The organism is Mesorhizobium sp. M0808 (assembly GCF_040320025.1).
Classification (GTDB): Bacteria; Pseudomonadota; Alphaproteobacteria; order Rhizobiales; family Rhizobiaceae; genus Mesorhizobium.
Genome location: NZ_JAMYOX010000022.1, coordinates 57,672 through 109,694 on the forward strand (window position 1 = coordinate 57,672; position 52,023 = coordinate 109,694).

The 52,023-nt window shown below is 59.9% G+C and carries 29 protein-coding genes, 11 pseudogenes and 1 riboswitch; of the genes and pseudogenes, 15 read left to right on the plus strand and 25 right to left on the minus strand.

Features of this window, described 5'->3' with window-relative positions:
- Positions 1-49: 49 nt before the first annotated feature.
- Complete coding sequence (locus NKI25_RS22865) at positions 50-421, plus strand: hypothetical protein (RefSeq protein WP_352624105.1); 372 nt, start codon at positions 50-52, stop codon at positions 419-421.
- A gap of 228 nt (positions 422-649) precedes the next feature.
- Positions 650-862, plus strand: coding sequence for a cold-shock protein (locus NKI25_RS22870; RefSeq protein ID WP_023721434.1), 213 nt, complete (start codon positions 650-652; stop codon positions 860-862).
- 243 nt (positions 863-1,105) lie between these two features.
- Here NKI25_RS22870 and NKI25_RS22875 read toward each other — a convergent pair whose 3' ends face one another.
- Positions 1,106-1,576 carry a Ros/MucR family transcriptional regulator gene (locus NKI25_RS22875; RefSeq protein WP_352594544.1) on the minus strand — a complete coding sequence of 157 codons (471 nt, stop codon included), beginning with the start codon at positions 1,574-1,576 and terminating at the stop codon, positions 1,106-1,108.
- Positions 1,577-2,192: 616 nt separating this feature from the next.
- On the opposite strand from NKI25_RS22875, the gene NKI25_RS22880 reads away from it, so the two are divergent.
- Both NKI25_RS22880 and NKI25_RS22885 read left to right on the plus strand, forming a co-directional pair.
- Entirely contained in the window at positions 2,193-2,441 is a 249-nt protein-coding gene (locus NKI25_RS22880) for a DUF982 domain-containing protein (protein ID WP_352624103.1), read from the plus strand.
- Positions 2,442-3,248: 807 nt separating this feature from the next.
- Positions 3,249-4,304 (plus strand): cytochrome-c peroxidase, encoded by a 1,056-nt coding sequence (locus tag NKI25_RS22885; protein WP_352999492.1) that lies wholly within the window; start codon positions 3,249-3,251, stop codon positions 4,302-4,304.
- Positions 4,305-4,581: 277 nt separating this feature from the next.
- Here NKI25_RS22885 and NKI25_RS22890 read toward each other — a convergent pair whose 3' ends face one another.
- The 4 genes and pseudogenes from NKI25_RS22890 to pdxR form a co-directional block, all read right to left on the minus strand.
- A complete protein-coding gene (locus NKI25_RS22890; protein ID WP_352999494.1) occupies positions 4,582-4,911 on the minus strand; it encodes a helix-turn-helix domain-containing protein in 330 nt (109 codons plus the stop codon).
- Positions 4,912-5,666: 755 nt separating this feature from the next.
- Positions 5,667-5,945 (minus strand): phenylalanine--tRNA ligase beta subunit-related protein, encoded by a 279-nt coding sequence (locus NKI25_RS36505; RefSeq protein ID WP_352842160.1) that lies wholly within the window; start codon positions 5,943-5,945, stop codon positions 5,667-5,669.
- 328 nt (positions 5,946-6,273) lie between these two features.
- Positions 6,274-6,351: pseudogene (locus tag NKI25_RS22900) on the minus strand (MOSC domain-containing protein); the annotation flags it as partial.
- A 216-nt stretch (positions 6,352-6,567) separates the two neighbouring features.
- The gene (pdxR, locus tag NKI25_RS22905) at positions 6,568-7,998 is read right to left on the minus strand and encodes a MocR-like pyridoxine biosynthesis transcription factor PdxR (RefSeq protein ID WP_502897413.1); all 1,431 of its coding nucleotides are present in this window, start codon (positions 7,996-7,998) and stop codon (positions 6,568-6,570) included.
- A gap of 74 nt (positions 7,999-8,072) precedes the next feature.
- Here pdxR and NKI25_RS22910 point away from each other — a divergent pair.
- Both NKI25_RS22910 and NKI25_RS22915 read left to right on the plus strand, forming a co-directional pair.
- Positions 8,073-9,306 (plus strand): annotated as a pseudogene (locus NKI25_RS22910) (trans-sulfuration enzyme family protein).
- Positions 9,307-9,358: 52 nt separating this feature from the next.
- On the plus strand, positions 9,359-10,261 hold the full coding sequence (locus NKI25_RS22915) for a dihydrodipicolinate synthase family protein (protein WP_352999495.1): 903 nt from the start codon (positions 9,359-9,361) through the stop codon (positions 10,259-10,261).
- Between the two features lie 355 nt (positions 10,262-10,616).
- On the opposite strand, the gene metE is transcribed toward NKI25_RS22915, so the two are convergent.
- Both metE and NKI25_RS22925 read right to left on the minus strand, forming a co-directional pair.
- Positions 10,617-12,950 (minus strand): 5-methyltetrahydropteroyltriglutamate--homocysteine S-methyltransferase, encoded by a 2,334-nt coding sequence (gene metE, locus NKI25_RS22920; protein ID WP_352999497.1) that lies wholly within the window; start codon positions 12,948-12,950, stop codon positions 10,617-10,619.
- A 95-nt stretch (positions 12,951-13,045) separates the two neighbouring features.
- A riboswitch (cobalamin riboswitch) is annotated at positions 13,046-13,246 on the minus strand.
- A 484-nt stretch (positions 13,247-13,730) separates the two neighbouring features.
- Positions 13,731-15,359, minus strand: a pseudogene (locus NKI25_RS22925) (MFS transporter).
- A gap of 281 nt (positions 15,360-15,640) precedes the next feature.
- On the opposite strand from NKI25_RS22925, the gene NKI25_RS22930 reads away from it, so the two are divergent.
- The gene (locus NKI25_RS22930; protein WP_352999499.1) at positions 15,641-16,318 is read left to right on the plus strand and encodes a transposase; all 678 of its coding nucleotides are present in this window, start codon (positions 15,641-15,643) and stop codon (positions 16,316-16,318) included.
- Positions 16,319-16,350: 32 nt separating this feature from the next.
- On the opposite strand, the gene NKI25_RS22935 is transcribed toward NKI25_RS22930, so the two are convergent.
- From NKI25_RS22935 to NKI25_RS22980, 10 genes and pseudogenes are all read right to left on the minus strand, one after another.
- Positions 16,351-17,343, minus strand: a complete 993-nt coding sequence (locus NKI25_RS22935) for an adenosine kinase (protein ID WP_352999501.1) — start codon at positions 17,341-17,343, stop codon at positions 16,351-16,353.
- A 106-nt stretch (positions 17,344-17,449) separates the two neighbouring features.
- Positions 17,450-18,625: a methionine adenosyltransferase gene (gene metK / locus NKI25_RS22940; protein WP_352999503.1), complete on the minus strand. Its 1,176-nt coding sequence runs from the start codon at positions 18,623-18,625 to the stop codon at positions 17,450-17,452.
- A 54-nt stretch (positions 18,626-18,679) separates the two neighbouring features.
- Positions 18,680-19,059: pseudogene (glyA, locus tag NKI25_RS22945) on the minus strand (serine hydroxymethyltransferase); the annotation flags it as partial.
- A 1,162-nt stretch (positions 19,060-20,221) separates the two neighbouring features.
- Entirely contained in the window at positions 20,222-20,437 is a 216-nt protein-coding gene (locus NKI25_RS22950; protein WP_352999505.1) for a hypothetical protein, read from the minus strand.
- Positions 20,438-20,578: 141 nt separating this feature from the next.
- Positions 20,579-21,082: a type I restriction enzyme subunit R domain-containing protein gene (locus tag NKI25_RS22955; protein ID WP_352999507.1), complete on the minus strand. Its 504-nt coding sequence runs from the start codon at positions 21,080-21,082 to the stop codon at positions 20,579-20,581.
- Positions 21,083-21,266: 184 nt separating this feature from the next.
- Positions 21,267-21,935: an HsdM family class I SAM-dependent methyltransferase gene (locus NKI25_RS22960; RefSeq protein WP_352999518.1), complete on the minus strand. Its 669-nt coding sequence runs from the start codon at positions 21,933-21,935 to the stop codon at positions 21,267-21,269.
- Positions 21,936-22,111: 176 nt separating this feature from the next.
- Positions 22,112-23,719, minus strand: coding sequence for a prenyltransferase/squalene oxidase repeat-containing protein (locus tag NKI25_RS22965; protein ID WP_352999509.1), 1,608 nt, complete (start codon positions 23,717-23,719; stop codon positions 22,112-22,114).
- A gap of 175 nt (positions 23,720-23,894) precedes the next feature.
- Positions 23,895-25,427 (minus strand): Fic family protein, encoded by a 1,533-nt coding sequence (locus NKI25_RS22970; RefSeq protein ID WP_023679690.1) that lies wholly within the window; start codon positions 25,425-25,427, stop codon positions 23,895-23,897.
- Positions 25,428-25,829: 402 nt separating this feature from the next.
- Positions 25,830-26,039: pseudogene (locus tag NKI25_RS22975) on the minus strand (bifunctional hydroxymethylpyrimidine kinase/phosphomethylpyrimidine kinase); the annotation flags it as partial.
- A 14-nt stretch (positions 26,040-26,053) separates the two neighbouring features.
- Complete coding sequence (locus NKI25_RS22980) at positions 26,054-27,199, minus strand: porin (RefSeq protein WP_023679692.1); 1,146 nt, start codon at positions 27,197-27,199, stop codon at positions 26,054-26,056.
- 1,016 nt (positions 27,200-28,215) lie between these two features.
- Here NKI25_RS22980 and hemN point away from each other — a divergent pair.
- Positions 28,216-29,661 carry an oxygen-independent coproporphyrinogen III oxidase gene (gene hemN / locus NKI25_RS22985; RefSeq protein ID WP_352572138.1) on the plus strand — a complete coding sequence of 482 codons (1,446 nt, stop codon included), beginning with the start codon at positions 28,216-28,218 and terminating at the stop codon, positions 29,659-29,661.
- A gap of 181 nt (positions 29,662-29,842) precedes the next feature.
- Positions 29,843-30,103, plus strand: a complete 261-nt coding sequence (locus tag NKI25_RS22990) for an isopentenyl transferase family protein (RefSeq protein ID WP_352572139.1) — start codon at positions 29,843-29,845, stop codon at positions 30,101-30,103.
- Between the two features lie 95 nt (positions 30,104-30,198).
- Here the strand turns inward: NKI25_RS22990 and NKI25_RS22995 are convergent.
- The 3 genes and pseudogenes from NKI25_RS22995 to NKI25_RS23005 form a co-directional block, all read right to left on the minus strand.
- Positions 30,199-30,733: pseudogene (locus tag NKI25_RS22995) on the minus strand (transposase); the annotation flags it as partial.
- A gap of 191 nt (positions 30,734-30,924) precedes the next feature.
- Positions 30,925-31,358, minus strand: a pseudogene (locus tag NKI25_RS23000) (carbohydrate kinase family protein); the annotation flags it as partial.
- Between the two features lie 189 nt (positions 31,359-31,547).
- Positions 31,548-31,739: a hypothetical protein gene (locus tag NKI25_RS23005; protein WP_352572140.1), complete on the minus strand. Its 192-nt coding sequence runs from the start codon at positions 31,737-31,739 to the stop codon at positions 31,548-31,550.
- A gap of 336 nt (positions 31,740-32,075) precedes the next feature.
- Here NKI25_RS23005 and NKI25_RS23010 point away from each other — a divergent pair, with 336 nt between their 5' ends.
- Positions 32,076-32,258 carry an aminotransferase class III-fold pyridoxal phosphate-dependent enzyme gene (locus tag NKI25_RS23010; RefSeq protein ID WP_352572141.1) on the plus strand — a complete coding sequence of 61 codons (183 nt, stop codon included), beginning with the start codon at positions 32,076-32,078 and terminating at the stop codon, positions 32,256-32,258.
- On the opposite strand, the gene NKI25_RS23015 is transcribed toward NKI25_RS23010, so the two are convergent.
- Positions 32,255-33,442, minus strand: a complete 1,188-nt coding sequence (locus tag NKI25_RS23015) for a Fic family protein (RefSeq protein ID WP_023679700.1) — start codon at positions 33,440-33,442, stop codon at positions 32,255-32,257. The two genes, NKI25_RS23010 and NKI25_RS23015, sit on opposite strands and share 4 nt — an antisense overlap.
- A gap of 149 nt (positions 33,443-33,591) precedes the next feature.
- On the opposite strand from NKI25_RS23015, the gene NKI25_RS23020 reads away from it, so the two are divergent.
- Positions 33,592-33,750, plus strand: coding sequence for a hypothetical protein (locus NKI25_RS23020; RefSeq protein WP_023679701.1), 159 nt, complete (start codon positions 33,592-33,594; stop codon positions 33,748-33,750).
- An 879-nt stretch (positions 33,751-34,629) separates the two neighbouring features.
- Positions 34,630-35,304: pseudogene (locus NKI25_RS23025) on the plus strand (oxygen-independent coproporphyrinogen III oxidase); the annotation flags it as partial.
- On the opposite strand, the pseudogene NKI25_RS23030 reads toward NKI25_RS23025, so the two are convergent.
- The 4 genes and pseudogenes from NKI25_RS23030 to NKI25_RS36510 form a co-directional block, all read right to left on the minus strand.
- Positions 35,305-36,503, minus strand: a pseudogene (locus tag NKI25_RS23030) (IS256 family transposase).
- A gap of 1,091 nt (positions 36,504-37,594) precedes the next feature.
- Entirely contained in the window at positions 37,595-40,129 is a 2,535-nt protein-coding gene (locus tag NKI25_RS23035) for a two-component system VirA-like sensor kinase (protein ID WP_352572144.1), read from the minus strand.
- 674 nt (positions 40,130-40,803) lie between these two features.
- Positions 40,804-41,181, minus strand: a pseudogene (locus NKI25_RS23040) (type IV secretory system conjugative DNA transfer family protein); the annotation flags it as partial.
- Between the two features lie 456 nt (positions 41,182-41,637).
- A pseudogene (locus NKI25_RS36510) lies at positions 41,638-41,790 on the minus strand (IS6 family transposase); the annotation flags it as partial.
- Between the two features lie 259 nt (positions 41,791-42,049).
- Here NKI25_RS36510 and NKI25_RS36515 point away from each other — a divergent pair.
- The 3 genes from NKI25_RS36515 (at position 42,050) to NKI25_RS23050 (ending at position 51,840) form a co-directional block, all read left to right on the plus strand.
- The gene (locus NKI25_RS36515) at positions 42,050-42,553 is read left to right on the plus strand and encodes a hypothetical protein (protein WP_502897411.1); all 504 of its coding nucleotides are present in this window, start codon (positions 42,050-42,052) and stop codon (positions 42,551-42,553) included.
- Positions 42,554-42,707: 154 nt separating this feature from the next.
- Positions 42,708-42,842 carry an aldehyde dehydrogenase family protein gene (locus NKI25_RS36520; RefSeq protein WP_023671820.1) on the plus strand — a complete coding sequence of 45 codons (135 nt, stop codon included), beginning with the start codon at positions 42,708-42,710 and terminating at the stop codon, positions 42,840-42,842.
- 283 nt (positions 42,843-43,125) lie between these two features.
- Positions 43,126-51,840: a Ulp1 family isopeptidase gene (locus tag NKI25_RS23050; RefSeq protein WP_352999512.1), complete on the plus strand. Its 8,715-nt coding sequence runs from the start codon at positions 43,126-43,128 to the stop codon at positions 51,838-51,840.
- Positions 51,841-52,023 lie beyond the last annotated feature (183 nt).

Genomic DNA, 52,023 nt, shown 5'->3' on the forward strand with positions numbered 1-52,023 from the left:
GCTGCAAACGCATCCCTGGCGGCGTGGTCCCTTAGGTCAAGGGCATCGGGTGAGTAACAGCCTGATCCTGCTCAATCTGATGCGCGCCAACCGCCTCGCCGAATTGTGGAACCGCTCGCGGGTAGCTTCTACCACAAACAGCAAGGTCATGAAATCAAGTAGGAAGTCGTCGATCGCTTGGGCGATTGTTTCTGACTTGCCCTTGAACTGGGCCAGCAAAACGCGCGCGCTATCGATCGCTTCCACGCTGGTGGCATTGATTAACCCCTCGACCCTCTTGAAAACAATCCAATTCGAAACTCCTTCAAGCGCTTGCCAAGCCGTTATGCACGAAGGCAGCTCCGTGAACTACCCGGCCTTTGACCTGGCTGCACGAGCAGCGGTCGGCCTTACGTCTCGTGCCTCCAAGCACCAGCCATAGACGTGGCGCTGAGGAGCGTTGGAAGGGTCGGGCGCTTCCGGCCATGCTCGAGCGGTAGTGTAAGGACAGTGCTTGCTGGCGACCACGGCCACAATGCACTACGCCAGTTGCCGCCGACCAATCAACCGGCCTTGAAATTTTTCGTTTTGCTGCCCCTAAGTCTCGGCTATGAATCGGACTGGCCAAATGGCCTGCCCACGTTGCAATTGTTACAAAAGGAATACGCATATGGCGACCGGAACAGTGAAGTGGTTTAACAGCACCAAGGGGTTTGGATTTATCCAACCCGACGATGGCGGTCAGGATGTTTTCGTCCACATTTCCGCTGTCGAACGCGCGGGCCTCTCGACCCTCGCTGACGGCCAGAAGATCAAGTATGAGATTGAACAGGACCGCCGCACTGGCAAATCCTCCGCTGGCAGTCTCAGCAAAGTTGGCTGAATTTACTCTTGCGTCCTGGCAAGAGTGGGCGCGGTACGTCACGAGGGACTCACGGCCGCTCGACAAAAGCGAGCAAGAACGTGGCTCAACTGCAAGGCCGGGGCAGCAGATTGCTGCAGGCGTCGCGAATTCCTCATGAAACAAAGTTGTTTGAAAGGAAGGCGGGGTTGGCCCCGCCTTTTATATGACGCGCAGATTAAGCCGATGGCTGCAACGCTCCAGAACGAATCTCGATTGCCGGAATTAAGCCGCGACCTTCTTGCGGGTTCGCTTCGTCGGCGCCGGCTCCGGCGCTTCCGGCGCTTTCGGTTTGCGGCCGAGCCCCATCGTCTTGGCCAATGACGAGCGCGCCGCGGCGTAGTTCGGCGCGACCATGGGATAATCCGCCGGCAGGCCCCATTTGGCCCGATATCCATCCGGCGTCAGCCCATAGTGGGTCGACAGATGGCGCTTTAGCGATTTGAATTTCTTCCCGTCCTCAAGGGAGATGATGTAGTCCGGTGTGACCGACTTCCTGATCGGGACTGCAGGCGTAAGGGCAACCGGCTCTTCTGCAGAGACACCTCCGGCCGTCCCTTTCAGAGCCGCGTGCACTTGGCCGATGAGGGCAGGGAGATCCCCCACCGGGATCGGATTGTTGGAGACATAGGCTGAGACGACATCGGCCGTGAGCTCGATGAGGGTGTCGATGTTTTTTTCGGCTTCTTCTGTCATGAAACTCTCCAGGCGGCGTGAAACACAGTCGGCGAAGCGTCGCTTCATAGTGGCGGTCGCCGCTGAAAGCAACCAAGGTCTCGACAGGATTATTGCGATGCTCGTCCAGCAGCGAGATCTATAGCGCGGTATCGCGCCGTCATGACCGTTGATGCGTTCCGTTGTTGGCGACCTGCCGCGGTGCTTGCGCATTTTCAGGCGCGTCTCGGCCGTAAGCTTTGCGCCAAAACGACCAGTAATCTCGAAACGAAGCGGGCTGTTTCTGTTCGCCATCCTCTCTTTGGCTGTGAAATCGGTGGCAGAGCAGTGGCCGCTTCCTGGTAGCGCGAGGAGGAACTATCAAGCGTTGATTCGCAATGGTCGAAACGATGTAGATTATCATCCGGTGAGCCGCTCTCGCAGCAGGATGTTAGGATTGGCCCGCTGGTAAACCGAGGACATCACGCCGCTGCTTTGCTATTGAACCGCTATTCGCTCTGACAACACATTCCGCAATGGTGGGCGGGTGTAGAGGAGGCGCCTGTTCACGCAAACTAGCGGTTCAGCAGGTCGGGAGGAACGAATGAGCTCAGGGACTTTTAGGAGCCCACTTTTTGTAAGGCGTGCAGCGCACATCGTGCAAGAGATTGCCAGTCCTGCGGATGCTATCGATTTTCTCAACGAGTGGCCAGAAGATCGCAGAGACCGGATCTACGAAGCCGCCCTCAGGGCGTGCTTTGATGCATACAACGGACGAATACCTGCGAGCGCAGCGCGCAAGACTTTTTTCCGCTTTGGGGAACAGGTCGCCATATTGGAAGATGCAACCTCCGCGATGCAATGGCTCGCTGCCTGCATGTCGGGCAGTGGAAAAGCGCAAATATAGGCGTAGCAGTCGTATGTGAGGCTGGAGCGGGTAGGCCGACGAGGTTATTGTATCGAGATTTCGCCGGCATCTGGAGCGTACTATAGCGAACAAACAATATTTTGTGCCCTATGGCGATGTTATCATCTTGTCGTATTTGTAAATCAGCTTCTCGCGACAGGACCGCAACGCTTCCGATGTGAAATCATTGCGTGGGACTCGGTTCTCTCAATTTCATGATGGTAAATTGCCGTGTAGTTATTGCAAAGCGGCTGTCCCATTGAAGCAAGATGATAAACGAAGCCAAAATTGTGCTCCGTCGTCTGCCAATATTCGCTCGCTGGAGGCAATAGGTCTCACAAGTCAATCAAAACAGCTACTCGGGCGCCTTTTGAAATTCGTTTAATTTCGCTCACCCCACGGGCCTCCACAGTCGAAAATAAGATTGTCCCGCAAAGGGTGCTACAAGACGCGATCGCGGATCGATTTGGGCCAACGTCGATCTGGCGAAGGCACGCCGGAAATCGAGCAGGACCTGCAGCGGAACAGATAACCCGAACCGAAATCTGAGACAGCGGCGGACCCGATTTCTTCATAGTAGAAGGCGCAGAGAGAACCGGACCACGGCTCCGGCGCCGCCGCTTGCCGAGCAGCGATCCTCCGCCTTCCAAAATCCAATCGAGAAGAGCGTTCACTTCCGACACGGTCCCATCTCTGCCGCGAAAACAGGTGTCAGCCCCCGATCCTCTCCCGCAGCTGATCTAGCTCAGGGCGTTCATGAGCCGCAGACCCCAGAGTGGCTGCGTGCACGACGCAGCGAGATCATTTATGAAAATCCTATTCAGTACGATGGCTGTCCCTTTGCTGGCAGCCACCGCTTTTGCTGCGGATTCGATCCCCACAGACCTCAGAGAAACGGCACTGGCCACCTTCAGGGCTTTGCCATCCACCACGCCGGCAGTCGCCAACAACCCGATCACCCCGGAGAAGATCGCTCTCGGCAAGGCCCTGTTCTTCGATCCACGCGTCTCGGCGTCAGGCGTCTTGTCGTGCAACTCGTGCCACAACCTGGCCACCGGCGGCGACGACAATCACGAAACCTCGATCGGCCATGGTTGGCAGAAGGGACAGCGCAACGCGCCGACTGTACTGAACGCTGTCTTCAACATCGCCCAGTTCTGGGATGGTCGTGCCGCAGACCTGAAGGCTCAGGCGAAGGGACCGGTCCAAGCCGGGATCGAAATGGCCAATACACCGGGCCAAGTCATCACCACGCTCAAGTCCATGCCGCAATATGTCGAGTGGTTCGATGCAGCTTTTCCGGCTGAAGCCGATCGGGTCACCTTCGACAACCTCGCCAAGGCAATCGAAGCCTTCGAGGCGACACTGGTCACGCCGGCCCCCTTCGACAGTTTCCTGAATGGCGATGACGCCGCCATGACTTCCGAACAGAAACAGGGCCTGGCGCTTTTCATGGACAAAGGCTGCTCGTCCTGCCATGGCGGTATCAACGTTGGTGGGCAAGCCTATTACCCATTCGGCCTCGTGGAACAGCCCAGCGCCGAGGTCCTGCCGGAAAAAGACAAGGGCCGATTTGCGGTCACCAATGCAGCCGACGATTCCTATGTTTTCCGCGTGGCGCCGCTGCGCAACGTTGCACTCACCGCGCCATACTTTCATTCGGGCAAGGTTTGGGATCTGAAACAGGCCGTTGCCATCATGGGAACCACCCAGCTTGGCGTGGTACTGGCGGACGAAGAAGTCGACCTGCTTGTTGCCTTCCTCAACTCGCTGACCGGAAAGGCACCCGAGGTCGCCTATCCCATCTTACCCGCCGAAACGGCGACAACACCCCGGCCTATAACGCAGATCTTAGGAAAATAAACGGCCAGCTGACTGCGGAACATCGCAATTGACAATGATTGCGACTTTTACTGGACGAGACGAGTCGCGACGTCCATGAGAACGCAAATGGCTCGTTTCCAAAGTGCAGACACTGCTTCCGTCACCAGCTCGTTGCGATGGAATTATGTTTGGGATCTGGCGTGCGACATGCCAAGGAAGGCGTCTGACGCATGAGGCTCGCGCGCTGTCGATACCGCGCGGCGGCCGGCCATCGCGCTGGCGGCCGAATTGCCGCGCGCCGAAGTGATCGGCCCCCTTAGGGCGAAGGGGCAGCCACTCCGTCCTCCATGTCCAGCGATTCTTCGACTGCTTCCGGATTCCGGGCGATGGTCCAAAGGAGAGTATTCGCCGCTGCATCCGGTTTCGAGCGACCTTGCTCCCAGTTTCGAAGCGTTGCCAGATCGAGGCCATACCTCACGGAGAATGCCTCCTGAGAGAGCTTCGTGCGATCCCGGACTTCGCGAACACGTATCGGCCGCGGCGCATGAACCTTCGCGATCACGCCTGCGGACGACAGTTCATTCTTCAGTGCCAATAGGTCGTCGACGCAAGGAACCGTCACGAACGCCTTGCCGTGATCGACCATCTCCGTGAGTATCGCGTGGGCCGTCCTGAGCGGCAGCTGTCTCTTAACGAGAATCCGGGCGGCCTCAGGAGTATTCGCGCCGTGAAGAAAACTGAGGCTCAGTCGGACGGGAGAGCCTGACGACACCGGGACGACGTCCCGGGTTCGCACCCGTTGTCCGTACCGCTCCATGAATTTCGATTTAGTCGACATTAAGCTTCTCCGCGATCGCTCGACCGAGCTTGCGCAATTTGGACCATCCCCACTGGAGGCATCGCGATAAAAGTACGCCAAACAACGCTAAGGGAGAACAAGCAGTGATCTGATTTCGTTCGACGCTCGTTTTCGAGAGCCGTTCTGGGTCGTTCGCAATCAACTGTGTAGGCCAGCGGAGCGAGCAAGGAGCGCCAGATCCGGACAGGGCTGAGTGGGGTGTTTCTCCGAAAGGTGGGCCATGCCCTAAGGGACACGAGATGTAGTGGACTCGTCGATCCGCGCGGTTTCGATTCGCGCACCCGGGCACAACGCTTGGATAAGTCCCATCAAATGCTCTCCGGTGCCCGTCATCTGTATAGCTGACATTGGGCCGAGGGCTTCCAGCACGAGCCACATGGCGCGGGTATCGACCGTGACCCATGGTGGCCGCCCCTGCCGCCAGTTCCAGCGGCGGCACGTGACACCGGAATCATCGCACCAGATGACTTCGCCCGGTTCGGGATGCTCGGTTACCATTTCACCTTGCTCGATCGTGCCGAATGGCTCCGCTCCCTTCGCAATTAAAAGTCTCGGGACCCCTGGTAGAGATCGAGATCTTCCCCGCCAATCGGAACGCCATACAACACGCTGACGGCATTGTAGGCATCAACCAGTGGGGAAATCCGCGGGAGAGAGCCATCTTTCCGCACCCGCTTGAGAAGCGCGGCGGCCGAGCACGGCGTTCGATTGGCCTTTGTGCCGAAAGCCTCGTAGGCAACGGCCCACGCCGCAAGACGCGCGTCCCTTTGGGCGTCATCGCGAAGCGCCGCCTGTTCCGCCGCCGCAATCGTGTCGTTCAACGCCTGTGCATCCGGCACGTCGATTCCAGCGTTCCGCACCACAATGCTGATCAGATGAAAATCCCGGTAGCGGGCCTTGATCTCGGGGCAATCAATGGCGTGAAAGACATGGGATGCTCTTTTCTCATGGGGAGGCTTTGCGCTGGCGGTCGTTCGGGAGATGTATGAAGAAGGGTGCTTGTCGAGCGTCCAGATCTTCTAGCATCGGCGTGGTGCATGCCGCACCATGCGCTGGATAATTCCATCATTCCGCCGTGGACAAGGCCTGGCAGAGATCGTCGATTATGTCTTGCGGGTGCTCGAGCCCACCTCGGCCGGCAACAAGCTACGCCTCCTCCAGATCCTCCATTTCATAGGAGGCAGCGGGCGCGATATGGATGTGAAGCAGCTTTCCTTGCCGGGTCATGCATCGCTTTCGGAAATTCGTCTCGCACGAAAATCTGCCGCCAAACTGGCCTGATCAACAGCATGGTATGGCGTTTTCCCAGTCCAGTTGGCTTTGCACGAAATGCGGTTCAGCCCAAGGGGTCGGTATCCTCGCCAGCACGCCACGTCCCCGCCGTTTTAGCCACCGTGTCCCGGCAACGCGTCTTGCACCTGCCTGACAACCGCTCGCAGGACCTCAACGCCCTTCTCGATCTGCCGAATGCTCAACAAGCCCCACGCGATCGATGTGGCCTTCGTCCGACTGCCGCTCGTAAAGGGGCGAGATCAGGTGTAGCCCCAAACCCGCACGTCGGGCGGCTTCGACCAGTGCCGTTTCCTGCGATCGTGGCAGGTCGTTGAACCAGACGGCGACGTGCAGTCCGGCCTCTGCTCCCTGGACAGCGATGCGATCGCCGAAGCTGTGCCGCAAGGCGCCCAACAACGTCTCCCGACGCTCGCCGTTCAGCCTGCGCACACGCCGCACATGGCTTTCGTAGCCGCCACTTTCGATCAAACAAGCCAGAGCCTCCTGTTCAGCCACCGGCGAATGCCGGTCCGAGAATTGTTTGGCGGTTGCGAAGACCTCCTGCAATTCCGGCGGGACGACGAGGTAGCCGATACGCAGCATCGGCGAGAGCGTTTTGGAGATCGTGCCGAGGTAGATGACAGCCCCGTGGTCCTCGATACTGTGCAGCGGAGGGACCGGATTGATGTCGTAGCGATATTCGCTGTCGTAGTCGTCCTCGATCACATAGGCGTTGTTGTGCCTCGCCCATTCCAGAAGCTGGTGGCGGCGCGCGATCGGCATGACGCCGCCCAGCGGAAACTGATGCGATGGCGTGACATAGGCCAGTCGCGCCCCGATCCCCGCCAGCAACTCCGTCTTCATCCCGTCCTCGTCGACGGTGACCGGGATGGGCGAGGCACCCGTACTGGCAAAGACCTGACGCGCCATCCTGTAGCACGGGTCCTCGATGACAAAGCGGTCGGCGGGATCGAGAAGCAGGCGCGCGCACAGGTCGAGGCCCTGCTGCGAACCGTTGACGATGATTATCTGCTCGAGGCCGCAGCTCAGGGTTCGGGCGCGCCAGAGATAGCCCTGGAGCGCCTGGCGCAGCCGGCGCGAGCCGCGCGGATCGTCATAGGCAAGACGCAACGGGCGCTGCCCCATCGCCTCGTTCATCGCACGTTTCCAAATCAATGCAGGGAAATCTGACGGCGCCAAGTCGCCATAGCGGAAATCGACCTTTAGCGCATTCGGCAGATAATCTGGCCAGGGCGGTGTAGCGCGCAGTCGTCGCCCATAGGCGGACAGAAGAACCGGGCCGACCCGTTTCGCAGGCGTGCGGCTTGTCCCAGGACCGATCAACGAAGATGCTACGCGGGGTCGTGCGCCTTGACGGACGTCGATGAAACCTTCCGCAGCCAGTTGCTCATAGGCGACCGTCACCGTCGTTCGCGAAACCCCAAGGTCATTTGCGAGGCCTCGGGAGGAAGGCAGCTGACTGCCGGTTTCGTAGACACTTCCGAGGATCTGCTCGCGAAGAGCCTCGTAGATCTGGCGTGCACCCATCGCGTGCGTGCGACCTGCAGAACCGGCACTTGAAGACTGGACCATTTCATTCATCGCCAACTGGATATTTCACATTGGCCAGTTTGCCGTCAATCTTTCGGAAACCCAAGCAAGATCTTAGAGGCCGAATGACCCGCTCCTATCAATCGGGAACCGATGCTCTCACGCGGTCGCTCCACGACACCGGTCCCGGATTCGCCACTCGGGCGATCCATCATGGCTACGATCCCGCCGGCTTTTCCAATGCCGTTCAGCCGCCAGTCTTCTTGACCTCGACCTATGGATTCGAAAGCGTGGCAGCGAACGAGGCCGCCGCCGCGCTTGGCGGAAGGCTCTATGCGCGCGAATACAATCCGACGACGGAGATCCTCGAGCAACGGCTCGCCAATCTGGAAGGAGCCGAGGCAGGTCTGGTCGTTGCCTCGGGGATGGCGGCTTTCGGGACGCTGATCCTGTCGCTCCTGTCCCAAGGCGATGAACTCATCGTCCACAGGACGCTTTATGCGAACACGCTTGCCATGGTCGAACAGGCGGTCCCCCGCTTCGGCATCAAGGTCGTCGCGGTCGACCTGTCCGATCCTCACAATCTCGATGCCGCGATCACCGAGCGGACCCGGCTTGTTTTCTTCGAGACGCCGGTGAATCCGCTGAGCCGCATCCTCGACATCGCTGCCATTGCCGAGCGCGCCCACGCGCGCGGTGTAAAGGTTGCAGTCGACAGCACCTTCGCCTCCCCCGCGCTCCAGCGGCCGCTCGAACATGGGGCAGACCTCGTGCTCCACTCGCTGACCAAATACATCAATGGGCACGGCGATGCCCTTGGTGGGGCGATTCTCGGCGACGCGCAAACGCTCCGCACGCTGCACGAAACGGGCCTGCGCTATATCACCGGCGCAGCGCTCTCGCCCATGTCAGCCTTCCTGATCCTGCGCGGTCTGAAGACGCTCACGCTGCGCATGAAACGGCACAGCGCCACGGCCCTTGCGGTGGCTCAGGCGCTCGAGGCGCACCCGGCGGTGGCATGGGTGAGTTTATCCCTTCCTCGACTCGCACCCTGATCAGGTGACGGCGCGAAAGCAGATGTCCCAAGGGTCGGGCATGTTGGCCTTTGGCCTCCACGCTGGGTTCGAGGGCGCGCGCCGGATGATGGACCGGCTCAACCTGATCACCCGGGCTGTCAGCCTCGGCGATGCCGACAGTCTCATCTGTCATCCGGCAAGCCTGACCCGTGCTCGTCAGCCGATCCGCAAGGATGCGCATCTGGCCGATGGAGTCGGCGAGGACCTCATGCGTCTCTCGGTGGGTCTTGAAGACGCCGATGACCTAATCGCCGACCTGCGGCGGGCTCTGGACGCCTTGTGATGACCTGTCGTCCGGCCAGTCCTGCGCTCACGCACAAACCTGGAGCCTTGCCATGGCATTCCTGAGCGGTCTTTCCGCGTTTCCCATCACGCCCGCCGATCGTGACGGCCGCGTCGATACCGTTGCTCTGCGCAAGCTGATTGCTCGGCTTGGCGCCGCTCAGGTCGACTCCATCGGTCTTCTCGGCAGCACCGGCACCTACATGTATCTGTCGCGCGAGGAGCGGCGACGGACGCTCGCCGAGACCTTGGACGAAATCGCCGGGCGAACGCCGGTCGTGGTGGGTGTGGGCGCGTTGCGCACCGATGAAGCAGTGAGGTTCGCGCAGGACGCCAAGGCCCTTGGAGTTGCCGCGGGGCTGCTTGCGGCCGCCTCCTACACCCCGCTCACTGAGGACGAGGTGTTCGAACATTTCTCGACGGTGGCGTGCGAGAGCGGCCTGCCGATCGTCGTCTACGACAATCCAGGAACGACGCATTTCCATTTCACCCCAGCACTCGTCAGCCGCCTGGCAAAGGTGGGTGGGATTGTCGCTATCAAGAATCCGACAGACAAGGGCGATGCGATCAAGAGCCATTTGGCCGACCAGAGGCGCACTGTGCCGGAAGGGTTCTCAATCGGCTACAGCGGCGACTGGAACGCTGCAGAGGCCATGATCGCCGGCGCCGACACATGGTACAGCGTCCTCGCCGGCATCCTGCCCGAGGTCTGCGTGAAGATCGTCACGGCGGCGCAACAGGGCGATGCGGCCGAAGCGCGACGGATCGATGCCACGCTTGCGCCGCTCTGGAGCCTCTTCAAGGAGTTCTCGAGCCTTCGCGTCGTCTATGCACTTGCCGAATTGCTCGACATTTGCCGTGCCGCCCCCCCGCGTCCCATCCTGCCTCTGCCCTCAGCAGCGAAGCGCCAGATCGCCGCCGCGTTGGAACGCTTGCCATCGGATGCCAGCCGGTGAACAGCGAACCCGGCGGCGGCGGCCAGTGAAAGGAACTGTCATGTATTTACCCGTTCATTTCGATGAGCCGAGCCGACAAGTCCTTTACGAACTGATCGAGAACAACGCACTCGGCGTGCTGATAACCATGGCTGGAGCGGTCTCGACGCCAATCACTCCCCTTCGAAATCGACACGTCACAGGGAGAAAACGGTACCCTTTACTCCTGCGCGATTAGTACACGTGCCGAAGGAAAGTGCACTTTCTCGCTCGAGTGACTTATTTCAAAGGATGTGATCGCGTTTTGGCACATTCACGGCCCACATGCGGCAGCCGGTAACTCACCACATGGTGAGCAACCAGGAAACCCTCCGGCCTACACTTTCTCCCGGAGCGCGCGTGCTGCAGCAACCATGTTCATGAGGGCAGGGCGGACCTCCTCCCATTTGCGTGTTTTGAGGCCACAGTCCGGGTTTACCCACAGTTGGGCATCCGACAGTCGCTCGCGGGCAAGCATGACGAGATCCGAAATCTCGCCGACTTCCGGGACGCGTGGTGAGTGAATGTCATAGACTCCGGGACCGATTTCGTTCGGATATTTGGAGCTCGTGAAGGCGTCCAGCAGCTCCATTTTCGAGCGCGACGTCTCAATCGAAATTACATCCGCATCCATTCCAGCGATCGCGTCGATGATCTCGTTGAACTCCGAATAGCACATGTGGGTATGGATTTGAGTCGCGTCCTTTACACCCGTTGAAGCGATCCGGAAGCATTCGACAGCCCAGTCGAGATAGACTTTCCACTCAGACTGGCGCAGTGGCAATCCTTCGCGAAAGGCGGCCTCATCGATCTGGATCATCCTTGCGCCGGACCTTTCGAGATCCGTCACTTCGTCGCGGATGGCGAGCGCGATCTGGCGGCAGGCTTCGGAGCGGGGTACGTCGTCGCGAACAAAAGACCAGTTGAGAATGGTCACTGGGCCCGTGAGCATTCCCTTCACAGGCTTTTCCGTAAGCGACTGGGCGAATTGCCACCAGCGCACCGTCATCGGATTGCGCCTCGATACGTCGCCGAAGATAATGGGGGGACGCACGTAGCGGGACCCATAGCTTTGTACCCAGGCATGCTGGGTGAAGGCGAAGCCGGACAGCTGCTCGCCGAAATGCTGTACCATGTCGTTTCGTTCGAACTCACCGTGCACCAGCACGTCCAGCCCGATCTCTTCCTGCCAGCGAATTGCAGCCTCGATCTCCTTCTTCAGGAAGGTCTCGTAGTCGACATAGCTCAGTTGGCCCTTCGCATGAGCGGCCCGCGACCTGCGTACCTGCGGCGTCTGCGGGAAGGACCCGATGGTCGTCGTCGGGAACGGCGGCAGCCCGAGCGTGCCGGCCTGGACTCTGCAGCGCTCGGCAAAAGCGCTCTCTCGTCGCTTCATGCTGTCGTCAATGCTGGCGATCCGCCCCTCAACAAGCGGGTCATGGATGTTCTTGGATGTCACGCGAGTGGCGGCAGCCTCGGCAGACGCTTTCAACGCGCCTTCCACCGCATCCCTGCCTTGGGACAGGGCCCGGGCCAGCAACACCAACTCGTCGGTCTTCTGGGCCGCGAAGGCGAGCCACGACCTGATGTCCGCGTCGAGTTCCGTCTCCATGCGCAGGTCGATCGGCACATGCAGCATCGAGCAGGAAGGCGCGATTTCGACGCGGTCCAAGGGCCAGCCGGCGACGATCGGTTTGATGCGGTCGAGAATGGCGGGCAGGTTCGCACGCCAGACGTTGCGGCCATCGATCAAGCCAAGCGAGAGCACCAGATCCTTCGGAGCGAGCCGACCCACCGTTTCCAGCTGCTCGGGAGCGCGCACGAGATCAATATGCAGCCCGGCCAGGGGCAGAGAAACCGCGGTTTGGAGATTGTCTCCCAGCGGCCCGAAATAGGTAGCCAGCATGATCTTCAACTCGGGCGCGGCTTTTGACAGCTGGCCATAGGCGAATTCGAACGCAGCTCGTTCGTTCGGGTTCAGATCGAGGACAAGCGCTGGCTCATCGATCTGCACCCAATCGGCACCCGACAGCTTCAAACTCCGCAGGAGTTGCTCGTAGACGGGCAGAAGCCGTGGTAGGAGTGCGATGGGATCGAAGCCTTCGGCAGGCGATTTCGCCAGCTTGAGGAAGGTGATCGGTCCAAGGATGACTGGGCGTGTGTGAACGCCGAGAGCTTTAGCCTCGATGAAGTAATCGACCGGTTTCGTCGACGAGAGGGCGAACGTCTGATCATCGTTGAGTTCCGGCACAATGTAGTGATAGTTGGTGTCAAACCACTTGGTCATTTCCATCGCGGTTACATCAGACCCATGAGCCGCCTGCTGGTGACCAGCGTGTCGACAACCCTGGTTGCCCCGCGCCATTGCGAAGTAGATGTCAAGTGGAACCTCGCCGCTATTCCAGCCGTAACGGGATGGAACGGCGCCGACCATGGCTGCGGTGTCGAGCACATGGTCGTAGAGCGAGAAGTCGTTCGACGGGATTTTCGACACGCCGCGATCGTGCTGCTCCTCCCAGCTAGCGGCACGGAGCGCCTTCGCGGTCGTGAGAAGGTCGGCAGCGGACGATTTTCCGGACCAGTAGCTTTCAAGCGCGAATTTCAGTTCTCGCCGACGACCGAAGCGGGGCACGCCGAGCGTTGCTACAGGAATTTGCTGAGAGACAGTCATGCCAGACCCCGATGGTTGGGGCGTCGGTGACAAGGAAGGCGCTAGCAGGCCGGCACGAACGCCAGGCTGCAGCGGCCACCGAGACACCCCGCCCGTGGACGTAATTCGCCGTGGCAGGTCTCCTGGCTCGCGGGGTCATAGCCTCTACCCGTCTTCCCAAGGCTATTCGCCTCAGTGACATGAGTGGGGTTGGCTCGCCGCTAACAGTTGCGGGGGCAGCGCCGGCATCGCACCGGCTTCCCTCTTAGCTCCGCTGCGGCAGCGCCGTACGGAGAACCACGACGCGGGAGACAATTACAACAGTTCGCTTCTTTGTCAACGCCGCATAAAGAAATGTTTATGTCGTTATGTTAAATTTCCGTTGGCATGTTCCAAAGGTCGCCTCGAAAGCGAAAACTGTGGAAGCCTTGAGCGGCCGGTAAATCAAAGCAATGACGCACGGCGCCCTTGTCCAGGAGGATAGGAGTTCGTCGGCTCCCGGCGGCAAACATACCGGCAAGCGCCGTGGTGCTGCTTCCCGCATCATGCGAACGCCACCTCGGCATCGAACTTCGGCTCCGAGGTTCCGACCGCTTCGTCGGTGATCTGCTCGCGACCATATTCGGCGCAATGGCGAGGCTGTTGCCTAGGAAGCTGTTGGCCGTGATGCCCTCGGTGATACGACACAATGATTTCGAGGGGAGCACCCGAGGCCCGGCGCAGCGGCGTGTTGCGAAGTGATCGACCTGCTTGTTCGCAGCCCACCGGCTCAAGGTAACCGGCTCAAACCAACGGGCCAGCTCAAGTCCTGTCCAAATGAGGCCTGAGCGGCAAATCGTCGTGCACGCGCACGGTTTGGCGTTCGATCTTGTGATGCGTCTTGGGCGAGCAATCGCCACGGTGCAGCGCTTCCAGACGCGCAACGATTTCGGCGTCATCCTGGGTCTGCCTGTTGTTGTGGCGAACATACTCGACCCAGGTTGGCACATGATAGCACTCGGTCCATAGTTCGGGCTTTTCCAGGTCACGCAGCAACGCCCATTGTCTGGCGCCATCTCGCAGCCGGGCTTTTCGCCACGATGTCATCACACTGAGAAATTCTGGGACATCTCTCTGATCGATACGATAATCGACCATCACCATGATCGGACCGCTTCGTGGCCGCAGGTCAAGTTGCAGCGTCGGTTCGCTGAACTTGTTGGTCGGATCCAGATTGAGCGTTTCGAAATCCGGCTGACGCAGAACGATCCCCATCAGTCCCCCAATCACAAGAACCACGCTGGCGACGAGGAAGGCTCCCGAAACACCTTGGACATCCGCCAGTTCGCCCCAAAGCCAGCTTCCCGCAGCCATGCCGCCGTATGTGGCCGTCTGATAGAGAGACAGGGCGCGTCCAACCACCCACCGCGGCGCCGAAAGCTGCACTGTGACGTTAAACAGCGAGAATGATTGAATCCAGGCCGCACCGGCCGGCATGAGGAGGAGACAGCTCAGCCAAACGTGCTCACTCCATGCCAGAAAGAAGCAGCTGATCGCCAGTATAAAGAACGCACCGCGAATGACCCATTCGTTGGAGAGAACTTCTCGGACCCGCCCGACGAGGAGCGCGCCGCAAATCGCTCCCAGGCCGAAGAAGCCGAGCATTACGCCGTAGGTGACCGCGGTCCCTTTGATCTGTTCGCGAGCAACCAACGGCAGGAGAGCCAAAATGACAACGGCGGTAAGGCCGAAAATGAAACTCCGGCACATCACCTTGAGAAGGTTCGGCGACAAGAGCACGTAACGGAAGCCCGCCGCCATCGCACTGCCGAAAGCCTCCCGCGGCAGCGCTTGTCCTGCCCGTACGGCTTTCCACCGCAACAGCGCAGCGATCAGAGCGAAGTAGCAAAAGACGTTGAAGAGGAACGCGAAGGTCGCACCGGCTGTGGCCACGATTATGCCGCCAATCGCCGGCCCGATGCTGCGCATGAGATTGTAGCTCATGCCGTTGAGCGCAACCGCGCTAGGCAGGTGTTCGCGAGGCAGGATATCCCCCATCGAGGCTTGCCAAGAGGGATCGTGCAATGCCCAACCACAGCCGATCAGGAAGGTGAGACCCAGAAGGGTCCAGGGTGTCATTTCCCCCGCATAGGTCAGGAACGCCAGGAAGGCGGATACGCAGACCATCAGCAGTTGCGCAGTCAACATGATCCGGCGACGGTCAAAGTTGTCCGCGAGCGCTCCCGCCGCGAGGGAGAAGATCATGTAGGGGAGGGTGGTCGATGACTGGACGAGCGCCACCATTCAATGGGAGGTGGCGATGCTGGTCATCAGCCAAGCCGCCGCCACACCTTCCACCAGGGTGCCAAGGTTCGAAACGAGTGCAGCCGACCATAGCGAACGGAAGGTCTTGTGCTGAAAAGGAACGAGTGAAGATGTTCTCTTCGCCATTGTGGGAAGCTTCGGGATCCACCGCGGGGCTGGATTTGGTTCGCCTCGCTCAACCATGGCCTCGCCAAGCTGCCACAGTGGCGCGCCTGCTAACCCAGAAAACTTGGCGGCCTTACAGGCATGCGCAGGACGCGCGAAGCCGCTCAAATCTCCCCAGATGGGTCAGCCATCGAAGACCGGCATCACTTGCCCGTTGAGCGGCTATACGATAATGCTCCGCGCTAAGCAGGAAGCGCCAAAAATTCGAGCGGCGACTTCATTCTCCTATTCAGGAAGGAACTATGAGGCGGCAGACGCGACCATTCACCGTGGAAGTCAAACAAAAGCGCAATTATGAAAAATCCGCACGTTCCATCTGGGGCAATTTCGACATCGCCGCGGCGATGGCCGAAACAACAAACGAAGTCGAGCCGTTAAATCGTCAGCTTGTTGACTCTACTGTAGTGGCCCTTGATGCTGAACCTTTGCACAAACCTCGAGTGGAGCATTTCATGGCCAATCCCCTGGAAACCGAGTCAGCAGTAGTTCATAGCGAACCGGCAGACAAAGCGGAAACGCCAAAACCGAAGACGAGAGCGCGGCGGTCGAGGAAGCCAGAAGCTGAGGCGAGCGCGCCTGCCCGCAAGGAGGACGCCAAGCCGATATCCGCGACCACTGAAGCACCGCCGTCAGCGCGAACAGGCCGAAAGAGCTACTCCGCGAAGGATCGTGCCCAGAAGCTGGCGCAGATCGAAACCTCGATCGGCGGCGGCGCTACTCTCAAGAGCGCGGTGAAGCAAGCCGGCATCTCGGAACAGACATATTATCTTTGGAAGAAGGCGCCGGCGCCGGCGGCGGACAGTGACGGGCTGAAGGATCTCGTCGCGCTCGAGGAAGAAAACAAGCGGCTAAAGAGCCTGCTTGCCGATCGTCTCCGCAAGGAGAATGCGGAACTGAAGAAAAGGCTCGGGCTGGATTAAGGAGGGTGGGCAGCTGGTTCTTGGCTCGCCACCTACAGCAATCCCGCCTGCTCCGCCTCTCTGCGCAAATTCTGGCGTGGCCTTGGGCCGATTTGCTGGATGACCAGCCCGGCTGCCAGCGAGCCGAGATCGCCGCAATCCTTGAGGCTGCGGCCTTGCGTGTAGCCGTAGAGGAAGCCGGCGGCGTAGAGGTCGCCGGCGCCGGTGGTGTCGACCAGCTCGCGGATCCTGGTCGCATTGATGGTCACGGTCTCGTCGCCGCGCACGATGACCGAGCCCTTTTCCGAGCGGGTGACGGCGGCGATCTTGCAGTCCCTGCGGATCCGCGCCAGCGCCTCGTCGAATGAAGCGGTCTGGTAGAGCGACTTGATCTCGTGGCTGTTGGCAAAGACGATATCCACGGTGCCGGAGCGCATCAGGTCGAGGAATTCGTCGCGGTAGCGATCGACGCAGAACGAGTCCGACAATGTCATCGACACTTCGCGCCCGGCGCCGTGGGCGAGCTTAGCCGTCTGCCGGAACGCTTCCTTGGCGCGCGGCGGGTCCCATAGATAGCCCTCGAAATAGGTGACGGCGGCGCCCGACGCCTTGTCGGCCTCAACATCCTCCGGGCCGAGCTCGACGCAGGCGCCGAGATAGGTGTTCATCGAGCGCTCGCCGTCCGGCGTGACGAAGATCATCGAGCGCGCCGTCGGCGGTTCGCCATCGAGCGGTTTTGTGTCGAAGGCGACGCCCTGGGCATGCATGTCATGCGCGTAGATTTTGCCGAGCGCGTCGTTGGAGACCTTGCCGAAGAAAGCGGCGCGACCGCCGAAGGAGGCGACGCCCGCCGCCGTGTTGCCGGCGCTGCCGCCCGAGGCTTCAATGGCCGGGCCCATGCGGCTGTAGAGCAGTTCGGCGCGCCTCGTGTCGATCAAATTCATCGCGCCCTTGATGATGCCGTTGGTCTCCAGGAACGCCTCATCGCACTGGGCGATGATGTCGACGATGGCATTTCCTATACAAAGCACGTCATAGTCCGGCATCAATGTCTCCGCGAAAATCCCGACGGCTTCTTGCCACGCCGGCCGGCCGGCGGGTCTGGCGAGTTGGAATGGGCTTTCCGGATGCCAATCCATTCGGCGTCGGCCCTCACGGGGCGGCGAGTCCTGCCTCGCGACGCAATTCGTCGGCCCTGTCTGTCTTCTCCCAGGTGAAATCAGGCTCTTCACGGCCGAAATGGCCATAGGTCGCGGTCTTGCGGTATATAGGGCGTAGGAGATCAAGCATCTTGATAATGCCTTTCGGTCTGAGATCGAACAACTCAAGAATGAGGCGCTCGATCCTTCTTTCCTCAACCCTCGCTGTCCCGAACGTGTTGACCATGACAGAAACCGGACTGGCCACTCCGATTGCGTAAGCAAGCTGCACCTCGCAGACGTCCGCAAGTCCGCTAGCGACGATATTCTTTGCGACATACCGGGCCGCATAGGCAGCTGAGCGGTCAACCTTGGACGGGTCCTTGCCCGAAAAGGCGCCGCCGCCGTGACGACCCATCCCACCATAGGAATCGACGATGATCTTGCGTCCAGTGAGACCGCAGTCGCCGCGCGGCCCGCCGACTACGAACCTCCCCGTCGGGTTGACCAGAATTCTGATGCCTTCCGTCTCCAGGTGGGTCGGCAGGACAGGCTTTATGATTTCCTCAATGACGCCCTCGCGGACCGTCTCTTGCGAGACCTGCTCGTCATGTTGGGTCGATACGACGATGGTATCCAGGGCGACCGGGCGCAACCCCTCATAGCGCACTGAGACTTGGGATTTCATGTCAGGACGCAACCAGCCAAGCTGTCGTGCTTTCCGGACATCTGCCTGTTGTTTCGTCAAGCGATGAGCGAGCTGGATCGGCAAAGGCATCAGAGTATCGGTTTCGCGGCATGCGTAGCCGAACATGAGGCCCTGATCTCCCGCTCCCTGCTGGAGGTCCTGCCCTCGTCCCTCGTCAACGCCCTGGCTAATGTCGGGCGATTGCTCGGTGAGTGCATGAACGACGGAGCAACGCCGGCCGTCAAAGCCGACGGCCTCATCGTCGTATCCAATATCGAGAATCGTATCGCGCGCAACTTGGCTATAATCCACCCGCGCATCGCTGGTAATCTCGCCAGCCAGAACGACCATCCCTGATTTTACCAACGCTTCACAGGCGACGCGCGCCTTGGGATCGGTGCGGAGGATGGCATCGAGGATGGCATCCGAGATGTTGTCGGCCAACTTATCCGGGTGTCCCGCGCCAACCGATTCGGAAGAGAACACGAACTGCCTAGCCATGAAATGCCTCGTTTCGGGTGTTGGAGTTGTATGGGGCATTTTGCTTAGCCCACCTTACCTGTTGGTGATGCCCGGGACCTCGAACGCAGCGCACAAATCGGCAACGTCTCTTCGCACGCAGGCATGGAGATCTTCGTCATCAGGCCGCCGGAGGACGCAGTCAATGAAGCCAGCAATTTGCACCATTTCCACATCGCGCATGCCCATGGACGTCACTGCTGGCGACCCCAAGCGAATTCCGCTTGTGACCGCCGGATCCCGCGGGTCGCCAGGCACCATTTAAAGTTCGTAATGATGCCTGCCTTCGCTAACCGCTCGGCATAGGCCTTGCCTGATAGTGGTCGATCGCGAAGATCAAGGATCAGCATGTGATTGTCAGTGCCCCCGGTGATCAGGTCATAACCTCGGTCCAGAAGCGCGTGGGCCAGAGGCCGCCAAGCGAGACCGTCCGCAAGTGTCGGGCGGCGCGATGGTGCCGTCGGCGGAGTTGTCCATGGTGGTTTCGCGCTCCAATTGGATCTATTTCACGGTCAAGCATGCGATCCCCTTCGACGGCGCGTCTTGTGTCGCTTCGAGCCGTTGAAGGTCTCGTTTGTGATAGCCATCGCCGTGGGGCAGGAGATCAACCAACAACTGAACCAGCCCGCCGTCCTTACCTGCTGCTTTGAGATGGTACGAGCACCACGGGCGTTGTTCGTTGCAGTAAAGAAAGTCGGCTCTGGCCAGCAGCCGGACGTGTCGTACAACGTGCTCACGACGCAGACCCAGAATCTCCGCTAGCTGGCAGACAGTTAGGTCCGCGTGCGCGCAAAGACCTAGGATTCGAAGGCGATCTAAATGCGCTGCCGTCCGTAGGCGACTGACCAGTGTCAGCATTGGTCAGGACCAAGCCACTTGGAAAGCCTGGGCACTCGTCCTACTGAATTTGTCATTTCGCGTTCTCCACAGATGTTGCGGCTTTCGAACCAAATTATATGGTTGATTGTCCATCGACCGGACAATGTCGGTGGCCGTGAAGATACTGTTTTCAGCCGATATGGCTGTGTCGAACAAACAAGATGGGCGCTCTTCTTGCCATTGCCTTTAGCCGAAATTGCACGCAGTTCGGCGGGTCGGAGAATAAGCGGCGCCACGGTTTGGACCCCACTGACCTCAGACGTTGCAATAAGCCTACCATTCACAGCGAACCGGAGTTGCTAAGAGTCTATGAATTTCCTTGAAGGATCTGTTGCAAGGTTTGCCCAGCCCGCTCGTGCTCCCGGTTTGCAGCGGTCAATCTCGAGCAGACTGACCGTGATGCAAAGATGACAAAGAAGGTTCCCTTTCAATCCGATCTTCTTCCTGCGCCAAGGGATACGGCCTGTTCCCGTGTAGTAAAGCGTAGTGAGAAGATTCCATGTGCGGTCAGCTTGATCCTGGATTTTACGCTCGCTGGACTGCTTGATTTTGCGGGGAATGGTGACCCTATCGTCCAGCACGTCCTCCCAAACGAGCTGAGCTCAAGGAGGCTCATGCCGTCGAATGGTGAGATTTTGCGGGGCTCATCGGCTTTGAAATATGTGTCGATCAAGTGCCGCATATCAGCCTCGTAGGCCTTCAGATCGAGGCTTTCGTTGCTGGCCAGACGCACAGTGTCCCGTTGTAGCCTGCGGCATCCATTTCATCCGCGATATTAGCATACGCCCGCAGCAGCCCTGCGGTTGCCTTGTACAGGGCCGCGCGCTGAGGTTCGCGCTCTTTAAGGTCTGACGCGATTTCGGTGTTGCCGCAGAAGAAGTGGATGTATTCCAGTTCTCCTTTCGGCAGCTCCACACGCTCGCAAAGCAGGACAATGCGTTCCAGGGCTTGATCGAGACGTTCTTTTCCTTTTTCAGACGGTCCTTGAGCAGCACATCCGGAGCCGGCCCGTCGTCGGAATGATCAAGTTCCGACGTATAGACCGCGATCGCATTCTCAACCTTTCTTGAACAGGCCCTTGTAGGCGACGATATAACCGAAATCCTTGTCCTCGCCGTCAAGCCGATTGGTCCGGCAAATCGCTTGGAACAGGCCGTGGTCCTGCATAGACGTGTCTATGTAGACATAGGTGCAGGGTGGCGCATCGAAAGCTGTGAGCAGCTTGTCGACGACCACCAGCAGCTTCATGTTCGCCGGCTCCTTGGTGAAAAGAGCCTTGGCCGCCTCCTCGTACACCTCGGTTTTGGACAAACCGCCCATGGCCTCAACGCCCTTCAGCAACTCGGTGTAGGTGTTGTAAATGACCTGCCGGTCGATATCGGTGTTGGCGCCCGTCTCTTCCTTTGTGATGTCCTGCGCATTCGGATTGTACGATGTGATCAGGGCGCACTTGTTGCGGAACAAGGTCTTTTGAAAAAGCTCGAAGTGCTTGCAGGCTTCGTAGATGCTGGAGGCCACGAGAATTGCGTTGCCGCGTTCGCTTGACAGGCGGGGCTTCACGCTGAAATCGAAGACGTGCCGCTGACGACACGATCCATGCGGGATCGCGAGCTGAGCACGTTTTACATCGTGCCCCATTTCTTTTTTAGCTCATCCCTTTGCCAGTCATTCAGGGCCTTGGTTTTGGCATCGAACCACTGATCAATTTGTCCTCTGAACCAGGCGCTGGTCGATATCGCGTGCTTCATAAAAAACGAGGTCGAGAACGACTTCGTCCTCCACCGCCGTGGATGATGTATCCCTTGCGCACAAGGTTGCGCCGGAGTTCGGCTTCGGCGTTGCCGCGGAAGAGAACGCCGTGCGGCAGAATGCAGGCGCCCTTACCGGCGCTCTTCAGCGACCGGACGATGTGTAGCAGGTAGGCGTAATCGCCCTGCTTGGCGGGCGGTACGCCGAAACGACTTAAAGCGATCAGCTCATCATGAAGCGGGTCAAGCCCGGTGCTCCAGCGCTTGTCGCTGAAGGGCGGATTGGCGACGACGTAATCAAAGGTCTTGAGCGCATCGCCGTCGCGGAATTTGGGATCGGTGAGGGTGTTGCCCTGCATGATCATCGCGGTGGGTGCGTTGTGCAGGATCATGTTCATGCGCGCGAGACCGCTGGTGGCCGAATCCTTCTCCTGCCCGTAGAGCGTGACATTGGTCCCGGCCTCGTCGGCCACTTTCAGCAGCAGCGATCCCGATCCGCAGGTCGGGTCGTAGACGGTGGTGTCGCCGCTGGTCTTGGCGGACCGAATGCCGATGATCTGCGCCATGATGCGGCTGACTTCGGCGGGGGTGTAGAACTGGCCTTTGCTCTTTCCGCTCTCAGTCGCGAAATGGCGCATCAGATATTCGTCGGCATCGCCGAGAATTTCGTCGCCATCGGCGCTCGTTGCTGCCGAACTGGTAACGTCCGGTCATCAGCACATCCGGGGCCATGTCGCCGGGGCATCGCTGCCCCCATATTCTTCCGCGGCCTTGCGGAATAGCCGCCATAACATCCTTTGGAATATCGCTTCTTTTCATCATCCCCCTCAATCACGTACATTCACTGCAACAGGTTCAAGTCGAGCAGCGACCGGGCATACTTTTCGATAAAGCGCCGGGCATGCTTCATCCCGTCTCTGAGTTCCGCTTCGCTAATTTCGTGAGCGCGATGGATGATCCCGTCACGCCGCCCGACCAACGCACTCAGATTGTCGCGGTGGGACAGCCGTTGCGGCGCGTGCAGCACCCCGATCCGTTGCAACGCAGCCTGCAGAGCGCCGAGCGCTTCCCGGGGGCCGAGCGTCTCAGTGCCGTTTTCGCGGAAGGCTGACAGCGCCAAATCTTCCCGCCGCTCAAACAGCCCATAGAGGAACATTTCCACAGCATGCACGGTCGCTATGGCAGCAAGCCGCCGATTATTGGCGCCGCCTTCCAGCTGCAGCTCTTCTGCCTTGCGGAAGAAGTCGCGCGCCATCAGGAGAAAGCCATCGACCTGCGGCAGCATCTCGTTTTGGCGCGCGAGATATTCAAGCACCAAGGCCGCGACAAAATCCTCTGCCCACGGCTCTGCCTGCCAGCCTCCCAGCACGGTCTGACCGGAGACCAGCCAGGCATCTCCAGCCGCCAGCACGTGGGGCACGTCGTCGACAAAATCAGACCGGCGAATAGCCTCCATCGCGAGTGTCGTGGCGATGACCTCGGGATCGCCGTCGCCCGCGTCGCGCGGAAGCGCGCCTGTGTCAGGAATAACTTGTGTGATCAGCCATGACACGGCTTTCCGAATTGCGTCGTGGTAGCGGTCATCGCCAAGCCGCTGAAGGGCGACTGTCGCAAGGGCCGTGGCGCGCAGGCCGGGCCGGGGAACCCCTTCTCTAGTTTCATTCCAGTAGCCCCCACCCTCCTGGCGGCGCACGAGGCGATCAGTCAGGACCGCAATTTCCCGGCGCAGATCGCCGATAAGTTTCGGGCTTCGCGAACAGCGCCAGAGTGCGTAGCCGATATCTTCAACCGGGGCGGCAGCTTCTCCCTCGCCAGTGCCGAGCGCGATCATATGCGTTGCGCATTCGGCCAGCGCGCCGTCAAGGCGCCCCGCTTCCGTCGCGCTGCCGTAAAGGTCCAGGAACCACGCCAGCGAATAAGACCAGTCGGCAGGCAAGTCCTGCCCATTGTGATCCCTTGCGACGACGGCCACGACGGCGTTGCGGCCTTCGGGCGTGCGGGGCTCTATCCCAAGGATCGGGTATAATTCGGGTGTCGGCTGCTGAAGGATACGCGCCGGCACGAGCGACAGTGCTTTCTCCAGCGAGGGAGGAAAATCCTCCAGTTCTTCGGCCAGTTCGGCAGCTTCTCTCCTTCGTCCCTCGCGGCGCGCTTCTACATATTCTGCCGCAACCACGGCAACGGTGCGCTGCGCCCGTTCAGCGGTGCCGGTGGCAATCAGCTCGGCCGGAATGTCACCATCCTTGATCGCCCAGTGCGTACGGTGCTGTTCGAACTGTTGAATGCCCAGCCGGTCCGCAATTCTCAACACCGCTGACCGGTCGAGAAAGGCATGTTTCGGATCGGGCTCGAAGGTGAAGGCCAGTTCGTGTCCGCGCCGAACGATATTGCGTATGCGGCTGTGCCGGACCACGCGCGCGTGCGGGCCTCCCGCCCCGACTTCGTACATCAAAAGCGCCGGGATTTCCTCCAGCCGGCGCAATGTTTCAGGGCGCGAGGTCGATAGCCTCGGCCTCCGCGCCGCTAGATTCCTTGAACCGGTCAATGGTTGACGTGAACGGCGGCGTTTCCCACCACTCGCCGTGGCCCGAGACAAGCAAGTTAAACATGGCACACCACCGACCTCACGCCGCCTTCTCCATAGACCACTTCACCCGTTCGCCGAGAAAGGCGGCGAACGTTTTCACATTCATATTGCCGCTCGCCTCCTCCAGCCCTGCGAGGTAGGCCTTCCGGTCATCGACTCTGACGACTGTCCAGGGGTAACCGCCTGAAGCCAGCATCGCGTTCATGAGGAACCGCGCCATTCGTCCGTTGCCGTCCGGATAGGGGTGCACATAGCCCACAAGCCAATGCCCCAGCACGGCACGCACGGAGGCCTCCTTCTCCGCCTCCAGCAGGTCGAACAGCTCATTCATACCATCGGCCACCGCTTCGGTACGCGGCGGCACGTGCTGCGAGCCGCGCAGGTACACAGGGTGATTGCGATATCCCGCAAGCGCGCTGGCTTTGAGGATGCCGGCGGTCACTGACGGCGCGAACAGCTCCCGGTACCACTCCCGGTGAGTGTCCCGCGTCAACGCGCCGGCTGGCTTGCCGTTGATGATCGCGGCAACAGAGTCTTTGACCTTCTGGAATGCGAGGTAGTAGCCACGCGCGGCAAGCGCATCTCGGTTCTTGCGGTCCTCTTCATCAATCTCCGGATTCCAGCTCCCCTCGCGCACCCGGTCGATGAGTTCCGGGGTGACGCTGTACCCTTCTATCGACAGCGAATGGTAGGCGTCGCTTTCGTAGATATCCTCGACGAACTTCATATAGGCGTCTTTGTCGGACGGCAGTCCGGGTGCCTTCGGGAATATCTCGATGATGGCTTCGCGCTGCGATTGCCAGATCGCGCGCAGGCGGGCGACCAACGGCGGTACGCCCGCCGCAATAGTTGTCACTCCAATTTGTCCCGCGAACGGATCGGATTCGCGCACGTCATAGCCGGCGGCTTTGAAGGCGGCCACGATTTCATCGGCAAAGGAGTCGCGTCCTACGCGACGGAAGGCCCCCGCAAGCCGTCCCGCCACGGCGGAATGGCCGCCATCAAGCAGCAGGGCCAGAACGGTTGATACGTCGCGCACCGACGCCATGGCGATCTGCATCTCGATAGGGGCGCGCTGGAAGAACGCTTCCGGCACCCGGGTAAGGGCGGCCTCGACAGTGAACACGCGCTGGCCGTTTTTCTCTGTCAGTTCGGCCGGCATCTCCTTGACCTTGAGGTCATAGAGCGAAGTGCCGAACAGCAGGTCGATTTTGTTATTCGTGCCTTTGGGGGTGTTCACCACCACCTGAGGCGGAATAGTGGGCGCTTCCGCGTGCAGAAGCAGCGACTGCTCCGGTGAGAGGAACCAGTCCTTGCCGAACCGGTCATTGCAGTAAAGGGAGCAGAACTCCCAGAAGCTCGCGTACCAAGGGGTGGTGTCTTGCTGCCGTGCCTGCGGGCCGGTCGACATGAGCCAGCCTTTGATAACATCGCGCAGGAACCCGTTCTGCAGCAGCCGCTCCCGGTGGACGCGGGTCAGCTCATCTGATTTGAATATGCGCCGCCCACCCTCCTGCAGCTCTTTGAGGACGGCCAGTGATACAGCGAGTTTTTCATGGGGCTTGGCCATGGCCGTGCCTTTGCAAGTTTTTAGAGCTGTGCGACTCCAAGTATATAGTGCTGATAGGCGACAAGTCAATGATGCTGTGGAGTTGCAAGTTTTTTTAGTCGGGCGATAACAAGTTTTTTATGCGACAATCGGCAAATGCGATCGTTTCCATAGCCGCGCGAAGGATCGTTACCCGGATGGGCCGAGACCCAGCTCCCCCGCAGGCTACGCAGGGGCTCGGGGCGAGCCTAGAGCCTGGCCCTCCGAAGCGCTTCGAAGGAGGACGCGCCTCTTTGAAAAACTCGCCCGTTGTGCATCGTGGGTACCCGTAAACGCGAATTCTCAAAGGAAAGACGCTCCTTACCTCTCCCTCCCGCCGCGATCATCACGGCCGCGCCCGCGCTCACTACGCCGCGACGCCCGCGAGATCGCTGCACGCATCTGATTGGCCACCAGACCGGGTTGCAGATGAAGGATGTCCGTGACGCTGTCGTGTGTTTGCACCGTCACCGCAGTGACGGCAAGGCAGCTGCGCACGCCCATGGAGGAGAGCGTCTCGATATCGCGCGCGATTCCGGCACCCCCACTGGAGTCCGATCCGCCGACGACAAGTACATGCGATGCCTGCCTCAGCGCCCTTTCATCCGTTAGAATGAGCGTTCGAAACGCAGCATTCCGCCGACACTGCTCTTCTTGTTGGCGTTGGTCCAATTCATGTTGGAAGCGCCGTCCACCTTGCCGACGGCGAAGTTACCGTATCGGCCATAGTCGAGTTCCGCCGTAACTGTGAAATCTGGAAGAAACGCATACGCGACGTTTGCAGCGACACCATGGTTCTTGAGCTGATTACCGGAGAGCTGAAGGTTGAACGAAGTTGTCTCGTTGAGTTTGTAAGTGGCGCCAGCCCAGAAAGCCCAGTTCCCGCCCCAACTCTTATAGAAGCCGCGACCATGAGCGTCGATGGCGTTCGTGGAGTCGTCGTTGAGCTTGCCGTTGGAACCGTAGCCGAGCATTCCGAACAGCAACAGTTCGTTGGTGACATTGATGTCGACACGGACCTTGGCGGCCACCGATTCGTAGTTGCTATCATAAGCGGCAACGCCGGTGATCGCGCCCCAGCCATGTGTGTATTTCAAGCCGCCGACTACGTGCGGTGCGTAGCTGTCGATTGTGCCGACCACGCCCGAGCCTTCTTCGAGCGAAACCACGGCCGAAAAGCCGTTCCCGGCGTCGAAGTAGTACTGAACCACATTGGTATCGAAAGAGCCGTACGGAACCGGCGTCTGGTTGAGTACGTCACCCGCGCCGCCAATAAACATGTCGAAGGCCGACCAGTCCTTACCAACTCGGAGGCCACCAAGCTGAATCCAGGCGAAAGTCAAGGTGCTGTCTCCGTTGAAGGCATAGGACCGAGAACTGTCCGAAACCGAAGTGTGGCGGTTGCCGAAGTTCATGCGGGTTTCGGTGTAGGTCTTCAACGTGCCGAGTTCGGTCTCCTGGCCGGTCCAAGTTTTCAATGTGAAGCGCGTGTTGTTTTGCCATGTGCCCTGATGCTCACCAGTCCTCACATCCGAGGTTCTTGCGTGATCAAACAATCCGACGTTGTAACGGACAGAGCCGCCGATTCGCAGGCAGGTCTCGGTGCCTGAAATGTAGACGTAGCCCGAGCCGTAGACGTTGCAGATCTTGACGTACTCAGTCGGGTCAGGCTCGGCGGCGGTGGTGACGGCGCGAGCGTTGGAAACGGCAATCAGTGCCGCAGTTGAGCCGAGGAGGAGGCTCCTAATGGTCATTGTCGATCTCCGCTTTAATAATAAAGTGATGGACACGAGTGATTCTGAGAACAACTTTGAAACGCGCGCAGTTGTGCTGGGCCGTCAGCTAAGCCCTGAAGGAAGGACTAGAATGTACTCTGGTCATTGTTGTAAAATATTTGGTTTTAGCTGCCGATAACGTAATTATCGCCGAAATGGAGGTGTGCAAAGTTTTGTACAATCATCACAGTCAACTCAGCTGGTAGAGGTAGGCGTCACAAACGGTCCTGCATTCGACCGCAAATGACGTGCCAGCCTGACGACCAGCTGCGGCTTGAAGCTCAATTGTGCGGGCGGACCTTGGTTCGCACTTCCTTGTTTTTGCCTTGCGGATCCACCCAAGCACGAACGGAAAACGTTTCGGCTACGGTTCGACTGTTCGCTTCGCGACAGTTTCGTTCATGGGGAGAGCATTGTTTGTGGTGAGCCCGACGTTGAGGCATCATGCGGCGGGACCGCTCGGCACGACGCCGTCATTTTGGCGAGCTGATGGTCGACAACTACGCGCTGCAGCCTTGCATCAAAGCCAGTAGGGCGCCTGCCTTGGCATTGCGGCGGACAGGACTGTCGCGCCGAGCAGGTTCTCGTCCTGAAAGCGGCGCGCCACAGCTAATGCATCTTGCCAGCAATTCAAACAACGAGCTCATCGACATGGCAGAGTTCACTAAGGGGGCCGGCACTATCTGGCGAGCAAAATCTGGTCCCAAGCCCGTATGTCTCGCCCATTGCGGCAGCTGCGCTCAGTAGAATCTCCGAGGCGCAGGTGAAGGGAAGGGATGGGATAGTCGAACAAAAGGGGCGCGTGAGGGTCTGACGGATCACCATCATCAGTCGGTGACCAGGTGCTCAGACCATCGCTGTCCAGCCTAAGACTGAACGGCGCCCATTGCTAAAAAGATCTAGATTCGAGCCCAAACGGAACGGACTGACATAGCGCAAGGACCCAGGCGGGCGCGGTGGGTAGGGTTGGTTGCTATCAGTATGGGATTGTGCCTTTGCAGACCACAAAATTTCGAGAGGCCCGGCTGCCTTGGTACACTATCTATCCGGCTGTGTCGGAGTTCTCCGGGGCGGTCGGCGCCGAGGCTTATGAGGCATGGCTCAGGAACCTGCCGGCTGAGGATCCGGTGTCACTCTATCTGCACGTTCCGTTCTGCCGATCAGCCTGCTGGTATTGCGGCTTCCCAACCACCATCACCCGCCATGATGCGCCCATCCTCAACTATCTGGCGGCGCTGCGTGACGAGATCCGTCTGGTTTGCGAGCGAGTGCCGAAGACGCTGCCCGTGAGCGACATACATTTCGGCGGCGGAACGCCGTCTCTCATCGGACCAGCCGAGTTCCTCGCTCTGATGGAGTTCCTGCGATGCCGCTTCGCCATCTCGAAAACAGCTACGGTCGCCATCGAGATCGATCCACGCACGCTCACGCCCGAGATGGCGGAAGGCTTGGGAGCGGCCGGCGTGAACCGCGCGAGCCTGGGCGTACAGAGCTTCGATCCCATTGTTCAAAAAGCGATCAACCGAATCCAGAGCGAGGCCCAGACGTCGGCTGCCGTGGAAATGCTGCGCCGGCATGGAGTAAACCGGATCAACTTCGACCTCATCTACGGCCTGCCGCGTCAAACGGTGGAGTCGTGCGTCGAGACGGCGAGGGCAGCGGTCGCCATGCGCCCCGACCGGCTTGCCTTGTTCGGCTACTCGCATATCCCATCCCAAATAAAGAACCAGCGCCTCATCGAGGCGGAATTTCTTCCCCACAGCGCTGCCCGCGCTGAACAGCATGCGGCTGTCGCCGTGACGCTGGTTGCCGCCGGCTACCGAGAGATCGGGCTCGACCATTTCGCCTTGCCGCACGACGAGCTCGCGCTGGCACAGGAAACAGGTCGCTTGCGACGTAACTCGTTGGGCTACTCTGCCGATACCTGCAGAACCCTGATCGGTTTCGGCGCGTCGGCTATCGGCCGCATCGGCCAGGGGTACGTTCAAAACGAAGTTACACGGGATTTCTACATCCGGCACATCGCAGCTGGCCGACTGGCGACATCGAAGGGCCATCGCCTCACAGACGACGACCGCGTGCGAGCCGCAATCATCGAGCGATTAATGTGCGATTTCGAGGCTGACGTGCCGGCAATCTGTGTCGCCCACGGATCTGATCCGATCCGTCTTCGCGGTTCAGATGAGCGTTTGGCGATGCTGGCCAAGGACGGAATAGTGGACTTCGAAAACGGTTTTGTCCGCGTACGGCGGGAGCATCGCTTTGGGATTCGCGCTGTCGCTGCCGCATTCGATGCTTTTAGGGATGGCCTTACGTATCCCGCAGGTGAGGGCAAGCACACAACACGGAAGCTAACACAGGGAGTATCTTTTGCCGGAGAGAACGAGCTGCCATCGTGCGGTGCCCGATTAGTAGTGAAGCGCCGTAAAATGCCGACATAGGCGAGGTGAACTCGACCGAACGACGAGAACAGCCTATCCAGTGTGTTGTCGGCAGTTCGAAAAACAAGGGCTTCTAAGCGGTAAACACATGCTAATCCATTTGATTTACGGGCCGACCTGCAGCGGCAAGACAGACGTTTCAATTTAAATTGGACGAGAGATCGGACGGCCGGTCATTGCGTTGGATCGTGTACAATGCTGTCCTCAAATCGCTACGGGCAGCGGGCGTGCCTCGGATTCCGAACTGCAATCTACCCAGCGGGTTTACTTGGATACGCCCCCTAACCGCGGGCACATCCACGCCGTGACTGCCCGTAGTAAGCTGATCATGCACGTGGACGAGCTTAGATCTCAGCCTGGGCTCACTCGAAGCCGGCTCGATCTCCCTTCTCAATTCACATGCGCGAGTCAGCATCGGGCTGGCGCTTTCAGTGGCATGTAAGGCGGTTGCGGCTCGGCAACTCCGATGCCTTTGTAGAGAGAGCAAAGCCGGTTGTGTGCGTCAAGTTCTGCAAAATGGGGCGGCCATGATGCTGGTCATGCGGCTTGGCGCAGAGCGAGCTTCTTGTGCTCGCGCATGGTCGTCCATGTTGATGTATCGGTTGGCCTCCATCCAGTTTTCATTGGTCTCGACGGCCAAGGCCCTGACCAGGCGCAGGCAGCTTTCGGTGTTGGGGAAGATGCGCACGACATAGGTGCGCCGGCGGATTTCCTCGTTGAGCCGCTCCAGCATGTTGGTGGATTTGAGATGCTTGTGGTGCTGTCTCGGCAGCCTGAAGAAGGTCAGGGTTTGTTCGATGGCATCCTCGGCCCAGCCTGTCAGGCGCGGATAGCGTGCCGACCATTTGGCAAGCCATGCGGCAAGATCAGCCCTGGCCTCTGCGAGATCGCGCCGGTCGTAGAGCCAGCGCAATTCCTGCAGGCAGTCGTCGCCGTGCTTCCTCGGCAGATGATCGAGCGCGTTCCTGAGGAAGTGCACGTAGCAGCGTTGCCAGGCGGCTTCGGGGATCACCTCGCCGATTGCTGCCACCAGGCCAGCATGATCGTCGGACACGACCAACTCGACGCCCTTGCTTGACGGCAGCGCTGGCGGTCTTAACTTCAGTCTTGGTCATGGTGGCGTTCCTTCGCGGGAATCAGGTGACGTGAACAATCACCAGCCTGCCATGACCGCCCCCTCTCAGCGAATTTGCAGAACTCTCAGCACACTACCCCGACGTACTCACCCGGATAGTCCCGGCGATCCAGACGACCTGCTGCTGCCGTGCCGGAGCGGATCAGCTCGACGAACTCGTCGCGGTAGGGGTCGACGCAAAACGAATACGACAGCGTCATCGACACTTCGCGCCCAGCGGCATGCGCCAGCCGCGCGGTCTGCCGAATCGCTTGCTTGGCGCGCGGCGGGTCCCCCAGATAGCCCTCGAAATAAGTGACCTTGGTGCCCGAAGCCTTGTCCCGTTCGACATCGTCGGGGCCGAGTTCGAAGCAGGCGCCGAGATAAGCGCTCGCCATCGGGCGTGACGAAGATCATCGAGCATGCCGTCGGTGGTTGTCCCACTAGCGGTTCGGTGTCGAAGGCGACGCCCTGGGCGTGGATGTCGTGGGCGTAGATCTCGCCGAGAGGTCGTTCGACACCTGCCGAAGAAGGCGGCGCGCCCGCCGAAGCTGCCTACGCCGGCGGCGGTGTTGCCGGCGCTGCATTGCCGATGCAAAGAACGTCATAGTCCGGCGTCAATGTCTCCGCTTGGGAACCCGCCGGCCTTCTTACCACGCCGGCCGGGCGCGGGTCTGGCAAGTGGGCTTTCCTTTTGCCAACGCGTTCTCCCGGCCCTCACGGGGCGGCGAGTCCCTGCACCTGAGGCTACATGGCAGCCGTGGAGATGACCTCAGCAGCCGCGCCCGATCGGAAACCTTAGCACCTCCGCGCTTTGGCGTGGCTGCTTGAACTCTTCGACGGCAACCGCCTCAATTAGCAGATCCAAGGCTTCGCGGCCCCTTTGACTCATCGGGTCATCCCCACAAAGGTAGTCATACGCTCGATCTAAATGCCCTCGGGCGGCGGAAAAATCGCTTGTCATATCATAGAACCCTCTCTATCCGCCCGCATTGCCGTTTACGAGGTGAAGGTAGTGCAACTCGTCAATATATACAGACAAATTTGAATTAAATCGGTGATGATCATAGAGGTCGAGTCCCCGACCTGATAGCGCCATCGAGCCCGCCGACGACCACTCGCTGGCGCTCACGGGCGCGGCGCTGAGTGGCCTGCCGCACATGCACAAGTCCTTCAACCTGCCGCCGCTTCCCGTCATATTCGCGGCGCGGCCATTTCACTATCTGGATGGTCTGCCGGCCGCGCGGACAACGCGCCTGGCCCAGGAACTCGACGCCCTGATCCGCTCGCCGAGCCGATCATGGGCGCCGGCGGCATGCTGGTGCCACAGGAGGATTATTTTCCAAAGGTTCAGGCGGTGCTGCGCAAACACGACATCCTCATGCTGTCCGACGAGGTGGTCTGCGGCTTCGGGCGATCCGGCGACAATCTTTCCGGTTCCGAGGAGAAGTGGCTTAAGATCGTGAGCGCCCTATGCTTTTAGGTTTCCGGAAAAAGCTTCGGAAACAGCGCGTCCAGAGCGTCCGCCGGAAAGCGTAGGGACACTGGGCCCTTTGGCGTTTCCGACGCCAATAGTCCGAGCGCGATTACGTCATTGAACAGTCGACGCGCCGTACGTTCGGGTAGTCCGCTAATACGGGATGCCTCGCCGCGGTCAAACTCACCGCGCGTGAGCGCTTCCTCCACGAGGCGGCCGGCTTCGGGCTTCAGACCACTGCGCTCCACATGGCGATACAGCCGCTTGGCCAACGTGTCGAGATCGAACAGTCCGGTCATGAAGCTCACCTGATCGATACACGCCTGCAGGAACCATAAGGTAAAATCGCCGAGCGCGCGTTCGGAGAGGTTGCCACGTCCGTCGAGATCACCCTGGCGGGGCATATCGGCATGATCCATCATGCTCTTGTAATCCATTCGGCTTTTCACGCCACGTGCCAAGCCTCGTGAGATCGACCACAGCCCGTGCGCGGCGATCCCGGCCTGATGGGCCATGGCGTGGCTCATCAATCGGCTGACGCGTCCGTTGCCGTCCGGAAACGGGTGAATGTAGTTGAAGCGGTGATGCGCGGCAGGAATGGTCAGGATGCGTCCGGCCTTGCCCAGCTTATCGAAGCGATAACGCATGGCAAAGTATTGCATGAAATCGTTGACGCGATCGCTCGAAGGCGGTTCATGCCGGCCGATGGCGACGTCATGCTCTGGCTTCGATCGCCACTCACCTGGCGCCATGACGAACTCACGGCCGGCACCCTTGATGGTCAGCATGGGCGCTTCGGCATCGCGATAGAATTCCGCGTGCAGCCATCGAAGAAAACCTACCGATGCTGGTTCCGGCAACTGCCCATCGGCAGCCAGGCGGTCGATCTCGGCTTGCAGGCGAACGTGCGCGGCCGCCTCGAGCTGCAGATTGCGGCGGTTCTCGTCTCGATCGAAGTTTCCGACCAGCGCCCGTTCGATGTCGCGCGGGCGCGTATCGTGGCCTTCGATCAGGTTGCTGTAGTAGGTGTTCATGATGCGCACGAGATCGGCTAGGTTGGCTGCGGTACGCGAGTGCAGGCTTTTGCCCAAAACAGCCGACGTCGCCGACAGCTCTACCAGCGCATCCGAGATAGTTTCGGATACATCGGGTAGGCGTGCCGGTTCGATGCGCTGTACGCTCTCTTCCATATTGGCCGATCTTGGGTTCCGCCAAATGCGTGATTATAAACTTAAATTTTCAGTTGACCAGATTGTTTGGCCGATCTTCTGGCCGATCGTCGGCATGCGGACTTGCGGGCCTCGGCACTGCCACCGCTGCCAAGCTTGGACACAAATCGATGCTGCCGATGATGATCATGGCCGATGTTCGGCAGGCCTATCGCACTGACAACTATGCACAAACCGTAATTGGGGGAGCCATCTGGCCGATGCTTTGGCCGATCTATGACGATCGGCCGGACTCAGACAGGTTCGAGGTGGAAAACAGGCAGCTTTAAACATGGTTCTGCCTCGGCCAGCGCAAGATTCGCCTGGAGCTTCGCTTATGCTGTGTGAGCTTGTTCTCTCGCGCCCGGTCCATTTGTCATTTTTAAGTGCGTCGGACTGCCAGTTGATCGCGTTCTGACCCGACTGGGAGTTCAAGTTTGACCTGAAACTGACTGGGTGCTGGATGGCAGGCTTCATCCCCACCGGTCTGATATGACACAACGTCCCGGCCCCGAGGCTAGGCTGCAATCTCGTATGGCTTCTATGCGCCGTTCTCTTGGAGCGTGTTGCGGGCTTGGTCTGCTCAACCTCGGAGCTCAACGCTTCACGGCGTTAGGATGAGCGTTCGAGGCGCAGGATTACTGCCGACACTGCTCTTCTTGTTCGCATTGGGCAGTTCCCGTTGGAAGCTTCCATCTTGCCGACTGCTGAGTTTGGAGTCGCCGTAGCTGTGAAATCGAAAAGAAGCCCATAGGCAACGTTTGCCGCGACGCTACTGAGAGCTGGTCACCGGGAGAGCCGAAGGTAGAACGAAGTTGTCTCGTTGAGCTTGTATGTGGCGCCAGCATAGAAGGCCCAGTTCCCACCCCAAGGCTTATACAAACCGCCACCGTTAGCGCCGATCGCGTTCATGGCCTCGTCCTTTTGGCAGAGATCACCACGGTCGCTAGCTGGCGAGCAAAGTCCGTCCCAGTGCTGCATTATCTCGTCGGATCCGGCAAGCTGGCAGAATTTCCCAGGCGGAGCTGACGGGGAGGGATGGTGGGAATAAAACGGTGCGCGTGAGGTCTCGGCGGGAACAGCCAAGACATCTAAGCGGAACGGACTGGCATAACGCAAAGACACAGGCGAGCTCAGCGGCAAGGTGGTTTGTTATCACCATGGGACGCCTGCCGCGTCAAACGGTGGAGTAGTGGGTCGAGACGGCGAGGGCAGCGGTCGCCATGCGCCCCGACCGGCTTGCCTTGTTCGGCTACTCGCATATCCCATCCCAAATAAAGAACCAGCGCCTCATCGAGGCGAAATTTCTTCCCCACATCGCTGCCCGCGCTGAACAGCATGCGGCTGCCGCCGTGACGCTGGTTGCCGCCGGCTACCGAGAGATCGGGCTCGACCATTTCGCCTTGCCGCACGACGAGCTCGCGCTGGCACAGGAAACAGGTCGCCTGCGACGTAACTCGTTGGGCTACTCTGCCGATACCTGCAGAACCCTGATCGGTTTCGGCGCGTCGGCTATCGGCCGCATCGGCCAAGGGTACGTTCAAAACGAAGTTACACGGGATTTCTACATCCGGCACATCGCAGCTGGCCGACTGGCGACATCGAAGGGCCATCGCCTCACAGACGACGACCGCGTGCGAGCCGCAATCATCGAGCGATTAATGTGCGATTTCGAGGCTGACGTGCCGGCAATCTGTGTCGCCCACGGATCTGATCCGATCCGTCTTCGCGGTTCAGATGAGCGTTTGGCGATGCTGGCCAAGGACGGAATAGTGGATCGTGTCCCGCGGCGTGGTGTAGCTGGCGGCATTAGTCGCCGTGCTCTCCGGCATGGGCCGGGCTGATCAGCGCGCCACGGCTGGCAGGCTGATCAGGGGATCATCGCTCATCTGGCTGATCGTTTCCAGAGTCATATATCTGGCCCGCTGCACTGCCCATTCATCGTTCTGTTCGAGCAGGATTGCGCCGACGAGGCGCACGATCGCATCGTCGTTCGGGAAGATTCCGACGACCTCGGTGCGCCGCTTGATCTCGCCGTTGAGACGTTCGATCGGATTTGTCGAGTGGAGCTTGGCGCGATGTTCCTTGGGGAAGGTCATGTAGGCCAGCACGTCGGGCTCGGCGTCGTCCATGATTGTCGCCAGCTTCGGCACCTTCGGCCGGATCTGGTCGGCGACGGCGCGCCATTGTACGGACGCGGCCTCGGGCGTTTCCTGGGCGAAAGCGGTGGCGATGAAGGCTGAGACGACCCTGCGGCCGCTCTTGCCGGCATGGGCCAGCACGTTCCTCATGAAGTGGACGCGGCACCTCTGCCATGTCGCGCACAGCACCTTGGTGACGGCCGCCTTGAGGCCTTCGTGAGCATCGGAGACGACGAGCTTGACGCCGCGCAGGCCGCGACGTGTCAGCTTGCGCAGGAACTCTGTCCAGATCGGCTCGGCCTCCGAGGTGCCAATCTCCATGCCCAGTACCTCGCGCCGGCCGTCCGCGTTGACGCCGACGGCGATGATAACGGCGACCGAGACGATCCGCCCACCGCGGCGGACCTTCAGGTAAGTGGCGTCGATCCACAGTATGGCCAATCGCCCTCGATCGGCCGCTCGAGGAAGGCCTTCACCTTCCCGTCGATCTCCTCGCACAGCCGCGAGACCTGGCTCTTGGATATGCCGCTCATACCCATGGCCTTGACCAGGTCGTCAACCGACCGGGTCGAGATGCCTTGCACATAAGCTTCCTGGATGACGGCGGTTAGCGCCTTCTCGGCCATGCGGCGCGGTTCGAGGAAACCTGGGAAGTAGCTTCCCTTCCTGAGCTTCGGGATGCGCAGCTCGACCGTGCCGGCCCGCGTCTCCCAGTCCCGGTCGCGGTAGCCATTGCGCTGGGCGAGCCGCAGCGGGTTCTTCTCGCCATAGCTGGCGCCGGTGGCCGCGCCCACCTCCCTTTCCATCAGTCGCTCGGCGGCAAAGCCGATCATCTCCCGCAGCAGATCGGCATCCGGGGTCTTCTCCACGAGCGTGCGCAGGTTCATCATGTCGTCGGTCATCGGTGGTCCTTCCGAAATGGGTTGGCGTCAACAACCAAACCCTACCGGAAAGCGCCGATGACCACCCACACGCCGCTCGCTCGCTACAGCGCTACTAACGGCGCGCTCGTGAGCGGCTTCGCTACCGCCGAGCTACACCACCTGATGGGACACGACCGAATAGCGAATAGTGGACTTCGAAAACGGTTTTGTCCGCGTAGGGCGGGAGCATCGCTTTGGGATTAGGGATGGCCTTACGTATCCCGCAGGTGAGGGCAAGCAACACACGGAAGCTAACACAGGGAGTATCTTTTGCCGGAGAGAACGAGCTGCCATCGTGCGGTGCCCGGTTAGTAGTGAAGCGCCGTAAAATGTCGACATAGGCGTTGGTGAACTGGACCGAACGACGAGAACAGCCTATCCAGTGTGTTGTCGGCAGTTAGTTCGAAAGTCCTGCTACACCCGATCCGATGCCTCTCAACGCCGAGGCCGCACCTCCGTGCCGAAGCCGGCCTTCCCAATGGTGGGTCGAGCCGTCGCTTACCCCGTGCTTGCCTCACAGATCCGCGACCGAGAACCCAGCCTCATGCTCCCGCCCTGCCGGGGCCTAGGTCCATCAAGCATGAAAGGAACACGTCGGAACCTGGGATATCGCTTGCCCGGCCGGGCGGCGATAGCCTTGTCGGGGCAGCGAGGAGCCGTAGCCGATGATGAACGCACAGGAGAAGTCTGGCGTGAATGGGGCGATGATTGTCAAGCTTTGCTCTCGAGTCATTTCGTCAACCATCTTGTGTGACCGATTGGCGACCATCTCCTCGTCCCGACCTTATATTACCCGTCGCCTGTCGCCGCCAGCGCGCAGTGACTTGTCAAGGATGGAGGCCCGCAGACCCCATCGCGCGGCGACTTGTCCTTGACGGTCACGAGCACGGCGGCAGGTTTGCCGTGGTCGGGGAGCCCTTCCTTGGGCGGAAGCCGACGACAGTTTTCGAGGGGAACTCGCCATGAGCCGGGTGCGCAGAGATCGTCCGACGCTCTTGTATTTGCTGGATCCCAGCCGGCTCCGCCTCCGACTGCCTCGGTAGCTCGGTATCCTGAGCGCGTCGGCGGCATCATGCCATTATCATCCTACGAATTGCATGCTCCATCGTCCTGGACGAGACCGGTTTGGCTAGCCAAAGGACGAAGGTCTGATTACCAGATGTGATCGGCATGGGGTCGCTTCCACCAACGACGATGATGGGCACCGTCATCAGGGTGGTACGTACGGCTTCGGGCTGTCCTGGCCCGAGGAAAGTCGCTTTATCGAAAATTAGGAGGTCGGCTGCCTTCCCGCTCTCGATCCAGTCGCAAAGACTCTCGAAGGTCGCGAAGCCGACCGGCTTATAACCCAGCGCGGCGATCTTATCCTTGTAGATCTCCAACGCTGCTGGATCGGGGTCAACGACTGCAATGATTTCTCCGTTGCCAAGTGATCCATCGCATGGGCCGAAAGCGCTATCAGCTCTGACCTGCTCCTCAGCGCAGGCCGGTAAGTAGAGATCGAAGCGTGTACCTCGGCCAACAGCCGAGGTGACGTCAAGGCATCCTGCGAGCGCGCTCACATGGCGGTCCACTGCAGCAAGACCCAGTCCGGTCCCGCCGACGCGAGAGCGCGTGGTAAAAAAGGGCTCAAAGATATGCGGAAGCACCGAACTTGCGATTCCTTGGCCATCGTCGCTGATGGAGAGGAGAACGTAATCTCCCGGTTTCAAGTTGCCCTTAGCCACGGGCTTCGTTTGACAGACGTGAGCGCGAGAAACGCTAATCTCGACACGGCCCTCATTCAAGAGAGCCTCCGACGCGTTCTTGCATAGATTCATAAGGATCTGCTGTATCTCGGTCGGGCTGCCCTCGATCACCGTTTGCCACTCGTTGATCTTGAGGTTCAACTGAACATCCGCACGAAGTGTAACCCGCAGCAATGGCGCGAGATCCATTACACTCTCCGAGACGTCGAAAGGCATCGTCACGCGCTTCCGATTTCGGCTTAGTGACAAAATTTGATCAATAATCAGTTTGGCTCGGTTGCTGGCCAAGATAATTTGGCCGATGTGGCCCCGAATTCTCGAGGGGCGACGCACAAGACCTTTAGCCATCTCTGCGTAGCCGACTATTGCTCCTAGAACATTATTGAATTCATGTGTAACGCCGCTTGCGATTGTGCCGACAGCCGTCAGCCTTTCCGCATGCTCCCATCGACTCTCAAAAAGGTTACGTTCCGTGTGTACACGTTGCATTTCAAGATGGTTGCCTAAACGCACAGTAGCGCTCGCCAGAACCAGGAGGTCGTCTGTGGAGGGTGGTGAGCGATCTCCTTCAAAAACAAGGATACAAACCGCAGCCTGCTGATCGGAGGCCCTGCAACCAACAATTTGACAAACACCGGTAGTGCCTACGGCAGTCCGAACCACTTCCGACGCCGGAACGACGCGAAACACTGGCTGTTCCGGGTGTACAAGTGAGACGACTTCATGGATTAGCGTGGCGTTCCAGACGCGCATGCGCTTGTTCGCGACAAAGTACTCGGTATTCCTGCTGATACTCGGATCCACCAGAGCAAGCGCGCATTGATCCGCATCGAAAACGCATTGAATGAGTCTAAGCGCTGCTTCGGTGGAGAAGCGCCGCGAAGCCTTCGTTGCTTGACTGTCGATGAAACAAGCTTCGATCTCACTCATCGCCGCTTCAAGCTCTAACCGCCTTTCCAACCGGTTCGTCCGCACATGCAGCGTGGAGGCTCGAATGGTCGCAAACAAGCAGAGGCATATGGACACCAAGCCAAAGAAAAGTCGTGTACGCTGCGCTTGCGCGCTGGCGAAGCTGTAGGCTTTCAGATGTTCTCGCTCCAATTCGGCAGCCTTGGCGAACGTGTCGAAGGATGGGATCCGATTGACAGCGCGGTCCAACCTCAACATTGAGGACAGGATAGCGCGGCCCTCGCGGGCAACATCCTCCGTGACTTGGTCCTGGCTAGGAGGAAGTCGGCGGAGAGACTGATCGATTTGTAATGCGAGGCTGAATCCCGGTCTGGCCGAAAATTGAAGGATCAGATTGGAAAATTCAGGCCTGTTCGACACTCCCCCCCGAAGGCGATTAGCCGAGCGAGCAAAGCGTACGAGAGAGCTTTGCAGAAGCTCATTTTGCGCGGCCGAGGCCGAGATGGCAGCTTCTGTGTTTTCGAGGGAATTTTTGAGCTGTGCAACCAACCTGGAGTGCACCCCGGAGCTCTCATTGGGCGAAATCTCAACAAGGCGTTGGTAGTTTTGAAGGTTCCTTTTTAATGCTTGCCCGGTAGAAGCAACGGAACGGAAGTCCAATACCATGTCGGCGCGGGCGACGTCTCGCTGGAGCAATGCGTAGTTGATCTGAATCGTCCGCAGTTCGCTTAGGACCGCCTCGTTGATCTGGGGGTCTTGCCACTGTATCGCGACCAAGAGCGCGACCGAGGCCACTAGGGCCATTACAGAAGCTTTGTCGGTACTGAGCCATTTTTCCCAAACGAACGGCGTTTGATCCGCGGTGCGTGCCTTGCGAAGGTCCGATTTGAATTCTAGCTCCCCATCGCGTCGGTGTGCGGCCGGATGCTGCTGGAACAGGAAAGCCAAGTGTACCTCTCCCCTCAAATAGGCGGTGTAGACGCCGTTGCACTCTGCCCCCATGGCCCGCTGACCTTCCATTGATTCGCGGGCGTTTCGACCTCGACGGCGAGGCGGCAGCACAAGGCGGGCAACTGATCGCAGTTTTCGGAACTGGTCTTCCGAGAGATCATCGAAGGGGCATACAAGCGCACGCCTGCAGCAGCCGAGGATGATACCGGTCGGTCAAACGCAACTGGCGAGGGCCGGATCTGCTGTTGGCTGGCAGCTAACACTGGCGGGGCGGCGGCCTCAACTCCGGCGTGCCTAGAGCCGGCTGCTGCGAAAGCGTCCGACACGCTTCCCTTGGGGTCATCCCGTCCAGCGGGCATCCTTGGATCGCTGAAAAAAGACGAGGCGGCTTGATGATCCTGCCCTCGCTGAAGCACCTCGCGAAACCCCTGTTCCAGTCGCTGAAGCACCTCGCGAAACCCCTTTTCCAGTCGCAGAAGCTCCTCTGGACCGGTAGGCGGCTCGTCAGCTCGACCATCGAACAGCGGCCGGAGCGCCTCGGACACGTGCTGCTCAAAGCCCACTCGCCGGGCCTGGACCGCTTGCCCGTCTTCCAAGCCGGCGTCCTGCACCTGCGACAAAGCTGTTACACGGGATGGATTACTATTTCGCGGGTCCATACTAGCCTCACATCAAACTGTATCGTCAAAGTCCTGCGCCAATTCACACAGCGGGTCATCGAGTTGAGATTCTGCGGAGAGCGCCTCCTCTGCTCCCATCAAGGGCGCCGGCTCCGGGAGGGCGCCTGTCTGGCTTTCAAAGATGCGTTTCAGAATGCGATCCGAGAAATAACGCACCTTCCTCAATTTTAATGGTGGCAGACCTTTGATGAGAACAATCTCGTAGTCGTCATCGAGCAGCCGCACCTGTTCGGGACGCAACAGCGGTGCACCTTGATGTGAATTCTGAACGTTCCAATCGAACGTTCGCGCCTGGCTGTAGGAAATCGATTGGGCTTGAAATGTGAATCCACCGATAGCTTTGGAAATGTAGTTCGGAGTCTCGTCATCTACCTCGATGTTCCTAGAAGCGCGCCGGCAGCCCGGGCGGGGGGCTTGGGGTTAGACTGCCAGCGCACGCCACTCATAAAGAGCGGCCTCTTTTCGCGGTTCGGACACCCATAGTCAACCCGGCAACGTCTGGATGCCCGCTGTGCTTTTTGCAGAGCGGCGATGCCGGGCATATCGGCCGATCCTGTCTAGGATGGTGTGGCCACTCTCGTCGGCCGAGTTGATGCTCCAGCCAGTATCGCCTTGCCGACCAGCATGAGTTCGCCGTTAGCAATCCATCGTTGCGAGCCGAGACCGAGGTAAAAAGCGCGTGTTATCGACTATGTAGCTGACGCTCCCGCTGACGCCTTCGAGTGCGCACGCTATGCCCCGTTCGCACCCTCTTGTGAATAGTACTGCCCCATGCACCTGAAACCGCCTCCTGGGACCAGGCTTGCTCAAGCCCTTGATTCAACACGATTGATCCGACGCCAAGGGAAGCGGGTTGTGCGACCGGTGCTCGACGTCCGGCATCATCTGTCGCTTTGCCGCTCCATACGAGCGAAGCTAGTCGGTGATCATGCGCTTCGGCGCGAGCCCCTGCTTCTTCCACAGCCGCGTCAGCAAGCGCAACCTCTCGCAGGGTGCGCTCTCAGAGTTCGTTCCTGCGCAGCGGCCTTGTTATCTCGATACTGGATAAGCGTCTACGAACCTACGCGCCGCATAACGAGCTTTGTTGCGCTGGTCGGTTCCGAAGGGTGGCTCTATGCATCGCAGTGGCGGACGCGAAATCCTCACCATCCTTCTGCATCGCGCTATTTGGCTTGCCGAAAACCCAATTTCGCCGGCACGCTGCCGCTGAATACCATGATCATCTCGCATTCTTGCTATGGAGACTGTCGTCCTTGCTGGGCGCGCGGCTGCCGGCGACGAAAGCGGGTTTATTCATGCAACACCCCTTTTTGGCAGGCAAGCTGGTGGACCTCGGGATGTCGGGGGCGAATATAGCGAAGACTCCCGCCGCTCGCTGATGCATTCTGGACGCAACCGCATCGAGCCGATGTGTTCGAGACGCTTCGCGGCTGCAGTCGCCGAACGATGGCGTGGTTATGCGACCTGTTCGGCATGGCTACCCCCGTCCAGTCAGGCGTTCACGAAGGTGTTTGTCGAGAGTTCGTGGAGAAAGTCCGCCACTTATCGTTGGCAAGGGCTTTGCTCCGGAGTGGCGATCGGTGCGCTGATCGACAGGCAGGCTCTGGCCAAAATCGAATCCCATATCGCCGATGCCGTCGCGAAAGGCCGCAGAATTCGATGCGGGGGCAAACGCATCGCGCGAATGGCACGTCGAACTATCGGTCCTGTCTCCAGCGAGATGACCATCGCGCAAGAATGAGACATTCGGGCGGCTGGCGCCTGTGATTGCTTCGACGATGCGGATAGGTCGTGCATGAGGCCAACGACACGATCTACGGCCTTCCCCCACATTTGTGCCTTAAACGGAAGCGTGTTTGGCGTGTGGCCGAGGCCTTGGAATATGGCATAGTGGTATGAACACGGGACGCATGTCGTCGGAAGCCGCGCCTTTCGGCCGAGTGAAGCAGTCCGGCATCGGGCGGGAGGGTTCCCGCCATTGCCTCGAGGACTACCTCGAAATGAAATACCTCTGCACGGGCGGCATCTGAAGCATGGGCTTGCAGGGCTCGCAGACCGGTAAACCAGCGAGCCATCTCCAAATATGTGAATTGTGGATTGCTCCTCGACGGGAGCTGAGGGGCGGCTCCGCAAGCCTTACGACGCTCTTTGCGAGCCGTAGCTGCCGAGCTGGCAAAAGGCCGGGCTACGTCGCGCCAGCGCAATCGGCGCGCAGAAAATTAGGCCTACCCGCTCCGGGACCGCGGACCTCGTCAGCTTCTCGTAAGTATGCCCGAGTAGGTTGCTCAGCTGATCTGTGGACGTGAGGCTAGCGTGAACCGGCACAAATTTGACCTATCCAATGTAACAGGTTGGCGGCAGGTGCAGCCCCCGGCATCTCAAGAGCAAGCGGCACAGGCCGGGCAAGAGGGCTTTGAGCAGCGCTCGGGCGAGGCGCGCCAAGCCGCTGCCCAAATTCCCGCCCCCGCCGTTCCGGCTCTGCCAGACCCGTTCCATCCTCATCCGTCTCAGGGAGACCTGAGCCTCATCGAAGGCGCGGCCCCATGGGAAGCGCAGCCCATGATGCAAGGGAGCGGACAAGAACACGCCGCGGCGCCGTACGCCGGAGGCAGTGGGTCGATGCTAGGTGCCTCGGTGCTGCAGCCGGGTCACTCAACGGCGCGCCATCATCATGCGCCGGATTCGTCAGTGGGTGATCTGAATCCTTCCGCACCGTTCGAGTTGCGTGACCATGCTCGTTCCCCCGTGCCGGCGGCGGTGCAGCCAGATCCTCCAGTAGTGGTCTCCGACGGTCGCGGCTGCAAGCGTCCTCTTTATTCCAACGATGCGACCGTTGTCGAAGGGCTGAGGTCACTCTACGCGGGTAAGGCCAAGGAGGAAACGGTCAAGCGCCATGTAAATTCTCTTTACGGCTTTGGTCGTTGGCTCTTTAAAAATAACAAGCCGGGATTTGCTGCTCGGCTTCACGAGAAGTCGCTGGATGAAGATCTCAAGGAGTACGAGAGCAGTGGTGGCTCCTCGACTGTGGCTGTGGCACTGCGTCGTCTCAGAGAGTCGGCGGGCGGAGTGCCAATGGTGGGCCGCGCTGTCCTGAATCCCGACCCTGCCGACGCCGTGCTCATCAAAGAGTACAAAGCGGCTCTCATCAAAGAGTACAAGGGAGCGCCTGCGACCGGGCCGAATCGCCAAACCATTCACGACTATGGAGCTACTCTTAGACGTTTCAGTGAATACCTGGTTGAAAACAACAAGCCGGGGATTGCGGCTCGGCTTCACGAGGAGTCGCTGGATGAAGATGCCAAGCGCTATAAGGACTCCAGTGGTGACCGGAGGATCATTGCACTAGCTCAACTCCGGAAGTTCCTGCCGTCCGCCGCACTCGGGCGCGAAATTGCCCTTGCTGCTCGTCCGGAAGACGCAGTCGGCATGGAGGCTCGTGCCATTGGGGACGCCGCTGCGCAGCACAGCGGGCCGCAGAAGGCATTGGGTCGGCCAGAGAAGCTCCCTGGGGAAGCTAATGAAGACGCCGCTGTTCTGCCATCGTCTTTCGTACCAACTGGGCACCATCACCAAGCCTCGGATCCCGCAGAGTCCTTTCGTCCCCTGATCTGGCGCGACGGCGACCAGCGCGCGCCGGACGAGCGGATCGCTGCACAGGACAGGAGCAACCTGCTACCAAGCGAGGAGGTGCCACTGAGGCCACCGGAATTCGCTCCGCCCAGCTTGCGGGCGGGGAATTCCGCCTCGCCAGAGCTCTTTCCTGAGGGGATGTCCCCCGCGGTCGAAGGGTTTTTTGGTGTTTTCGGCGACCCCAGCGGGCGGGTGCTCGGCGCATTGCAATTGCTAGGCGACGAACATATCCACAGGGATTACCAGCTCCTGGAGCAGGAGTTGCAGGGGAACAATCCAGATCTCGCCGCCCGGACGCGGTTCGTGGATCCCCTCGTAGCCAATTATCATCTGCGCTTGGGCTCCGAGAGCGACAAGCTAAGCGCATTCCAGCGCATCGTCCATAATCAGAACGGTAACGACACAGCCGACTTCCTGTTCGTGCCAGTGAGCGATGGCGGTAAGACTCTTGCGGAGCGCGGCAAACATTGGTCGCTGCTGTTCGTTGATCGCAGCGACCGGGAACGGCCGGTTGCCTATCATTATGACTCCGTCAGCGGATGGCATGACAAGCTTGCAAAACACCTCGCAGAAAGGCTGGGCGCCAGCCTGGAGACCCGCGTGGACTTACCCCGCATCGCCCAGCAGAGCAACGAGTGGGATTGCGGAGTCTACGTGGTGGACGGCACGCGGGCGCTGGTTGGGCGATTGCAAAGATGGCAGCCAGACCTGCCAGACCTGCCAGACCTGAACCTCAACAACCTCGTCGTCAATCGGCAGGCACTACAAACCCGACTCATGGGTGACGATACATCTGGAACGGCAAATTATCTCACGAACTTTGAACTCATGGACCGACAGGCGCGAGACGCGGTTAAGGAAAGCCCCGTTGGGACGTTTCACCAGCGGATCAAGCGGCTCGGCCAGTCAGCGCGAGCGTTGCACGACAGAGCCCTGGCTCCAGTCGCGCCGGACCAAGGCAACCCAGACTCGGTGTTCGTACGGGACGTTGTTCCCGGGGAAACACGCCATCATCATGCGCCGGATTCGTCAGTGGTTGATCTGAATCCCCCCGCACCGTTCGAGTTGCGTGACCATGCTCGTTCTATGCCGGCGGCGGTGCAGCCAGATCCTCCAGTAGTGGTCTCCGGTCGCGACAAGCGTCCTCTTTATTCCAACGATGCGACCGTTGTCGAAGGGCTGCGGTCAGCACTCTATGCCGGTAAGGTCGGGGAGCGCACGGTCACGGACCATGTAAATTCTCTTCTCGGCTTTGGTCGTTGGCTCTTTGATAATAACAAGCCGGGATTTGCTGCTCGGCTTGACGATCCGTTGCTGGATCAGGATCTCAAGGAGTACCAGCGCGAGAGTGGCTCCTCGAACGTGGCTAGAGCACTGGGTCGTCTCAAAGAGTCGGCGGGCGGAGCGCCAATGGTGGGCCGCGCTGCCCTGAATCCCGACCCTGTCGACGCCGAGCTCATCAGAGATTACAAAGCGGCTCTCATCAAAAAGTACGAGGCAGAGCCTGCGACCGGGCCGAATCCCAAAACCACTCAGGACTATGCGGCTACTCTTAGACGTTTCAGTCAATACCTGCATGAAAACAACAGGCCGGGGATTGCGGCTCGGCTTTACGAGGGGTCGCTGGATGAAGATGCCAGGCGTTATTTGGACTCCAGTGGTAACCGGTGGATCAGTGCACTAGCTCATCTCCGGAAGTTCCCGCCGTACGCCGCACTCGGGCGCGAAATTGCCCTTGCTGCTCGTCCGGAAGACGCAGTCGGCATGGAGGCTCGTGCCATTGGGGACGCCGCTGCGCAGCACAGCGGGCCGCAGAAGGCATTGGGTCGGCCAGAGAAGCTCCCTGGGAAAGCTAAGCAGCTGAGCGAGATCGGCAATTCAGGCGCTCGCGTGCTGATGCAGGCCCCCACCCATCAAGTGGGTGCATTGCCATGGGAGGCGCAGCCCATGATGCTGGGGGACGAGCACCTGGCACCGCATACCGGAGGCAGTGGGTCGATGCTGGGTGCCTCGGTGCTGCAGCCGGGTCACTCAAGGGCGCGCCATCATGATGCGCCGGATTCGTCAGTGGTTGATCTGAATCCCCTCGCACCGTCCGATTTGCGTGACCATGCTCGTTCTGTGCCGGCGGCGCCTGCCGGGCCAGCGTTCGCCAGGGCTGAGGAGACGCCCTCCGCGGTTGGCGAGGCCGCGGTGGCCGAAAGGTGGGCTCGGTTGCAAAAGCAAATGGACGAACCAGTGCATGATCCCGGCCCTCAAGTGGATACATCGCCATGGGAGGCGCAACTCATGGTGCAAGGGAGCGGACAAGAACACGCCGCGGCGCCCTACGCCGGAGGCAGTGGGTCGATGCTGGGTGCCTCGGTGCTGCAGCCGAGTCACTCAAGGGCGCGCCATCATGATGCGCCGGATTCGTCAGTGGTTGATCTGAATCCCCTCGCACCGTTCGAGTTGCGTGACCATGCTCGTTCTGTGCCGGCGGCGCCTGCCGGGCCAGCGTTCGCCAGGGCTGGGGAGACGCCCTCCGCGGTTGGCGAGGCCGCGGTGGCCGAAAGGTGGGCTCGGTTGCAAAAGCAGAAGGTCGACGCTGATTTGTCGGGATATTTCGACTCGATTCCGCACGCGGACCTTCTACGATCGCCATGGGAGGCGCAACTCATGACGCAAGGGAGCGGACAAGAACACGCCGCGGCGCCCTACGCCGGAGGCAGTGGGTCGATGCTGGGTGCCTCGGTGCTGCAGCCGGGTCACTCAACGGCGCGCGATTCGTCAGTGGTTGATCTGAATCCCCCCGCACCGTTCGAGTTGCGTGACCATGCTCGTTCTGTGCCGGCGGCGCCTGCCGGGCCAGCGTTCGCCAGGGCTGAGGAGACGCCCTCCGCGGTTGGCGAGGCCGCGGTGGCCGAAACGCTGGCTCGGTCGCAAAAGCAGATGGTCGACGCTGATTTGTCGGGATATTTCGACTCGATTCCGCACGCGGACCTTCTACGATCGCCATGGGAGGCGCAACTCATGCAAGGGAGCGGACAAGAACACGCCGCGGCGCCCTACGCCCGAGGCAGTGGGTCGATGCTGGGTGCCTCGGTGCTGCAGCCGGGTCACTCAACGGCGCGCGATTCGTCAGTGGTTGATCTGAATCCCCCCGCACCGTCCGAGTTGCGTGACCATGCTCGTTCTGTGCCGCCGGCGGTGCAGCCAGATCCTCCAATAGGGGTCTCCGGTCCCGACAAGCGTCCTCTTTATTCCAACGATGCGACTGTTGTCGAAGGGCTGAGGTCAGCATTGGAGAGCACGGTCAAGCGCCATGTAAATTCTCTTCTCGGCTTTGGTCGTTGGCTCTTTGATAATAACAGGCCGGGATTTGCTGCTCGGCTTCACGAGGAGTCGCTGGATCCGGATCTCAAGGAGTACGAGAGCAAGAGTGGCTCCTCGGACGTGGCTAGAGCAGTGGGTCATCTCAAGACGTGGGCGGGCGGAGCGCCAGTGCTGGACCGCGCCGCTGTCCTGAATAATCCCGACCCTGCCGACGCCGCGCTCATCAGAGATTACACAGCGGCTCCCATCAAAGAGTACAAGGCAGCGCCGACCGGGCCGAATCCCGCTACCATTCAGACCTATGGATCTGCTCCTAGACGTTTCAGTGAATACCTGGTTGAAAACAAAAAGCCGGGGATTGCGGCTCGGCTTCACGAGGGGTCGCTGGATGAAGATGCCAAGCGCTATAACAACTCCGGTGGGATCAGTGCACTAGCTCATCTCCGGAAGTCCGAACTCGGGCGCGAGCTCCCTGGGAAAGCTAATGAAGACGACGCTGTTCTGCCATCGTCTTTCGTGCCAACTGGTACAGCGGAGTTGAGACCAGCGAAGAGGCAAAGGACCCTGAACAGTCGTCTGCAGGACGTTGCCACTGAGCCGCAGCTGAGCGAGATCGGCAATTCAGGCGCTCGCGTGCTGATGCAGGCCCCCACCCATCAAGTGGGTGCATTGCCATGGGAAGCGCAGCCCATGATGCAAGGGAGCGGACAAGAACACGCCGCGGCGCCGTATGCCGGAGGCAGTGGGTCGATGCTGGGTGCCTCGGTGCTGCAGCCGGGTCACTCAACGGCGCGCCATCATCATGCGCCGGATTCGTCAGTGGTTGATCTGAATCCCCCCGCACCGTCCGAGTTGCGTGACCATGCTCGTTCTGTGCCGGCGGCGGTGCAGCCAGATCCTCCAATAGGGGTCTCCGGTCGCGACAAGGGTCCCCTCTATTCCAACGATGCGACCGTTGTCGAAGGGCTGAGGTCAGCTTACGCGGGTAAGGTCAAGGAGAGCACGGTCAAGCGCCATGTAAATTCTCTTCTCGGCTTTGGTCGTTGGCTCTTTGACAATAACAGGCCGGGATTTGCTGCTCGGCTTGACGAATCGTCGCTGGATCAGGATCGCAAGGAGTACGAGAGCAGGGGTGGCCCCTCGGAGTACGAGAGCAGGGGTGGCCCCTCGATCGTGGCTAGAGCACTGGGTCGTCTCAAGACGTTGGCGGGCGGAGCGCCAGTGGTCGACCGCCCTGTCCGGAATCCCTACCCTGCCGACGCCGCGCTCATCAGAGATTACACAGCGGCTCTCATCAAAGAGTACAAAGAAGCGCCTGCGACCGGGCCGAATCGCGGTACCATTCAGGTCTATGGATCTACTCTTATACGTTTCAGTGAATACCTGCATGAAAACAAAAAGCCGGGGATTGCGGATCGGCTTCACGAGGGGTCGCTGGATGAAGATGCCAAGCGCTATGTGAACTCCGGTGGTAACCGGAGGATCAGTGCACTAGCTCATCTCCGGAAGTTCGCACCCGGGCGCGAAATTGCCCTTGCTGCTCGTCCGGAAGACGCAGTCGGCATGGAGGCTCGTGCCATTGGGGACGCCGCTGCGCAGCGCAGCGGGACGCAGGAGGCATTGGGTCGGCCAGAGAGGCCCCCTGGGAAAGCTAAAGACGGGCGGGTGCTCGGCGCATTGGAATGGCTAGGCGACGAACATATCCAGAGGGATTACCAACTCCTGGAGCAGGAGTTGCAGGGGAACAATCCAGATCTCGCCGCCCGGACGCGGTTCGTGGATCCCCTCGTAGCCAATTATCATCTGCGCTTGGGCTCCGAGAGCGTCATGCTAAGCGCATTCCAGCGCATCGTCCATCAGAACGGTAACGACACAGCCGACTTCCTGTTCGTGCCAGTGAGCGATGGCGGTAAGACTCTTGCGGAGCGCGGCACCCATTGGTCGCTGCTGTTCGTTGATCGCAGCGACCGGGAACGGCCGGTTGCCTATCATTATGACTCCTACAACGGATGCAATGACACGCTTGCAAAAGAGCTCGCAGAAAATCTGGGCGCCAGCCTGGAGACCCGCGTGGGCGTATCCCGCATCGCCCAGCAGAGCAACGTGGTGGATTGCGGAGTCTACGTGGTGGACGGCACGCGGGCGCTGGTTGGGCGATTGCAATCGCAGCCAGATAACCTGAACCTCAACAACCTCGTCGTCAATCGGCAGGCACTACAAACCCGCCTCAGGGGTGACAATACATTCGGAACGGCAAATAATCTTACGAACTTTGAACTCATGGACCGACAGGCCCGAGACGCGGTTAAGGAAAGCCCCGTTGGGACGTTTCACCAGCAGATCAAGCGGCTCGGCCAGTCAGCGCCAGACGTTGCTCCCGGGGACCCATTTAAATTTCAAAGTCTTGAGAGCAAGGGGGACGCCGCTGCGCAGCGCAGCGGGCCGCAGGAGGAATACAGTTGGCCAGAGTATCTCCCCCCTGGGAAAGCTAATGAAGACGACGCTGTTCTGGCATCGTCTTTCGTGCCAACTGGGCCCCATCACCAAGCCTCGGATCCCGCAGGGTCCTTTCGTCCCCTGAGCTGGCGCGACGGCGACCAGCGCGCGCCGGACGAGCGGATCGCTGCACAGGACAGGAGCAACCAGCTACCAAGCGAGGAGGTCCTCATCAACCGTGAGCATGATACAGCGGAGTTGAGACCAGCGAAGAGGCAAAGGACCCCGAACAGTCGTCTGCAGGACGTTGCCACTGAGCCGCAGCTGAGCGAGATCGGCAATTCAGGCGCTCGCGTGCTGATGCAGGCCCCCACCCATCAAGTGGGTGCATTGCCATGGGAGGCGCAGCCCATGATGCAAGGGAGCGGACAAGAACACGCCGCGGCGCCGTACGCCGGAGGCAGTGGGTCGATGCTGGGTGCCTCGGTGCTGCAGCCGGGTCACTCAACGGCGCGCCATCATCATGCGCCGGATTCGTCAGTGGTTGATCTGAATCCCCCCGCACCGTCCGAGTTGCGTGACCATGCTCGTTCTGTGCCGGCGGCGGTGCAGCCAGATCGCCCAAAAGTGGTCTCCGGTCCCGACAAGGGTCCTCTTTATTCCAACGATGCGACCCTTGTCGAAGGGCTGAGGTCAGCACTCTATGCCGGTAAGGTCGGGGAGATCACGGTCAAGCGCCATGTAGATATTCTTTTCGGCTTTGGTCATTGGCTCGTTGAAAATAACAAGCCGGGGATTGCGGATCGGCTTCACGATTCGTCGCTGGATCGGGATCGCAAGGAGTACGAGATCTGGGGTGGCGGCCCCTCGGCCGTGGCTGGGTCACTGGGTCGTCTCAAGACGTGGGCGGGCGGAGCGCCAGTGGTGGGCCGCCCTGCCCTGAATCCCCACCCTGCCGACGCCGTGCTCATCAGAGAGTACACAGCGGCTCTCATCAAAGCGTACGAGGCAGCGCCGACCGGGCCGAAACCCCGTACCGTTGAGGTCTATGGGTCTGCTCTTAGACGTTTCAGTCAATGCCTGGTTGAAAACAAAAAGCCGGGGATTGCGGATCGGCTTCACGAGCGGTCGCTGGATGAAGATGCCAAGCGCTATATGAAAACCGCTGACATCAGTGCACTAACTCATGTCCGGAAGTTCGCACTCGGGCGCGAAATTGCCCTTGCTGCTCGTCCGGAAGACGCAGTCGGCATGGAGGCTCGTGCCATTGGGGACGCCGCTGCGCAGACCGCGGCACAAGCTCATGGCCACGCAGGAGAGCAGGGACCCATCTCTCGAGCTCAACAAGTCGCGCCAGCGCCGTTTGAACGGCACTTGGGCAAGAAGCGTGAGGCCCAGGACGGACTGACGAGTACACTTGACAGGAGCAACCTCGTGAACAGCGGGGGCGTCATCATAAACAATGAACATTACACAGCGCTGTTGAGACCGGCGAAGAGGCAGAGGACTGATAATCCGCAAAGCCGCGCCATGGGGCGGCAACTGAGCGAAGCAACCACGACGTCCATCAGCCAAGCCTCCGATCAAGCCCGAGCGGACCTAATGGCTTCCTTCAGAAGCAGGGAGCGCTCCGACGCGGGGCGTTGAGCTCCATGGCTGGGGTCAAGCAGAACAGCTCTCTTGACGACAGAGGCGCTGATGCGATCTCCGGACCGGTAGCTCTCGCTGTAATTGATCAGGCTGGTACTGTTGGAAGGCTTGATCAGCCTCGTCACCCCAATCTCCAGCATAGCTCACTGTCACGCGGCCAACGTGCCTCCGTAGCTAACA

What these genes read in the sequence shown, in the direction of transcription:
- NKI25_RS22930 (WP_352999499.1), top strand. Translation starts at nt 15,641, where the DNA reads ATGAGGCGGCAGACGCGACCATTCACCGTGGAAGTCAAACAAAAGCGC.
- NKI25_RS22970 (WP_023679690.1), bottom strand. Translation starts at nt 25,427, where the DNA reads ATGGCCAAGCCCCATGAAAAACTCGCTGTATCACTGGCCGTCCTCAAA.
- NKI25_RS23020 (WP_023679701.1), top strand. Translation starts at nt 33,592, where the DNA reads ATGCTGCCGATGATGATCATGGCCGATGTTCGGCAGGCCTATCGCACT.
- NKI25_RS36520 (WP_023671820.1), top strand. Translation starts at nt 42,708, where the DNA reads ATGAACACGGGACGCATGTCGTCGGAAGCCGCGCCTTTCGGCCGAGTG.
- metK (WP_352999503.1), bottom strand. Translation starts at nt 18,625, where the DNA reads ATGGCTAGGCAGTTCGTGTTCTCTTCCGAATCGGTTGGCGCGGGACAC.
- NKI25_RS22915 (WP_352999495.1), top strand. Translation starts at nt 9,359, where the DNA reads ATGGCATTCCTGAGCGGTCTTTCCGCGTTTCCCATCACGCCCGCCGAT.
- metE (WP_352999497.1), bottom strand. Translation starts at nt 12,950, where the DNA reads ATGACTGTCTCTCAGCAAATTCCTGTAGCAACGCTCGGCGTGCCCCGC.
- NKI25_RS23010 (WP_352572141.1), top strand. Translation starts at nt 32,076, where the DNA reads ATGGGCGCCGGCGGCATGCTGGTGCCACAGGAGGATTATTTTCCAAAG.
- NKI25_RS22875 (WP_352594544.1), bottom strand. Translation starts at nt 1,576, where the DNA reads ATGACAGAAGAAGCCGAAAAAAACATCGACACCCTCATCGAGCTCACG.
- NKI25_RS22980 (WP_023679692.1), bottom strand. Translation starts at nt 27,199, where the DNA reads ATGACCATTAGGAGCCTCCTCCTCGGCTCAACTGCGGCACTGATTGCC.
- NKI25_RS36515 (WP_502897411.1), top strand. Translation starts at nt 42,050, where the DNA reads ATGGAGACTGTCGTCCTTGCTGGGCGCGCGGCTGCCGGCGACGAAAGC.
- NKI25_RS23005 (WP_352572140.1), bottom strand. Translation starts at nt 31,739, where the DNA reads ATGACAAGCGATTTTTCCGCCGCCCGAGGGCATTTAGATCGAGCGTAT.
- NKI25_RS22890 (WP_352999494.1), bottom strand. Translation starts at nt 4,911, where the DNA reads ATGGTCGATCACGGCAAGGCGTTCGTGACGGTTCCTTGCGTCGACGAC.
- NKI25_RS22965 (WP_352999509.1), bottom strand. Translation starts at nt 23,719, where the DNA reads ATGTACGAAGTCGGGGCGGGAGGCCCGCACGCGCGCGTGGTCCGGCAC.
- NKI25_RS22885 (WP_352999492.1), top strand. Translation starts at nt 3,249, where the DNA reads ATGAAAATCCTATTCAGTACGATGGCTGTCCCTTTGCTGGCAGCCACC.
- NKI25_RS22870 (WP_023721434.1), top strand. Translation starts at nt 650, where the DNA reads ATGGCGACCGGAACAGTGAAGTGGTTTAACAGCACCAAGGGGTTTGGA.
- pdxR (WP_502897413.1), bottom strand. Translation starts at nt 7,998, where the DNA reads ATGAATGAAATGGTCCAGTCTTCAAGTGCCGGTTCTGCAGGTCGCACG.
- NKI25_RS22935 (WP_352999501.1), bottom strand. Translation starts at nt 17,343, where the DNA reads ATGCCGGACTATGACGTGCTTTGTATAGGAAATGCCATCGTCGACATC.
- NKI25_RS23015 (WP_023679700.1), bottom strand. Translation starts at nt 33,442, where the DNA reads ATGGAAGAGAGCGTACAGCGCATCGAACCGGCACGCCTACCCGATGTA.